We start from the raw sequence: 57,671 nt of genomic DNA on the forward strand, positions 1-57,671 counted from the left end.
CACCGACCCCGTCGCCAACATCACCGCGGCCGCCAACTACGCCGCCGACCGCTACGGATCCATCGACAACGTCAACTCCGCCTACTGAGCCGCGGAGTTCGGGCATGGAGCACGATGACGAGCTCCTCGTCGACGGCCGGAACCGATACCCTGAGGGCCTTTCGGCGGGCAGGACGGGATCGTGGGAATGATCGAGCAGTTGTGGGCGGCCGAGGAGATGCCGTTCCATGACGGGCTGTACCGGCCGGACGACACCGGCCGGGAGCTGTACGTGGACGGCCCCGGGGCCTACCACCCGGACGCCGGACAGCCGATCCCCTTCCGCCTCGGAGGCCCGCTCGACGTGGCCCGTGCCATCGGGGAAGAGGGCATCACCGAGGTGAACACCTGCTTCGAGTCCGCACTGCCGGACGGATCGGGCTGGATGTCCGGCGGTGGCAGCGGGATGGGCAACATCGGCTACCTCGCCCGCATCGGCCCCGACCGTTCCCTGCGATGGCTCGCCGTGATGTTCTGCTCCAACCCGTTCGTCGGCGTTCACCACGAGGCAGCGACCGCGGTCTTCACCAACGACTGGAACAACCGGCTGACGCTCGACCTCACCGCTCCCGAGCTCGCCTGACCCTGCCCGCGAGCAGGCGGTACCGGCCCGTTCCCTCCCCGAGAACCCGCACACCTCCCAACCGGGGCACTCCTCCCGCGCGTTGGCGCCGATCGATCCGATCACGAGTTGTCGTCCACCGCTCCGGCGGGCGCGCGCATGTGGCACAGTCGTGCCGTGGATGCACTGCGACCCCAGGACCCCTCGCGCATGGGCGCCTACCACCTGCTCGCCCGTCTCGGTGCAGGCGGCATGGGACAGGTGTATCTCGGCAGGTCGCCCGGCGGGCGGTTGGTGGCCGTGAAAGTGATCCGCGACGAGATCAGCGACCACCCAGAAGCGCTGGCCCGGTTCCGGCGGGAGACCGCGACCGTCGAGGCCGTCCGCAGCGCCTACACCGCGCAGTTGATCGAGGCCTCGCTCGACGCACCCCCCTACTGGCTGGCCACCGAGTACGTGGCCGGACCCACGCTGCGCGGCGCCGTCGGCGCGAGCGGTCCCTTCCCGCCGGACAGCGCGCTGAGACTGCTCGCCGCGCTCGCCGAGGGCCTGGCCGCCGTCCACGCACATGGAGTCACGCACCGGGACGTGAAGCCGCACAACGTCATCCTCTCGCCGCAGGGTCCACAACTGATCGACTTCGGCATCGCGCGCGGACTTGAGCAGACGATCCTCACCCGGGACGGGATGGTGTCGGGAACACCCGGCTACACGGCCCCCGAGGTTCTCCTGCGCAACGAGGTGGGCCCGGCGGCCGATGTCTTCGCTCTCGGCGCGACCCTCGCCTACGCGGCGACGGGCCGTCCTCCGTACGGCACGGGCGAACCGGCGGCGGTGAGCTATCGGACCGTGCACGAGGACATCGATCTGGAGGGGGTCCGGCCCGCACTGGCCGAACTCGTGCGGTGGTGCGTCGCCAAGGATCCGGCGGACCGGCCGGGCCCGGCCGCCGTGATCGACCGGTGCGGCGTGGACTCGCCGTTGGCGTCCGACGCCCACTACCGGATGCTGGCGCGCACCGCCGAACCCGTCCCCGTACCCCTGCCGGAGACCGGGACGGGGACGGAGGGGGAGACGACGGCGGAGACGACGAAGGTGCCGGGGACGCAGGAGCGGACCCGGCCCGTGAACCGGGAGCCCGACGCCCAGGTGGCGGAGCGGGCCGGGACCGACGCACCCGCCGGGCCGCCGATCACCGCGCAGGACGAGCGGCGGGGACCGGACGGTCGCACCGGCCAGGGGGCGCGGGGCCGGGCCTGGCTCGCCGTCTGCGCGGTGGCGCTCGCGGTGCCGTTGACGGTCTGGCTGCTCCCGGAATCGAACGGGCAGAAGACCGGAGCCGGTCCCACGGCGGAGGGCACCACGTCCGGGCGGCCGGCCACGTCACCGCCGGCCACCAGGGAATCGGACGGCCGGCCGCCGGACCACATCGTGAACGATCGTGTCTCGCAGGACCGCTGGGCCCTGTCCGAGGACCCGGAGCAGGCGGCCCAGGGCATGGGCTCCTGCGATCTGTCCAGCATTGTCGACTCCCCGCCACCGACGGGCCTGCAGTCCTCCGTCTCCCACACCACCGGTTCGGACACCGCCTCGCTGCAGTTGCGCCCCAAGGACGCGGGAGTGGGGAAGCGGCCCGCGCCGTACTACATAGCCGTGGGGGTACGGCCCCCGCACGAGACGGACCGCGCCACCGGACGGCCCCTGCGATCCATGAGCAAGGGCATCGGTTTCACCAGCAAGCCCGTCGACATCTACTCCCGCTGGTCCTCCGGCGGAACCGTCAAGTTCAAGTACCCGGACGACTTCCGTGCCCACTTCGGCAATCGCACCGTCGACGCGATCCCGGTCGGGGACGACAGGGGCGACTGGACCGTGGTGCTGTACCACGTCGAGGGCGGGCCGACGAAGTACACATCCGTCGTGTGCAACGGCTTCCACGCCTGAGACACGGACGCACGGCGCGGAGCCGTGGTGATCCGGCGACCGGTCCTCAGCGTTGACGGAGGTGGTCACGCAGAGCGCGGGCCACCTGGGCCATCAGGGCGTCGGCACCGGGCTGCGCACTGGCCGGGACGAGTGACTCGGTCAGCGCGGCGATGGCGAAGGCCTGGCCGTCGGAATGCTCGACGACACCGATCTCGTGCCGGAGATTGAGCAGGGTGCCGGTCTTGGAGGACCAGGTGGAGGCGTCGGAGCTGAAGTCGGGGGCGAGCCGGTGCCGGATGAGGTTGTGGGCCATCAGGCCACGTACGCGCTCGGCCGTTTCGGGAGGGATCGCCGACGGTGTCCACAGGGCCTGCAACAGTTCGACGTAGGCGCGTGCGCTGCCCGCGCTGGCGCGCGTGGTGTCGAGCTGGGGCACCCGGTGCCCACGACCGCTGGTGCCCGCGTCGATGGCGAGGGAGAGGGCGAGATGGGCCTGCGAGGCGTCGAAGCGTTCCAGCGGGGTGTCGGTGAGCTCGTCGAGACCGTGCCGGACGGTGATGCCGCGCAGTCCGAACTCGCGGAGCATATCGGTGACCCGGGCGGGCGGGGTGAGGCCGAACAGCACGTCGGCCGCCACGCCGTCACTCACGCAGGTGCTCATGTAGAGCAGGTCGTCGACGGCGATCCGGACGGGGTGCTGGAACCGGCTCAGTCCGGTGGGGCCCGGCGTGGTCGTACGTCCGGGCCGCACATCGATCATCGTCGCCCCGTCGAGCTCGCCCCGCCGGATGCGCTCCGCCGTCGCCAGCGCGAGCGGAACCTTGACCAGGGACGCGGCGGGCAACTGGGTGTCCGGGGCGATCCCCACCTCCTCGCCCGTGTGGAGATCCCGCACCAGCACAGAGCCGTACAGTCCGCCGTCCTGCAGTTGCCGGCGCATCTCGCCCAGCAGCGTCTCGGTGCTCACGCCGCGGCCCCTCCCGTTCCGCCCGAACCGCTTTTCGCGCCGAGGCAGCGGCCGATGGCCTCGCCCAGCCGCGCCTCGACGTGTTGTGGATTGCCGCCCGCCGCGGCGACGAGGGCGAACCCCCGGACGAGCTCGACCTCACCGATCGGCCGCCAGCTCAGGGCGAGTTCCTCGGCCTGGTCGGGGGAGCACAGCAGCAGGTCGCTGGTGCAGAGCACCTCCGCCGCGGCAGTCGCCAGGTCGGTCGCGGCAACGACCTGGGCGGGCCGCAGGCCCACCGCGTCCCGCAGCCGGGTCAGCGGATCACGGATGTGCGGCACGTCGTCCTCCGGCTGGATCCAGATACGGCGGGCCGGTCCCGGCGAAGCCCGCCCCATCCGTAACGTCTCGATGTAGACGCGCCGCACGCCGGGATCCCGGACACCGGCGAGACCCAGCGGAACGGACCACGTCGCCTCGTCCGCGGGTACCGCGAGCAGAGCGGCACGCACCAGTTGCGCGTGGATGAGCTCGGTGCGCTGCGCGGGCGCGGCGATCCGGAGATCGAGGGTGATGCCGTGCTCCCGTGCCTGTGCGATCAACCGGGCGAGACCGGCCGTCGAGCAGAGAGCGGGCACCGCGAGCCGCCAGGGCCTGGACCTGGCGGCTTCGGCCTCGTGCAGCAGCACATCGGCCGCCTGGACGAGCTGTCTGGCCGCCGGAAGCATCTCGCGGCCGAAGGGGGTGAGGACGGCCCGCCGCGACATCCGCTCGAACAGCTGCTCACCGAAGCGTTCCTCCAGAGCGGCGACGCGACGGCTGGCCACCGGCTGGGACATCCGGGCCGCGGCTGCCCCCACGGTGAAACTGCCGTGCTCGCTCACACTGACGAATGCCCGACACGCCCCGACCAGATCCACAGTCCGCACCCTATGCCGGATCGGCATGAAAGCGCGCCCGAGCGTATTGGACCGCATGACCGCCGGACGGCGAAGGTGAACCCGGCACTCAAGACCGCCCCGGGATGGGGAGTTGCCGCTCCATCCCCTATGCGCCCTGCCCTCGGGGCGCCCTGGAGGTTCGGACCCCATGAAGACGCACAGCAGCGCCCGGCGCTCCCTGCTCGGTGTGCTGGCCGCTCTCGCTCTCGTACCGCTCACGGCGTGCAGCGCGGAGGACGCCCGTCCCCGGTCCTCCGCATCCCCGGTGGCGTCCTCCCCGCACGCCGGGGCGACGGGACCGACCGCGGACGCGGGCGCGAAGCCGATCGACCGGCAGCGCCTAGCCCGGCAGTTCAAGGCGCTGGAGCGGAAGTACGATGCCCGGCTGGGCGTCTACGCCATCGACACCGGCACCGGCCGCGAAGTCGCCCACAACGACGGTGAGCGCTTCGCCCACGCCTCCACGTTCAAGGCGCTGGCCGCCGGTGCCGTGCTGCGCAAGTACTCCCTGGACGGGATGGACGAGGTGATCAAGTACTCGAAGGACGACCTGGTCAGCGATTCCCCGGTGAGCGAGAAGCACGTCGCGACCGGGATGAGCCTGAGCGCGCTGTGCGACGCGGCGGTCCGCTTCAGCGACAACACCGCCGCCAACCTGCTCCTCGACCGACTGGGCGGTCCCCGGGGCCTGGACGCCGTACTCGCGGAGCTCGGCGACGACGTCACCCGGATGGAGCGCGGCGAACCGGAACTCAACCGGTGGTCCCCGGGCGCCACTTCGGACACGAGCACACCGCGGGCACTCGCCGAGGACCTGCGCGCGTTCGTCCTCGGAGACGTTCTCGGCACGGGCGAACGCGCGCAGTTGACGAAATGGCTGCGGACCAACACGACCGGAGCCGAGCTCATCAGGGCCGGGATGCCCAAGGGCTGGGTGGTCGGCGACAAGACCGGATCCGGTGGCTCCTACGGCACGCGCAACGACATCGCCGTGGTGTGGCGCCCCGACGCCGAACCCGTCGTCATGGCGATCCTGTCCAACCGGTGGAAGGAGGACGCCGAGTACGACAACGCGCTCATCGCGGAAGCGGCCTCCGCGGTCGCCGGGGCGCTGGCCTAGCAGGCAGTGTGCCGTCAGGCGGTGTGCCGTCAGGTGGCGTGCGGCTCCAAGCCGTGCCGTATCCACACGTTGGGTTCGACGTAGACGGCACGATCGTGGGCGGTGTCGCAGTGCACCGGCGCCAGGGCGCCGGGTATCTCCACATGACCGTCCCGGTCGAAGGGCAGACCGGTCCACTGCCGCCACTGCGCCAGCGAACCACTCACCGTCATCGAGGCCGGGGCCACCTTCTCGATGGTGCCGCCGGCCCTGACGTGCACCCGCACCCATGGGTCGGCCGGCAGCCCGTCGTCCCGGCACCGGCGGAGGTACTCGGCCATGGGGACGCGCGGATCCAGGTGCTTGGCCGTCGGGCGGACCGGTGCCAACAGGGCGTCGTGCCCCTGCCGGCCCGCTGCCCGGCGCAGCGCGGACAGCATGCGGTAGGACAGGCCGCGGCCGAGATGGCCGGCGTCCACCGATATCTCCAGCGCACTGGCTGCCGTCGGAGCGTTCCCGTGCTGCCGGTCGCGGAAGGCCCAGGCCAGCACCCGGTCCCAGCCCTGGTCGGGCATCTCCTCACGTCCGTCGAGCACGGAGTTGAACGGGACGGCGAGTCCGCGGGCGACCACCCGGTCGCCGTCCGTCGCCGCCACGCAGTACTGCGGGAAGTCCTCGGGAACCCGGCTCAACAAGGCGCTCGCGACCATGTCATGGGGCGTGAAGACGGGCCAGGAGTCGTTGATCTCGTACACGCGGGAGATCAGCGAAGGGTCTTCGGAGAGCGGGACGATCCGGATGCTGTCTTTCTCTGTCACGACGCAGCACCCTGCCACAGGGCGGAGCCGAGGCCAAAGGAAAATGAGGGGCGGGCGGTGCGGGGCCCATCGACCCGGGCCCGGAGCCCGGGGGAGGATCAGCGGAGTTCCACGGTGATGCCGACCTTACGGAGCAGCCGGAGCACGTCGTCGACGTACGGAGTCTCGCCCGCCGTGTCCACACTCACCGGGGCGAGCGCGCGCCGGGCCACCTCGGCGTCGTGCCAGACCAGGGTGAACGGAGCGGGCGGCCGCTCCCCGCCGCACACGCAGCCCCGCAACGCGCCCCAGCACTGCTGGTAGTGGCCGCCGGGCCCGGCGACCGCCTCGCCCAGCGCGCACACCAACGCCGGCACATCGGTGATGTGCCGGCCGTCGAGGTGCCGCACGGGGCCGGGCAGCGGCCCGCCGGTATCCTGCCGCGCGGCGGCGAACGCGGCCCACTCGGCCCGGCCCTCGGGCGCAAACGCGGCCCACGTCCCGCGCTCGGCCGGTGGCCCCTCGAACCAGGCGTCCCACACCGGACGGACCGCCGGCACGGGCCGCACGGCCGGGCCCTCGCCCAGCCACAGGTCCACGAGGGCCCCGCCGAGCGCCGACGGGCGGGAGGCGACGACCCCCAGCGGCATGTGTTCCTGGTGGCGCATCACCCGCCCCGACCGGTCCAGGGCGAGCAGCGTGACGCGGTCGCCGTCGGCGCGCGAGCGCACCAGCCGGTCCAGCAGCCGTTCACCGGGCTCGCAGCCGATCAGCCGGAGCGGCGGTGCGCAGGGGAGCGGGCGACGGGCGTAAAGACCCTCGGCCCGGAGGCAGTTGCCCAGGCCGGCACCGCCGGTGCCGTTGAACAGCCGCCAGCGGGCGTCCGCGGGTTCGGTGTGGTGCCGGACCGGGCCGTCGACCTCGGCCTCGACGGTCACATCGACCAGCGACACGTCGCGGGCCGAGGGCCGGCAGTCGAGCAGGACGGGATCGAGCAGCTCCCAGCGGTGTGCGTCGGGGGAGCAGAAGGGGCCGTCCTCGGGATCGGTCCCGGGCCCGGGACGGTCCACGACGAGGTCGAGCTGCCCGAGGCCACCGGGCCCGACGGATCCGTCCGGTGCGGGCGACCGGTGGCGGAAGCGCTCGACCGCCTTGCGCAACCGACCGGTCGGGGCGCACTCCACGAGGGTCAGCCGTTCCCGGCGCGGAGCCGGCTCGACGAACAGGCCGTCCGCGTCGGCGCAGCGCGCCCACACGATCACCTCGCCGTCCCATTCCTCGCTGACCAGCACGTACTTGAGCGGGAGCGCGCGCCCCCACGTCCAGACGGCCTCCTCGACCAGCACCGCTTGCCCGCCCCCTCGCTCGCCTGCCGCACCTGCGTGCAGCCGGCTCAGCCTGCCATGCCCGGATGGCGGCGACGAGCCCGGGGCCGAGGGCGAGGTGTGTGCGAGGCGCCGCGACGCGACGCGTGTGGACGGCACGGCGTACGCGTCCGGGCGGATGTCCGTCAGCCGAGAGCGCGGCGGAGCGGCGCCGCGGCAGCGGGGTCCCAGCCGCGCCGGGGCACGGAGCCGAGCAGCAGCCGTGTGTACGGATGCTCGGGGGAGTCCAGGACCTGTCCCGCCGGGCCCGATTCCACGACCTGTCCGGCCTTGAGGACCAGCACCTCATCGGCGATGTGGCGAACCACGGCGAGGTCGTGGGTGACGAACAGGTAGCCGATCCCCGCCTCGCGCCGGATCGTGGCCAGCAGGTCGAGTATCTGCGCCTGGATCGACACGTCCAGCGCCGCGACCGCCTCGTCCAGCACGAGGACCCTGGGCTCGACCGCCAGGGCGCGGGCGATGGCCACGCGCTGGCGCTGGCCGCCCGAGAGGCGCCGGGGCAGCGCAGCCGCCTCCCGTTCACCGAGGCCGACCTGGTCCAGGAGTTCGGCGACCCGGGCCCGGCGGTCCGCCGCGCCCAGCGAGCCGTGCAGACGCAGCACCTCCTCGACGCAGTCGGCCACGGTCACCCGTGGGTCGAGCGAGAGATACGGATCCTGGAAGACCATCTGGATCTCCCGGGCCCGCGCCAGCCGTTCGGCCCGGCCGCGGGCCCGCGCCGAGCGGTCCCGGCCGTCCAGGCGGACGGTGCCGCCGTCCGGGCGCTCCAGGCCGACGAGCATCCGGACCGTGGTGGTCTTGCCGCTCCCGGACTCGCCGACCAGGGCCAGACAGGACCCGGGGGCCAGGGTGAACGACACGTCGTCGACCGCCGTGTGGTTCCCGTACCGCTTGCTCAGCCCCTCGACGACGAGGCCCTTCGTCCCTTGAGCCGTGCCGGTCACAGTGTGATCCCTTCGTCGGCGCGGTGACACGCGGCGAGACCGTCGCCGTGTCGCGCCAGCGCGGGGGTTTCCTCGGAGCAGCGGGGCAGCGCCAGGGGACAGCGCGCCGCGAAGGCGCAGCCGGGCGGTGCCTCGGCGAGCGAGACGGGACGGCCCGGAATCGGCCGCGGGGCCGGTGCGTCCGCCTCGATGCGGGGGGTGCAGGCGAGCAGCCCCGCCGTGTACGGATGACGCGGCCGGTCGAACAGCTCGTCCGTGCCCCGGGTCTCGACGATGCGGCCCGCGTACATCACGTACACCCGGTCGCAGATGGCGGAGGCCAGCTCCAGGTCGTGGGTGACGAAGAGCAGCCCGGTGCCGCGCTCCGCCCGCAGCCGGGTGAGGATCGCGATGATCTCGGCCTGGGTGGTGACATCGAGGGCGGTGGTGGGCTCGTCGGCGACGAGCAGCGCGGGCTCGCCCGCGAGGGCTGCGGCGATGACCACCCGCTGGAGCATGCCGCCGGAGAACTGGTGCGGGTAGCGGCGCAGCGCGCCGCGCGGGTCGCGGATGCCGACGGCGTCGAGAAGTTCCTCGGCCCGCGCGGTGGCGGCCCCGGCCGACGTGCCCGCCGCCCGCATCCCCTCGGTGAGGAAGTCGCCCACCCTCCGCAGCGGGTTGACGGAGGCACGCGGGTCCTGGAAGACCATCGCGACCTGCCGTGCGCGCAGCGCGGCCAGTTCGGCGCGGTTCATCGTGAGGACGTCGCGCCCGGCGACCCGCACCTCACCGCTGGTCCGCGCGCCCGCCGGCAGCAGCCCCAGCACGCTGCGGCAGGCCACGGACTTGCCCGAACCGGACTCGCCGACCAGGCCGACGGTCTCCCCGGGGCGCACCCGCAGACCGACCCCGTCCAGGATCGGCCGGGCGGCCCTGTCGCCCGGCAGCCGGATGCCGAGCCCTTCGATCTCCAGGACCGGGTCGGGGCCCGGAGTACCGTTCTCGGTCACGCTGCTCACCGTTCCTCCCGACGGGCGATGCGGTCGGCGAGCCCCTCGCCGACGATGCCGAAGGCCACCACCGCGAGGACGATGCACGCGGACGGCGCCAGCGCGGGCAGCATCGCCCCCTGCTGGATCGCCGCCTGCCCTTCGTTGATCATGGCTCCCCAGTCGGCGGTGGGCGGCTGCACACCGAAGCCGAGGAAGGACAGCGCCGCCAGGTCCATCAGCACGTACCCGAAGTTCATCGCGGACTGGGCGAAGACGGTCGGGGCGATGTTGGGCAGGAGGTGCCGGACGCACACCGACCATCCCGACCAGCCCTGCACCCGGTACGACTCGATGTAGGGGCGGGCCTTCTCCTGCCGCGCGATCCCGCGCACCAGGCGTCCCACGTACGGGGTGTACGCCACCGCCATCGCGACGACCGGTGCGGTCATCCCGGAGCCGGCCACGGACACGAGCAGGATCGCGAGCAACAGCCCGGGGATCGCGAAGACCAGGTCCATCGACCGGGACAGCAGCGTGTCCGCCCAGCCGCCGCCCCAGGCCGCGACCACCCCGACGAACGTGCCGAGGAGGGTGGAGACGCCGACGACGAGCAGCGGACCGAGCAGGCCGGTGCGGGCGCCGTGCAGCAGCCGGGACAGGATGTCCCGCCCGGACTGGTCGGTGCCCAGGAGGTGGTCGGCCGAGGTTCCCGTCAGGCTCGCCGACAGGTCGACGGCCTCGGGGTCGTACGGAGCGAGGAGCGGCGCCAGGACGGCGACCAGGACGAGCAGTACCAGGACGGCCACGGCCGCCGTGAACATCGGTCCCTGGCCGAGGACCTTGAGCCCGCGCAGGCCGGGGCGGCGGCGCAGGGCGCCTGACGCGTCCGAGGAGCCCGGGGCTTCGGGGGCGTTCGCCGCGGAGGGTGAGGTGAGGGTCATGAGGTGCCTTCCCCGGTGAGGGACAGACGGGGGTCGATGAGCGGGACCAGCAGGTCCACGACGAGATTGACGAGGACGAAGGCCGTCACGCTGAGCAGCGTGATCGCCTGCACGACCGCGAAGTCCTTGGACGTCACCGACTGCACGAGCAGCGAACCGATGCCGGAGACGTCGAAGGCGGTCTCGACGATGGAGGTACTGATGAGCAGCCCGGCGAGCATGGTGCCGCCGACGGTGACGACGGGGCCGAGCGCGTTGCGCAGGATGTGCCGGCGGACCACGGTCCGCCCCCGCACACCGCGGGCGTGCGCCACCTCGACATGGTCCCGGGCCGACTCGTCCAGCATCGCCGAGCGGGTGACCCGGGCCAGCAGTCCGGCGAAGGTGAGCGCCAGCGCGAAGGAGGGCAGGGTCAGGTGGTACAGCCGTTCGCCCAGGCCCTCCGGCGTGCCACCGGGCCCCGGGAACCAGCCCAGTTGTACGGAGAACAGCGAGATGAGCGCGATGGCGGTGACGAACGAGGGCGTCGCCGTGGCGATACCGGTGCCGAGGAGCACCGCACGGTCCGCGAGCCCGGGGCGCAGCGCGGCGAGAACACCGGCACTCACCCCGAGGACCGCGACCAGCAGGGCCGCGTAACCGACCAGCAGGGCCGTGCCCGGGAGCCGCGAGCCGATCAGGCTCGCGACGTCCTGGTGGTACTGGGCGGAGCGCCCGAAGTCTCCGTGCAGCACGCCGCCGAGCCACTTCGCGTACTGCGCCGGCAGCGGGTCGTCCAGGTGGTACTCGCTGCGCAGCGACGCCACGGCCTCCGGGGTCGCCGGGCGGCCGTGCAGGAGGAAGGACACCGGGTCGCCGGGGGCCAGGTGGACCGTGCCGAAGACCACGAGCGAGGTCACGAACAGCACGGCCACCAGGCCCGCCAGCCGGCCGAGGACGTAGCGGGTCATTACCGGGCCGCCCCGATCGTCGCGGCCCAGGGGTAGTACAGCTGGGCGATGCCGGTGGGCGCGCCGGTGATCCGCTTGCCGAGGTAGACGGTGAACGGCGCCTCGTAGAGCGGGATCAGCGGCAGCTCGCGCACCGCGATCTCCTGGAGCTTCGCGGTCAGGTCGGCGCGCCTGGCGGGATCGGGCTCGGCATTGGCACGGTCGAAGGCGGCGTCGAACTCGGCGTCGGACCACTTGCCGTAGTTCCCGAAGTCGCCCGTGCGCAGGTACTGGTAGAACTCCAGCGGGTCGGGCGTGTTGTCGTACCCGTTGGTGACCACCAGGTCGAGACCGGTGCGCGCGTCGGGGTCGACGAAGATCGAGCTGTACGCCTCCGGGGCGACCGTCCTCAGCTCGACGTCGAGCCCGATCTGCCGGCCGGCCGCCTGCACGGCATTGGCGACGACGCTGATCTCGGGCGTGAGCGAGCTGGTGACCATGGTGATCTTCCGGCCCGCGGCGCCGGCCTCGGTGATGAGCTTCTTCGCGGCCTCGACGTCGTACTTCGGTTCGGGCAGGGCGTCGAAGTAACCGGCGGTCCTCTCCGGCACGAGGGCCCAGGCGCCCTGCGCCGCGGGCGCCTTGGCGGGGACGCCGACGCCGCCGGCCGCCGCCTTGATGATGCCCTTGCGATCGAGCGCCATGGAGAGCGCCTGACGGACCTTGAGATCGCCGAGCGGGCCGTCGTAGTTGAGGACGGCCAGGTCCGCGGCGGCGGTGTTGGGGCCGAACAGGACCTGGCCCTTGCCGCTGGAGCGCAGCTGCGCGAGCGAGGTGGAGGGCACCATGTAGCCGCCGTCGGCGGTGCCGGAGCGCAGGGCGTTGGTGCGGGCCGCGGGATCCTCGACGAAGGTGAACGTCAAGCTGTCCGTTCTGGGGATCAGCGTCCGGTCCCAGTAGGCGGCGTTCTTCTTGAGCGTGATGCTGTCGCCCTGGGCCCACTTGTCGAGGGCGAAGGGGCCGGTGCAGTTCACGGTGCCCTTCGGGGTGCCGTAGTCCTTGCCGTTCTCGGCCAGGGTGGCGGCGCTCTCGACGGTGCCGGGGGAAGCGGCCAGGAGCTCGTGGAACAGGACGTCGGGCTTGCGCAGCCGGACCGTCACCTCCAGCGGGCCGGTCTTCTTGATGGAGCCGACGTTCTTGAACGCGGAACCCCACGGGGAGCCGGTGGCCGGGTCCGTGTGGCGCTTGAGGGAAGCGACCACGTCGTCCGCGGTCATGGCCGTCCCGTCGTGGAACTTCACGTCCGGGCGCAGGGTGTAGACGAGGGTGCGCGGATCGGGCTGGTCGTACCCGGTCGCGAGCCCCGGCTCGATCTTCAGGTCCGGGGTGACCCGGAAGAGCTGCTCGCAGACGTTGGCGAGCACGGTGTTCGGCGGGTAGTCGTACGCGAGGGCGTAGTCGAGCGTGTACGGCTCGGCGTAGAGCGACCAGGTGACCGAGGACAGGGGACCCTTCGCCGGTGCGGAGGTCGGCGTGACCCGGTAATCCGGACCGGTGCCCCTACCGGCGGCACCGGGGTTCGTGGCGCCGGAACAGGCGGTGGCGGTGACCGCGAGGGCGGCGGTACAGACGAGCGACGCGATGACTCTGGGCATGCGCAAGGAGAACCAGCCCTTTACGGATGTAGTGACGGGCGCTGGGGATGGAGCGAGTATTGGTGCGGGAACGTTCCCGCACAAGACTTTGCGGGAACGATATTTCCGAGGTCGTGACGGTGGCAGCATGAGCCCATGACCGAAGCTTCACGACACCGCGGGCACGCCTCGCCGCCCACCCCGCCACGCGTCCGGCTCGTCGACGTGGCCCGCGAGGCGGGCCTGTCCAAGACCACCGTCTCGGCGGCGCTCAACGACACCGGACGGCTCTCCCCGGCCGTCCGGGAACGAGCCAGGGAGACCGCGCGCAGGATGGGCTACCGGCCCAACGCCACCGCACGCCAACTGCGCGCGGGACGGGCCAGGCTGATCGGATACGTGGTCGGGGAGTTCGCCGGCGCCCCGTGGACGTTCCTGGAGTCGCCGTACTTCGCGCAGCTGACCAGCGCGACCGCGCGGGCGGCGCTCAGCCATGGCTACGCCCTGGTGCTGCTTCCCTCGGGCTCCCTCCAGGACGAGTGGGCCGATCTCCCGCTCGACGCGGTGATCGTCGCGGATCCGGTCGCCGACGACCGGATCGTGGCCGACCTCCTTGCCGCTCGCATCCCCGTGGTCAGTGACCGTTCCGTGGAGGGACGGCCGGGTGCCCGATGGGTGGACGTCGACGCGGCGGAGGCCGTACGCAAGACGCTCGACCATCTGGCCGCGCAGGGGGCGCGACGGCCCGCGCTCGTCCTGCCCGAGAGCACGACCCGCTTCCACACGAGCACGTACGCCGCCTACCGCGACCGGTGCGCCGCGCTCGGCCGGCCGGAGTGCGTCGCCCTCGCCACCGAGGTGGGCAACGGCGCGGCGGTCCGGGCGGTCGAGGAGGTCCTCGGCGGGCCCGACCGGCCCGACGCACTACTCGTCGTCGCCGAGGCGAGCCCGCCCCTGGTGCTGGAGGCGGTGCGCCGACACGGCTACCGGGTGCCCGACGACCTGCTCGTGGTCTGTGTGAGCGAGGACGTCACGGCCACCCACACCGAGCCGCCGGTGACGACGCTCAGCCTGCGGCCCGGGGAGGTCGCTCAGGCCGGGATAGAACTTCTCGTGACCGCCCTGGAACTGGGCCGCGACGAGCCCGACGGCGTGCTGGTGCAGACGCGGCTCGACGTACGGGAGTCCTCGCTCCGCGGGAGCGGGCGCTGAGCCGGAGCGGACCGGGCGCCGCACCCGGGCGGCTCAGACCGCGTGGACGAGCGTGCCGCCCACGTAGGTCCGCTCCACGCGCGCCCCGGCGATCTCCTCGGGCGGTGCGGTGAGGATGTCGCGGTCGAGCACGACGAGGTCGGCGAGGTTCCCGGCGCGCAGGCTCCCGGCGTCGTCGTGGCCGTTCACGTGCGCGGTGCCCGCGGTGTAGGCGGCCAGGGCGGTCGGCAGGTCGATGCGCTGCTCCGGGTAGAAGACGCGGTGGCCGGGGGACTCGGGGGCGACCCGGTTGACGGCGACGTGGATGCCTTCGATCGGGTCGGGGCTGCTCACGGGCCAGTCGCTGCCCGCCGCGAGGGTCGCGCCGGAGCGGACCAGTTCGCCGAACGGGTACTGCCAGGCGGCCCGTTCGGTCCCCAGGAAGGGGATGGTCAGTTCGTCCATCTGGGGCTCGTGGGCGGCCCAGAGGGGCTGGATGTTGGCGATGGCCCCGAGCCGGGCGAAGCGGGGGAGGTCGTCGGGGTGGACGACCTGGAGGTGGGCGAGGTGGTGGCGGTTGCCGCGGTGGCCGTTGGCTTCGACAGCGGCTTCGACAGCGTCCAGGGCCTCGCGGACGGCTCGGTCGCCGAGCGCGTGGAAGTGGACCTGGAAGCCGAGGGCGTCGAGCCGGGTGACGTACCCGCGCAGGGCTTCCGGGTCGACGAAGCTGAGCCCGCTGTTGGCGGTGGCGCAGCCGCAGCCGTCCAGGTAGGGGGTGGTCATCGCGGCGGTGAAGTTCTCGGCGATGCCGTCCTGCATGATCTTGACGGAACCGGCGCGGAACCGGCCGTGGCTCAACTTCTCGCGCAGCGCGACCAGTTCATCGATCTGCTCGGCCCCGCGCTCCCGGTCCCACCACAGGGCACCGGTGACCCGGGCCGTGAGCGATCCGTCCCGCGCGGCGGTCAGGTAGGCGTCCGACGGGTCGGGCTTGCCGTTGAACACCCCGAGCAGCGCGTCCTGCCACCCCGTGATGCCGAGCGAGTGCAGCAGCTCCTGGGCGCGCATCAGGCCGGCCAGGCGGTCGGCCGGGGTGCTCGCGGGTGCCAGCCGGGAGACCAGGGCGGTGGCGCCCTCCTGGAGCATGCCGCTGGGGGTGCCGTCCGGCTCCCGCTCGATCCGGCCGTCGGCCGGATCCGGGGTCCCGGCGGTCACACCGGCCAGCTCCAGGGCGAGGGTGTTGGCCCAGGCGCCGTGGTGGTCGCGGTTTGAGAGGAGTACCGGACGGTCCGGGACGACGGAGTCGAGCAGTTGCCGGGTGGGCAGACCGCCGTCGAAGCTCTCCATCGACCAGCCGCCGCCGGTGATCCAGGCGCGGTCGGGATGCGCGTCCGCGTACGAGCGGATCAGCTCCAGGTACTCCGCCACGCCGACCGTGCCGCTCAGATCGCACTCGGCCAGCTCCGAACCGCCGTACACCGCGTGGATGTGGGCGTCCTGGAAGCCGGGGAGCAGCAACTTCCCGCGCAGATCGACCACTTCGGTGCCGGGGCCGATGAGTTCGAGCACCTCGTCGTGGCCGACGGCGGCGATCCGGTCGCCGACGACGGCGAGCGAAGTGGCCCGGGTGCGGGCCGGATCGGCCGTGAAGACGGGGCCGCGGGTGAAGACCAGATCGGCTGCGGTCATGCGCTGCTCCAGTACGTGAGTGGGCGGTCGGTCGTGGTGACGAGTGCCATGGAATCCGGACGCCCTTCACACGTCAATGGTGTTGTCATAAGCCCGGCCACGGCGCCGGCGCCCCAGCGAGCCGCATCGTCGACACCGCCCTGCGCCCGGTCGTGCAGCACGGCGGTGCGCAGCGGCGGCAGGGCCGGGGCGAGGAGGGGAGCGGTGTCGTGGCGGCTGGTGTGGCCGACCACGCTGACCGCGCAGACCACGGCCCCCGCCGCGTCGCGCACCGGCAGCCGCGGTCCAACGGGTCCGTACGGCGCCGGGACCGCCACCGCTCCCACTCCGTCTCGTCCCGGTCGGCGGCGAACAGTGCGCCGGGCGCGCAGCGTTCGGCCGGCAGCAGGTCACCGGTGCGGAACGAGATCGCCATGGCCCGCCGCCGGGTGGCCTGGGCGACGAAGCGCACCCCGTCCCCGTCCGGGACGGCCACGGACACGGATTCGTCCGACTGGTCGGCGAGGGCGACGGCGCGAAGGGCCTCCACCTCGCCGTCGCCGACGTCACCCTGCTCGCCCGCTACCACGCCGACCGGGAGGAATCGCTGCCGGCCGCCTACCGGGAGACCGCCCTGCGCCGCGTCCGGCGGGCCGAGCACTTCTCGTACACCATGACGAACCTGCTGCACCGCGACCCGGACGAGACCGAGTTCGACCGCAGGCTGCGCCTCTCGCACCTGCGCTGCCTCGCGGGCTCGGAGGCGGCGTCGGCCTCGCCGGCGGAGAACTGCCTCGGATTCAGCGAGCCCGGGGCGAGCCGGATCGCGCACGAGGTCCTGGACCGCCGGGACCCGGCCGGATCCGTCCGACCCTCCTGACCTGCGAGACGAGTGCGCGGAGGGAGGCTTATGTCAACACCATTGACGTTATCCGGTCCGGAAGGATCTCATTACGGCATAGCCGGAGGCACGTACCTCCGCGATCCTAAGGAGCCCGCCCCATGGACCACCTCGCCTCGCTCCGGGACGCCGAACCGACCCCGTTCTGGCTGGACGACCCCGACCGGCCGCAGGCCGCTTCCGCCCTGACCGGGGGCACCACCTGCGACCTTCTCGTGGTCGGCGGAGGGTACACCGGCCTGTGGACCGCACTTGTCGCCAAGGAGCGCGACCCCTCGCTCGACGTGGTGCTCATCGAGGCCGACGAGGCCGGCGGCGCGGCCTCCGGCCGCAACGGCGGATTCTGCGAGTCCAGCCTCACCCACGGCCTGCACAACGGTCTCGACCGCTGGCCCGACGAGATCGGTGTCCTCGAACGCCTCGGCCGGGAGAACCTCCAGGCGATGGAGGACACCATCGAGCGACACGGCATCGACTGCGCCTGGGAGCGCACCGGTTCCATCTCCGTCGCCACCGAGCCGTACCAGGTCGAGGGCCTCCGGCACGAGGCCGAGGCTGCCGCCCGCTACGGCGGCAGGCCCGTCCTGCTCGACACCGACGCCGTCCGGGCCGAGATCGACTCCCCGACCTTCCTCGGTGGACTGTGGAACAAGGACGACGTCGCCATGGTCAACCCGGCCAGGCTCGCCTGGGGCCTCAAGCGCGCCTGCCTGTCTCTCGGCGTCCGCGTCTTCGAACACACACCGGCGCTCTCGCTCGACGAGCGGGGCGCCGTGATGACCACGCGTACCCCCTACGGCAGGATCACGGCCCGACGGGTCGCCCTGGCCACGAACGCGTACCCCTCCCTGCTCCGCCGCCACCGCCCGTACACCGTCCCCGTCTACGACTACGCGCTGATGACCGAGCCGCTGAGCGAGCGGCAGCTCGCCTCCGTCGGCTGGCGGGGCCGTCAGGGCTTCGCGGACAGCGCCAACCAGTTCCACTACGTCCGGCTCTCCGCGGACAACCGCATCCTGTGGGGCGGCTACGACGCCGTCTACCGTTACCGGGGCCGCGTCCGCGCCGAACACGACCAGCGGCACGCGACCTTCGCCACCCTGGCGCGGCACTTCTTCACGACCTTCCCGCAGCTGGCCGGATTGCGCTTCACCCACGCCTGGGGCGGGGCCATCGACACCAGCACGCGTTTCTGCGTCTTCTTCGACACGAGTCACCACGGAAAGGTCGCGTACGCGGCCGGCTACACCGGCCTCGGTGTCGGTGCGACCCGATTCGGCGCGGAGGTCATGCTCGACCTGCTCGCCGGCGAGCGCACCGAGCGCACGGCGCTCGACCTCGTCCGCCGCAGACCCCTTCCGTTCCCGCCCGAGCCGGTCCGCTCGATCGGCATCGGGCTCACCAAGTGGTCGCTGGCCCGCGCGGACCGCGACGAAGGGCGCCGCAACCTCTGGCTGAGGTCGCTGGACCGTTTCGGTCTCGGCTTCGACAGCTGAGGGTCCGCCGCCTCTCGTACGGCCTGCGGCCACTGCCCCGCCTTCGAGGGCCTCGGGCGCCCCTGCGTGAACACCGCGTCGCACACCGACCCCGCCCCCCCGAGCCGGCTCCGCAGGGGGTGGGTCCTGCCGTCGAACAGCCGCGCTGGTCAGGCGTCCAGGGCCTCCGGCGGAGCGACCACGATGTCCCGTTTGAGTATCTTGCCGGTTGCTCCCTTTGGCAGGGCGTCGGTGAACCGCACGATCCGCGGGTACTTGTAGGCCGCCACCCGCTGTCTGACGTAGTCGCGCAGTTCGTCCGGCGCCGGGTCGGCGCCGGGCCGCAGGACCACCACGGCGGCGACCTCCTCACCGTGCGCGGGGTCGGGAACGCCGACCACCGCGGCCTCCAGGACGTCCGGGTGCCGGTACAGGACCTCCTCGATCTCCCGCGGGTACACGTTGTAGCCGCCGCGGATGACCAGGTCCTTCTTGCGGTCGACGACGAAGTAGTAGCCGTCCTCGTCGACACGGGCGAGATCGCCGCTGTGGAACCACCCGTCGCGGAAGGCACGTGCGGTGGCGTCCGGCCGGTTCCAGTACCCCTTCATGACATTCGTGCCCCGGATCGCCAGTTCGCCGACCTCGCCGGGGCCGACCGGTGAACCGTCGTCGGCGACGAGCCGCAATTCGACCCCTTGCACGGGAACCCCGATGGAGCCGGGCTTGCGGGGTCTGTCCGGCGGGTTGAAGCAGGCCACCGGGGACGTCTCCGAGAGGCCGTAGCCCTCCAGCACGGTGACGCCCAGTTCCCGCTCGGTGGCATGCAGCAGCTCGACGGGCAGCGAGGCGCCGCCCGAGACCGCCAGGCGCAGCCGCGGCAGGGGCTGCCCGACGCCGTTCTGGAGGAGCGCGTTGTACATCGTGGGCACTCCCAGGAAGACGGTCACCTCGTCCCGGCGCATTGCCTCCAGAGCCCCGCCCGCGTCGAAACGGGGCAGCAGGGTCAGGCAACAGCCCGCAGCGACCGAGGTGTTGAGGGCGCAGGTCTGCCCGAACGCGTGGAACAGCGGAAGGCCCCCGAACAGGACGTCGTCCGGCCCCACGCGCAGCAGTGTCCGCGCCGTCGTCAGCGCGTTGCTCACCAGGTTGCGGTGCGTCAGTTCCGCACCCTTCGGAGTCCCCGTGGTGCCGGACGTGTACAGAATCACCGCGGTGTCGTCGTCGGCCCGGCGGACCGCCCCGGGCATCGGCGGGACCGAGCGCAGCAGCGCGTCGAACACCGCCGGATCCGCGACCAGGCACTCCGCGCCGGCCCGCTCCGCCGCCTGTGCGGCCTCGTCCGCACAGGCAGGAGCGGCCACCACCAGACGGGCACCGCAGTCACGGAGCACGAAAGCCATCTCGCCGCACTTCAGCAGCGGATTCATCGGCACCACCACACCACCCGCGCGCAGGATGCCGTAGTACACGACCGGGAAGTGGATGACGTTGGGCAGGGCCACCGCCACGCGGTCGCCCGTCCGCAGCCCCTCGGTGCGCAGGAGCGCGGAGAACCTGGCTGTCATGTCGTCGAGCTGCGCGTACGTGAGCAGGGTTCCGCCCTGCCGCACGGCCGTCCGGTCGGCGTGGGACCGGACGGACCGGGCCAGGAGTGCGAACAGGTCGGTCATGCGGCTTCCTTGTCGTCGGAGGTTGCGGGGTGATCACATCGCGGCGCGACTTTGCCGCGGCCACCGTCGGGGGAGTGCGCCTCGCCCCGGAGTCCGGCCCGCCCGCCACGCTTCTTCTCCCCTCCTGGCCGTGCATTCAGCTGCACCGAGGGAGAATCATGATTTCGTCGCCGAATTCGAGCCGAGAACCAGTTCTTTTCGGCGGGCCGAGAATTTGCCAAGGTTTTCATGCAGGAATTCTTTGAGGGCCCCGCGGTAGTGCCACGCTAGGTCAAGGCCCGACGCATCGCTTGACCTGACGGGACAGATCGCTTATCAGTTGGGGACAGAGCCCTGAGCGCCCCGACCGGAACAGAGCCTTGGAGTGCCCTGATGAAGCCACTGGTCCGCAACGCAGCACTGAGCAACTACATAGAGCTCAGCCAGTCCCTCGGCATCGACCCCCGCTCCCTGATGAAGCGGGTGGGTCTCGACCCGGTCGGGCTCGCCGTCCAGGACCGGTGGATCTCCGGCATCGCCGTCACCGAGCTCCTCGAACTCTCCGCCGCGGCCGCCGGCCGCGACGAGTTCGGCCTGCTTCTCGCCGAGCGCCGCCGCTTCTCGAACCTCGGGCCCATCAGCCTCGTCCTGCGCGAGGAACCCGATGTCCGCAGCGTCATCCGGCTCCTGGTCCGCCACGAGCGCATGTACAACGAGATGCTGCGCAGCCGGCTCACCGAGGCGAACGGGCTCGCCACCGTCAAGGTGAGTCTGGAGCTCGGCGAGGTGCGCCGGGCACGGCAGGCCGTCGAGCTGGCCGTCGGCGCCTTCCACGGATTCCTGCAGGTGTTCCTCGGCGCCCGCTGGCGGCCGGTGTCCGTATGTTTCACCCACGGACCCCCTAGCGACGTCGCGGCGCACCGTCGCCACTTCGGGCCGGTGGTGGAATTCGACCAGGAATTCAACGGACTCGTTCTCTACGCCTCCGATCTCGACACCCCGAATTCGATGTCGGATCCCCTCCTGCGTGGCTATGCCCGCCAGTATTTCGAGTCCATCGCGGTGGTCTCGGAAACCACGGAGCTGGACCGGGTGCGCGAGCTGATCGAGGTCCTGCTGCCGACCGGACGCTGCTCGATCGAACAGGTCGCCGGCAGCCTCGGCGTCGACCGCAGGACCGTCCACCGGCATCTGGCGGCGTCCGGCGAGACGTTCTCCTCGCTCGTCAACGCCACCCGCACACAGCTGGCCGAGCAACTGGTGGCGAACCCGCGCCGCTCCCTGACGGAGATCTCGGGCTTGCTGGGCTTCTCCGCCCCCAGCGCCTTCTCCCGCTGGTTCCGCGACCAGTTCGGCACCAGCGCCCGCGAATGGCGCACCCGCCGGGCGGGCACCAGTCCTGTCCCCAAGTGACAAGTCTCCTGTCACCTCGGGTGAAGCGCGGCGCGTAACCCGCTCTTAACGTGGCGGTACCGCAAGGGACACCGCAGCTCCTTCGAGCAACGGCCTTGTGAACAACCCCAGTTGGTCCGGATGGTGCCCCACGGCCATCCGCCCGCCGCGTCCGCGTACCAGGAGATGACCCATGCACTTCCTCGACGACTCCCTGCTGCCCGAGAACCAGGAGAAGCTGGTCATCCAGGCCGCACCCTACGGCCCGGAGTGGCTCCCCGGCGACGCCGACGACCTCCCCCTGACCATGGACGAACACGTACAGGCCGCCGTCGACTGCTACAACGCCGGCGCCACCGTGCTCCACATCCACGTACGTGAACTGGACGGCCACGGCTCCAAGCGCATGTCCATGTTCAACGAACTGCTCGGCCGGCTGCGCGAGGCCGTTCCGGACATGGTCCTGCAGATCGGAGGATCCATCTCGTTCGCCCCCGAGGGCGAGGGCGCCGACGCGAAATGGCTGAGCTACGACACCCGCCACCTGCTGGCGGAGCTCACCCCGCGCCCCGACCAGGTGACGATCGCCATCAACACCAGCCAGATGAACATCGTCGAGATCATGACGGACGACGACCTGGCCGGCACCTCCATCGCCAAGCCCGACTACTACAAGGCCTATCGCGACATGGTCGTCGAGGCCGGTCCCGACTTCTACCTGGAACACCTCAAGCGCCTGCACGCCAACGACATCCAGCCGCACTTCCAACTCGCCACCATGGCACAGCTGGAGACCGTCGAGCGCCTCATCCGCAGCGGCGTGTACACGGGCCCGCTGGTGCTCAACTACGTCGCCATCGGCGGCGGGTTCGCCGGTCGCCACCCCGCCGACCTGATCGAGTTCGTCCGCCGTGTCCCCGACGGCGCCGTCCTCACCATCGAGTCCTCGATGCGCGCCGTCGCCCCCATGAACGCCATCGCCATCGCCCTCGGCGTGCACGTCCGCGTGGGCAACGAGGACAACCTGTGGGCGCGCAAGGGCGAGCGGATGAGCTCCGTCCGGCAGGTCGAGCAGATGGTGCGGATCTCCGAGGCGCTCGGCCGCGACATCGCGAACGGCGCGGAGGCCAAGGAGATCTACCGCATCGGAGAGTACTACGGCGACACCGACCAGACCCTGGCACGGCTCGGCATGGTGCCCAACCGGCGCCCCGGTCAGCGCGGGTTCATGCTCCGCGAGACGACCCGCTGACCACCGCCGAACGAAGAGAGCCTCCCATGGCACACGCCATCCGCTTCCACGAGACCGGCGGCCCCGACGTCCTGCGGCTGGAACAGGTCACCGTCGGCGACCCGGGCCCCGGACAGGTCCGCCTCCGGCACGAGGCCATCGGCCTCAACTTCGCCGACACCTACTTCCGCACCGGCCTCTACCCGGCACCGCTGCCCGCCGGTCTCGGTGTCGAGGGCGCCGGCATCGTCGAGGCCGTCGGCGCGGGCGTCACCCACGTCGCCGAGGGCGACCGCGTCACGTACACCGGCAGCCCGCTCGGCGCCTACAGCACCGAACGGATCATGCCCGCCGACCCGCTGATCCGGCTGCCCGACTCCATCGGCTGCGAGAGCGCCGCCGCGATGACCATGCGCGGCCTCACCGCCGCCTACCTGCTGCGCCGGATCCATCCCCTGCAGCCCGGCGACACGATCCTGCTGCACGCCGCCGCGGGCGGGGTCGGCCTGATCATCTGCCAGTGGGCGAAGCTGCTCGGCCTCACCGTGATCGGTACGGTCTCCACGGAGGCGAAGGCCGAACTCGCCCGTGCCCATGGTTGCGACCACACCGTCCTGTACCGCCGGGAGGACGTCGCCGAGCGGGTGCGGGAACTGACCGGCGGGGCAGGCGTGCCCCTCGTCCTCGACAGCATCGGCAAGGACACCGTCGCCGGGTCCATGGCCTCGCTCAGCCGCCGCGGCCTGCTGGTCTGCTTCGGCACGGCGTCCGGCGTGCCGCCGCTCGACGCGATGCAACTCGCCGTCCACGGCTCGCTGTTCGTGACCCGCCCCGCCCTGGCCGACTACATCGCCGAGCCGGCCGAACGAGACGCTCTGGCCGACGAGCTCTTCGGCCACGTCGCCGCCGGCCGGATCGCGATCCGGGTCAACCAGCGCTACGCCCTCGGCGACGCGGTGGCGGCGCACCGGGCCCTGGAAGCGGGCCGCACCACGGGTTCGTCCGTCCTCATTCCCTGACCCCCTCGTTCCTCCCGACCGCCACAGGAGAGTGCAATGACGCAGAGCTCCACCCGCACGCGGATCCAGGTCGAACCGCTGACCTGCACCATCGGCGCCGAACTGCACGGCGTCCAGCTCAGCGAAGCCGCCCACGACGCCGGCCTCCACGCCGAGATCAAACAGCTCCTGCTCCGGCACAAGGTGTTGTTCCTGCGCGACCAGGACATGACCCGCGCCGAGCACGTCGCCTTCGCCTCCCGCCTCGGCCCGCTGGAGGACCACCCGGTCCTCGGCAGCGATCCGGACCACCCGGGCCTCGTCCGCATCTACAAGGACCTGGACAGCAAGCCCGAGCACTACGAGAACGCCCTGCACTGCGACGCGACCTGGCGCGACCGGCCGCCGATGGGAGCTGTGCTGCGCTGCGTCGAGACGCCCGAGGTGGGCGGCGACACGATCTGGGTGAACATGGCCGAGGCGTACCGCAGGCTCCCCGAACACATCCGCACACAGATCGCGGGCCTGCGCGCCCGGCACAGCATCGAGGCGAGCTTCGGCGCGGTCATGCCGATGGAACAGCGCCACCAGTTGAAGGCCCGCTATCCGGACCCGGAGCACCCGGTGGTCCGCACCCACCCGGAGACCGGCGAGAAGATCCTCTTCGTCAACGCCTTCACCACCCATTTCGTCAACCACCACACCCCCGAGAACGTACGGTTCGGCCAGGATCACGCCCCCGGCGCCAACCTGCTGCTGAACTACCTGATCAGCCAGGCGGCGATCCCCGAGTACCAGGTCCGCTGGCGCTGGACCACCAACAGCGTGGCCATCTGGGACAACCGCTCCACCCAGCACTACGCCGTCCAGGACTACTGGCCGGGCGTCCGCAAGATGGAGCGCGCCGGGGTCGCCGGTGACCGGCCCTGTTGAGCCGATGACCCGCCGCTACGCGTGGTTGGTGTTCGCCCTCAGCTTCGGACTGCTGCTCTCCGACTACATGTCGCGGCAGGTCCTGAACGCGGTGTTCCCGCTGCTGAAGGCCGAATGGCTGCTCTCCGACGCCCAGTTGGGCTCCCTGAGCGGAATCGTGGCCCTGATGGTCGGACTGCTGACCTTCCCGCTGTCGCTGCTCGCCGACCGATGGGGCCGGGTCAGGAGCCTGGTCCTGGCCGCGGTGGTGTGGAGCCTGGCGACCCTGGGCTGCGCCGTCTCGGCGAGCTACGGACAGATGTTCCTGGGCCGCTTCATGGTCGGCGTGGGTGAGGCGGCGTACGGGAGCGTCGGCATCGCGGTGGTGCTGAGCGTGTTCCCGGCGGGACTGCGGGCCACCCTCTCCGGCGCGTTCATCGCGGGCGGCGCCTTCGGATCCGTACTCGGAGTGTCGATCGGCGGAGTCGTGGCCCAACACCTGGGCTGGCGCTGGACGTTCGCCGTCATGGGCCTGTTCGGACTGGTCCTGGCGGCTGTCTACGGCGTCGTCGTGAAGGAGCGGAAACTGGCGGCGGCCGACGTCGGACCCGGCGGAGCGCCGGACACCGGGGGGCCGGTGCGGGCGCTCCTGCCGAGGCTGTTCTCCTCCGTCTCCGTGCTGTGCGCCTATGTCGGCAGCGGACTGCAGATGTTCATCGCGATGGCGCTGCTGGCCTGGATGCCCAGCTTCCTCGATCGCTCCTACGGCCTGGCGCCGGGCAAGGCCGGGCTCGCCGCCGGCGTCTTCGCGCTGATCACCGGGATCGGCATGATCGGCGGCGGCATGGTCTGCGACCGGCTCGGACGCGGAAGGCCCCGGCTCAAGTGGACCGTCGCCGTCGTCTGCAGTCTCGGATCGCTGACCCTGCTCACGGCAGGCTTCCAACTTCCGCCCGGCGCACCACAACTCGTCCTCGTCGGCATCGGCACGCTGCTGTCCAACGCCACCGCGGGACCTGCCGCCTCCATGGTGGTGAGCCTGACCCCGACCGCCGTCGCGGCGACGGCCATGGCCACGCTCACCCTTGCCAACAGTCTGCTGGGCCTGGCACCGGGCCCCGCGGTGACCGGCATGCTCGCCGACCGCATGGGCCTGCACGCCGCACTCCAGGTCATCCCGCTCGTCTCGCTGGTGGCGGGCCTGGCCTTCGCCCTCGGCAGACGCCATTACGACAAGGGTCTGGTCTCGCTCTCGGCCTGGGCCCTCAGAAGATCGGAACTCCCGACATGAATCCCACTCCCGACCCCACGGTCGTGCTGGTGCCCGGACTGCGCGGCCACGTCCCCGACCACTGGCAGACGCTGCTCACCGCCAAGATCCCCGGTGCCGTGACCGTGCCGCCTCCGACGGACGCCGGGCTCGCTCGCGACGCCCGGGTGGCGGCCCTGAACGACACACTGTCCCGGATCGAAGGGCCGGTGGTGCTCGTCGCGCACAGCGCCGGAGTGCTCACCACCGTGCACTGGGCGGCCCGGCACCGCCACCCGGTGCGCGGCGCGCTGCTCGCGACACCACCGGACTTCGACACCCCGCTGCCCGACGGCCACCCCGACCCCGCGACCCTGCGGGAGAACGGCTGGCTGCCGGTCCCCCGTACGCCCCTGCCGTTCCCCGGCGTCGTCGCGGCGAGCACGAACGATCCCCTGGCCCGCTTCGACCGGGTCGCCGAACTGGCCCGTGCCTGGGGCAGCCGCCTGGTGGACATCGGCCCGGTCGGACATCTCAACCCCGCGTCGGGCTACGGGCAATGGCCGCAGGCACTGGAGCTGCTCCGCACCTTCGGCTGCGGCACGGGCCGGGACACCGGGGTGCCCGCGTGAGCGCGCACGAATCCGGCCTCGCCGACTTCCTGCGATGGCTGGCCCAGGAGCGCGGCCTCTCGTTCACCGACTACGCCGAGCTGTGGCGGTGGAGCACCGCCGACCTCCCCGGTTTCTGGTCGGCGGTGTGGGAGTACTACGGGCTGGACGCCGTCAGCGACTACGACGAGGTGCTCGCCGACGCGACCATGCCCGGCGCGAACTGGTTCACCGGAGCACGCCTCAACTTTGCCCGGCAGTGCCTCGCCCACGCCACCGACGAACGCCCCGCACTCGTCGCCGTGTCCGAGACGGGGGACCCGGCGGAGATCTCGTGGGACCGGCTCGGCGGCGAAGTGGCCGGCCTGGCCGCGGCTCTGCGCGAGATGGGCGTGGGCCCCGGCGACTGCGTCGCCGGGTACCTGCCGAACATCCCGCAGGCCGTGGTGGCCCTCCTGGCCACCGCCGCCGTCGGCGCGACCTGGACGGTGTGCTCGCCGGACTTCGGAACGCCGAGCGTGCTCGCCCGGCTGCGCCAGGCGCGGCCGACGGTTCTGGTGGCCGCGGACGGCTACCGCTACGCGGGCCGGGACCACGACCGGCGCCCGCACACCGCCGAGCTCCTGGACGGTCTGCCCACGGTCCGCCACCTCGTCGTCGTCGACCGTCTCCACACCTGCGAGAGTGGTCCGGCATGGTCCCGGCGGCCGGACGTGACACAGCACAGGTGGGCCGAACTGGCCGGCCGGCGGGCCCGACCGGCCTTCGCCGACGTCCCGTTCGACCACCCGCTGTGGATCCTGTGGTCCTCGGGCACCACCGGCGTACCGAAGGGCATCGTGCACGGTCACGGCGGCATCGTCGTGGAACTGCTCAAGGCCCTCGGACTTGGTGCCGACCTGCGGGCGCGGGACCGCTTCCTCTTCCACACCTCCACCAGCTGGATGGTGTGGAACCTCATGGTCGCGGGCCTGCTGCACGGGGCCACGCTCGTCCTGTACGACGGAAGCCCCACCCACCCCGACGTGAACGGGGTCTGGCGGATCGCCGAACGTACCGGCGCGACGGTCGTCGGTGTCGGCGCCGCCTACCTGATCGCGGGGGAGAAGGCGGGCGCCCACCCGGCGGCCGACACGGACCTCCGCGCGGTGCGGTCCATCCAGCAGACCGGTTCGGCGATGCCCGACAGCACCTGGCGCTGGGTCCACGACCGGCTCGCCCCTGACGCCCGCCTCCAGTCGATCTGCGGCGGCACCGACATCTGCTCGGTCCTCGCCGGCGGCTCCCCGCTGCTGCCGGTGCGCACGGGCCGGATCTCGGGGCCAGCCCTGGGCGTGGCCCTCGCGTCCTGGGACGCCGACGGGCAGCCGCGTACCGGGCAGCAGGGCGAACTGGTGGTGACGGCGCCGATGCCGTCGATGCCGCTGTTCTTCGTCGACGACCCCGGCGACGAGCGATACCGGAGCAGCTACTTCGACGTCTATCCGGGCGTGTGGCGGCACGGCGACTGGGTCACCGTCGACACCGACCTCTCGGTCGTGGTGGCCGGACGCTCCGACGCCACGCTCAACCGGATGGGGGTGCGGATGGGATCGGCCGATCTCTACGCCGTCGTCGAACAGCTCCCGCGGATCGCGGACAGCCTCGTCGTCGGCGCCGAACTGCCGGACGGAAGCTACTGCATGCCTCTGTTCGTCGTGCCGGCGGAAGGGGAGCGATTCGACGACGGCCTGCGCGGCGAGATCGTCGGCGCGATCCGGCAGAGCCTGTCGCCCCGCCATGTGCCGGACATCATCGTCCCCGTCGAGGCGGTGCCCCGCACCCTCACGGGAAAGAAGCTGGAGGTCCCGGTCAAACACATTCTCCAGGGCGCACGCGTCACCGACGTCAGCACGGAAGGCGCCGTGACCCGGCCCGACATGCTGGCCTGGTTCGCGGACTTCGCCGCCGAACTGCGCACCGGTGGGGGAGAGGAGCCACAGCGGAACATGCCCGGCTGACCGGCCCGTGACGCGGCCTCGCGTGTTACTCGGCGGTAAGGAATGATGGGGAAAACCATCCACACGGCGGGGGCTGAGGCAGCGATGACCACTTTCGAGGAACGGACCAGGGTGCACGCCTTCCGGGACGACGCCCTGGGAGAGCATGACGCCGTCGGTCTGGCCGCGGCGATCCGGCGGGGCGAGGTCGGCGCCGCCGAGGTCGCCAGGGACGCGGCGGAACGGGTACGGACGGTCGAGGCACGGCTCAACGCGGTCCGGACGCCCGTCGACGTCCCGGCGGCCGCCACCCGCGCGGGCGGTGCCTTCGCCGGGGTGCCGACCTTCGTCAAGGACAACACCGACTACCTGGGGCTCCCCACCGGCCACGGCAGCGCGGCCTTCACCCCGAGGCCCGCGCGACGGCACGCGCCGGTCGTCCGGCAGTTCCTGAGCAGTGGCGTCACGGTGCTGGGCAAGACCCGGCTGCCCGAGTTCGGGTTCAGCCCGACCACGGAATTCGAGGACGCCGAGCCCGTTCGCAACCCGTGGAACACCGAGCACTCGGCGGGTGGTTCGTCGGGCGGCAGTGCGGCGCTCGTCGCCGCCGGGGCGGTGCCGATCGCGCACGCCAACGACGGCGGCGGCTCGATCCGGATCCCCGCCGCCTGCTGCGGTCTCGTCGGTCTGAAACCGACCCGCGGACGGGTCGTGGCGAACGCCGAGAGCCGTCGACTGCCGCTCGACATCGTCGCCGACGGCGTCGTCACCCGTTCGGTCCGGGACACCGCCGCGTTTCTCGCCGCCGCCGAGAAGTACTGGCGCAACCCCGGGCTGCCGCCCCTGGGCCTGGTCGAAGGTCCCTCCGGGCGGCGGCTGCGCATCGGCTTCCTGCTGGACTCGCCGAACGGTGTCCACGCCGACGCTGCCACCCGGGCGGCCGTCACGGCGACCGTGGCCACGCTCGAACGGCTCGGCCACACCGTGGAGCCGGTGGAGCTGGACCTGGACGCCCGCTTCACCGACGACTTCCTCACCTACTGGGGCCTGCTGTCGTTCCTCATCGGTTCCACGGGCCGGAGCTTCGGGGCCGACTTCGACCGGCACCGCATGGACGGCCTCAGCCGAGGGCTGCGGGAGACGTACCTCCAGAACTGGCGGCGCACTCCGGGCGTGCTGCGCAGGCTCAGGCGTACGAAGGAGGCGTACGCGGCGGCGTTCCGCGGGCTCGACCTCATCCTTTCCCCGGTACTCGCCCACCCCGCGCCCCGGATCGGCCACCTCAGCCCCACCGTTGCCTACCCGACGCTGATCGAGCGGATCCTCGCGTACGTCGCGTTCACACCCATCGACAACGTGGTCGGCACACCGTCGATCTCGGTGCCCACGCCGAGCGCGACCGAGGACGGACTGCCCGTCGGCGTCATGCTCTCCGGCCGCCCCGGCAGCGAACGGACGCTGCTGGAGGCCGCGTTCGCACTGGAGGCGGAGCAGCCCTTCCGGCGCATCCAGGGCCCCTGACATCGCGGCGGCACCCCGGGCCTCCTCAGGTTCCGGCGACCGCTCACCGCCGTCAGGCCCCGTCGAATCTCCACGAGGTGATGTCGCGGTAGTGGATCGCCCCGGGACCGCGGCCGATGTTGCTGCCGACCAGATGCAGGCGCGCCGCCCGCCACGGCCGGCCGGTGAACCCGGACAGGCCGGCGGCCGCCACCGCGCACGACAGGTCGTCGCGGCGGGCGCGGGCCAGGGTGAGGTGGGGGCGCAGCGGCCGGCCCGCGAAGGGGACACCGCACTCCTCGACCGCGGCGCGCACCGCGGTGGCGAGCAGGCGCAGCCCTTCCAGGTCCCCGTCGATCCCGCTCCACAGCACCCGCTCGTCGAAGTGCCCGCTGCCGCGCAGTGCCAGTTCCAGCGGGGGGCGCGTCGCTGCCAGGTGCGCGAGGGGCGGCCGCAGCAGGGGGACCGCCGTGACGGGGAGCTCTCCGAGGAACGCCAGCGTGATGTGCCAGTCCTCGATGCGGTTCCACCGCATGCGCGGATACGCCTCGTACGTGGGGCCCAGCGCCCGCGCCAGCTCGTCCTTCGCCTCGTCGGGCGGGGCGAGTGCGATGAACACGCGTATCGTCGCCGCCGGGAGCCGTTCGCCCGCTCCGGATTCCCTCGCCTGCTCGGACGGATCGGTCATCGTCGCTTTCCTGCTCGGGGTGCGGCCGGTTCCGCGTACGCCACCCGATGACACGCCGTCCGACCCTGCAATCTGATTTCCTGCCGACCCGAGGGTACGGGGTGGCGGGACCGGCCCCCTAAGGGCTGTCCCGTAATCCCTGATGGGCGTGCGACGACGGCCACGGCACCTCGCCGCGTTGTCGGAACGCCCGAATACGTCCAGTATTCGGGCGTCCCTCCGCCTTGCGATGCACCGCGTCCGACGCCGCACGCTGATCCACCAGGGATTACGGGACAGCCCTTAAGCGGAAGGGGCGGAGGTCGCGCCGCCCACCCGGCGGGTCAGTTCCCGTGCCGTCTGCGCCACGTGCCCCGCGATCCGCTGCCGCTCCGCCTGGTCGACCGCCTCGTCGGGGTAGGTGACCGCGACCCCGGCGATCGGACGCGCGTGATGGTCCAGGACCGGCGCGGCGACCGAGGAGAGGCCCGGCGTCACCTCGCCCTCCTCCGTCGCGTACCCGAGGTGCCGCGCCTGGGCCAGCAGGGCGCGCAGCGCCGTCAGCGTCGCAGGACCCGCGCCGTGCCGCTGCACGAACGCCGACCGGTCGGGGAAGATCGCCCGCACCTGCGCGGGCGGCAGCAGGGCGAGCACGGCCCGGCCGCTCGCCGTCAGATGGGCCGGCAGCCGGACGCCGACCTCGCTGACCAGGGGCGGGCGGCCCGGGGCGCGTTCCTCGATGACGTAGATGACCTCACGGCCGTGCAGGACGGCGAGGTTCGCGTTGTGCCCGGTGCGGTCCACCAGCGAGGCGAGCGGAGCCCGCGCGAGCCGCTGGAACGGCGCCTGGCGCTCGTAGCCGGAGGCCAGCTCGAAGGCGCTGACCCCGAGCCCGTAGCGCCTCTCCTCCGGCAGATGGACCACGAAGCCGTCCGCCGCGAGGGTGTCGAGCAGGTGGTACGTCGTCGAGCGCGCCAGCCCCACGTCACGGCTGATGGCGGCCGCGGGGACGGGTGCGGCCTGGCGGGCCAGATAGCGCAGGACGGCCAGCGCCTGAGCGGCGGCAGGGACGATGCTCATGGGGCGAGAGTAGACCAGAGACGTCGCAAACTATGTGTCTGGGATCCCAGATGTAATGTCTTGGATCCCAGACACAAGCCGGGCCGCATGACTCGCGAACCCCTGCCCACCTGCGGCTTCATTGGGACATGACCGTTGTTGTTGGTGTCGGTGCCCTTTCCGCCGACGAAGTTGTGTCCGTTGCCCGTCACGGTGCCCAGGTGGCCCTCGCCCCCGAGGCGCTCCAGGAGATCGCCCGCAGTCGCGAGGTCATCAAGGCCCTCGCCGACGACGCCAAGCCCCACTACGGCGTCTCCACCGGCTTCGGTGCCCTGGCCACCCGCCACATCCCCACCGAGCTGCGCGCCCAGCTCCAGCGCAGCCTCGTGCGCTCGCACGCCGCGGGCTCCGGCCCCGAGGTCGAGCGCGAGGTCGTACGGGCCCTGATGCTGCTGCGCCTGTCCACCCTCGCCACCGGGCGCACCGGCGTCCGCACCGAGACCGCCGAGGCATACGCCGCGCTCCTGAACGCGGGCATCACCCCGGTCGTCCACGAGTACGGCTCGCTCGGCTGCTCCGGCGACCTGGCCCCCCTCGCGCACTGCGCGCTCGCCGTCATGGGCGAGGGCGTCGTCCGCACCGCCGGCGGCGAGCGCAAGCCCGCCGCCGAGGCCCTCGCCGAGGCCGGCATCACCCCGGTCGTCCTGGAGGAGAAGGAGGGCCTCGCCCTCATCAACGGCACCGACGGCATGCTCGGCATGCTCGTCCTCGCCGCCCACGACCTGCGCCGCCTGCTGCGCACCGCCGACATCGCCGCCGCCATGAGCGTCGAGGGCCAGCTCGGCACCGACGCCGTGTTCGCCGCCGACCTGCAGGCCATGCGCCCGCACCCCGGCCAGAGCGACAGCGCGGGCAACCTGCGCTCCCTGCTCGCCGACTCGGCGATCATCGCCAGCCACGCGGGCCCGGACTGCACCTACGTCCAGGACGCCTACTCGCTGCGCTGCACCCCGCAGGTCCACGGCACCGCCCGTGACACCCTCGGCCACGCCGAACTCGTCGCCTCCCGCGAGCTCGCCAGCGCCGTCGACAACCCGGTCGTCACCCTCGACGGCCGCGTCGAGAGCAACGGCAACTTCCACGGCGCCCCCGTCGCCGCCGTGCTCGACTTCCTTGCCATCACCGTCGCCGACGTCGCCTCGATCTCCGAGCGCCGCACCGACCGGTTCCTCGACCCGGCCCGCAACCGCGGCCTGAACGCCTTCCTCGCCGACGACCCGGGCGTCGACTCCGGCCACATGATCGCCCAGTACACGCAGGCCGCGATCGTCTCCGAGCTCAAGCGGCTCGCCACCCCGGCCTCCGTCGACTCGATCCCCTCCAGCGCCATGCAGGAGGACCACGTGTCCATGGGCTGGTCGGCCGCCCGCAAGCTGCGCCGCGCCATCGACGGCCTCGGCCGCGTCCTCGCCGTCGAGCTCTACACCGCCGCCCGCGCCCTCGATCTGCGCGCCCCGCTGACCCCCGCCCCGGCCACGGCCGCGGTGCGCGACGGACTGCGCGAGACCGTCGAGGGCCCCGGCACCGACCGCTGGCTCGCCCCCGAGATCGAGGAGGCCGTCCAGTACGTGGCCTCCGGCCGCGCCCTGGCCGCCGCCGAGTCCGTGACCGGCGCCCTGGTCTGACCGGGACGCAGTCCCTCACACCTTCCGGGTCCCCGCGGGGACCCGGAAGGTGCGGCAGGCCGCTGCCGCGCACGCCCAGGGGTGTCCTGCCGATCAGGCCGGGCTCGCGGCCCGATCGGCAGAACACCCCCTCGCCACCCCGGCCCTCCCTGTCCGCGGCGGGCCGGGCAGCCCTCAGAAGGAGCCGTTCCCCGGTGAATGACCTGCCGACCGCCACGGTGCACAACAGCGTCGGGCAACTGCGCGCCGACGCCTGGAGTTCACTGACGGATCTCACCCACCGCCTCGCCGCACACGGCGTGGACGGCCGCCGGGACACCACCGCGCGCATCCAGGAACTCATCCGCCTCCTGACACCCATCGAGCACTGCTGGGCCTTCCCCGGCACAGCCGCCCTGAAGGAGCTGCGCAGGCTGTACGACCAGGGCGAGTACCGGCAACTCGCCCAGCGCACCGACGAGCTGGACCGAGCCCTCGCCGGAGACCGGCACCGCGGCACCGCCCCGCACACCGCCGCCACGCCGAGCGCCGCACCCGACGAGACGACGGACACCGCGCACCCCCAGCCCGCGCCCTCCACCCCGTACTTCGAGGTCCTCGTCGTCGGAGACCTGGACGCCGCCGAGGAACAGGCGCTGCGCGCCGAACTGCGCCGACTGCGCCGCCCCGACGACGAGTTCGCCTACGAGATCGTCGTCGCCCCGAGCTTCGAGGACGCGGTCATCACGTCCCTCGTCAACTCCAGCCTCCAGGCCGTCGTCATCCGCGACCGGTTCGCCGACCGCTCCCGCCACGACCTGAGCGTCGTCCGCCGGTTCTTCGACGAAGCCGCCGACGCCCACGCCGCCACACCCGGGGACAGCGGCGAGCAGATCCGCGCCCTGGGCGACCGACTCCTCGCCCTGCGCCCCGAGCTCGACCTCTACCTCGTGTCCGAACGGGCCGTCGAGTCCACCGCGGGCCGCCTCAGCCGCCGTTTCCGGCGCGTCTTCCACGCCCGCGAAGGCCTCCTCGAACTGCATCTGTCGATCCTGTACGGCATCAGCGAACGCCACCGCGCCCCGTTCTTCACCGCCCTGCGCGCCCACAGCCGCAAGCCCACCGGCGTCTTCCACGCCCTGCCCGTGTCCCGCGGCGCCTCGGTGCTCAACTCGCCCTGGATCCCGGAGATCGCCGACTTCTACGGCCTGAACATCTTCCTTGCCGAGACCTCCGCCACCTCCGGCGGCCTGGACTCCCTGCTCGCCCCCACCGGCCCGCTGCGCGAGGCCCAGGACCTGGCCGCCGAGGCCTTCGGCGCCCGCCAGACCTACTTCGTCACCAACGGCACCTCCACCGCCAACAAGATCGTCGTGCAGGCGCTCGTACGCCCCGGCGACATCGTGCTCGTGGACCGCAACTGCCACAAGTCCCACCACTACGGACTCGTCCTCGCCGGCGCCCATGTCGTCTACCTCGACGCCTATCCCCTGGACGAGTACGGCATGTACGGGGCCGTGCCGGTGGAGGAGATCAAGCGGAAGCTGCTGATGCTCAAGCACGAGGGCGTCCTGCACCGCGTCAAGCTCCTCATGCTCACCAACTGCACCTTCGACGGGATCGTCTACAACCCGTCACGCGTGATGGAGGAGTGCCTGGCCCTCAAGCCGGACCTGGCGTTCCTGTGGGACGAGGCATGGTTCGCCTTCGCCCGCTTCCACCCCGTCTACCGCCAGCGCACCGCCATGGCCGCGGCCCGCACCCTCACCGACCGCTACCGCGACCCCGAGTACGCCGACACCTACGCGGCCCACCGCGCGAGCCTCGGCGACGACCCCGACGACGAGACCCTCGTCACCGGCCGGCTGATGCCCGACCCGGAAAAGGTCCGTGTCCGCGTCTACGCCACGCAGTCCACGCACAAGACGCTCACCTCGATGCGCCAGGGCTCCGTGGTCCACGTCTTCGACCAGGACTTCCGCCACAAGGTCGCGGAGACGTTCCACGAGGCGTACATGACGCACACCTCGACGTCGCCCAACTACCAGATCCTCGCCTCGATGGACCTCGGCCGCCGACAGGCCGTCCTCGAAGGCTTCGCCCTCGTGCAGAAGCAGCTCGAACAGGCCGGCGTGCTCCGCGACGCGGTCGCCCAGCACCCGCTGCTCAGCCGCTACCTGCGCATCCTCACCACGCCGGAACTCATCCCGCACCGCTTCCGCTCCTCCGGCATCGAACAGCCCTTGCGCACCGGCCTCGCCCGGATGGAACGGGCCTGGGCGGAGGAGGAGTTCGTCCTCGACCCCACCCGCGCCACCCTGCACATCGGGCTCACCGGCATCGACGGCGACACCTTCAAGCACGACCTCCTGATGGACCGGTACGGCGTCCAGGTCAACAAGACGACCCGCAACACGCTGCTGTTCATGACGAACATCGGCACCACCCGCAGCTCCGTCGCCTACCTCATCGAGGTGCTCGTGCGCATCGCCGAGGACCTGGAGGAACGCATCGGCGAGATGAGTCCGCACGACCGGGCCGCGCACCGCGGCGCCGTCACCGGACTCGACGCGGGCGCCGCCGCCCTGCCCGACTTCAGCGCGTTCCACCCGGCGTTCCGGCCGAGCCCGCGCACCCCCGAGGGCGACATGCGCTCCGCGTTCTTCCTCGCCTACGACGACACCGAGTGCGAGCACCTCTCGACGGACGACATCTCCGACGCCATGGCGCGGGGCCGCACGGTCGTCTCGGCCACGTTCGTCACCCCGTACCCGCCCGGCTTCCCCGTGCTCGTCCCCGGACAGGTCGTCAGCAAGGATGTCCTGACCTACATGGCCGCCCTCGACACCCGCGAGATCCACGGATACGACCCGGCTGCCGGATACCGGGTCTTCACCGAGGCCGCCCTCGAAGCACGCCACACCGCCGAGCGCTGAACGCTCTCCCTGTCCCACGCACCTCCTCCTCCGCAGCCCCGGGCAGCGGGGGAGGAGCTCGCGTTTTCCCGACCGACCGACCGACCCACCGAGCGACCGACCGACCCACCGAGCGACCGACCGACCCATTGACCGACCGACCGGACCCGGAAGGAACAACACCCCCTCATGGCACCTCAGATCCTGCGCGCACACGAGCGGACCCCCGCACCGTGGAAGAACGGCGGTGGCATCACCACCGAGGTCATGGCCCACCCCCAGGGCGCCGGCACCGACGACTTCACATGGCGGATCAGCGTCGCCGACGTCGCGAGCAGCGGCCCCTTCTCCGTGTTCGAGGGCGTCGACCGGATCATCGCCGTCGTCGAGGGACCGGGCATGGCCCTCACCGTCGACGGTGCGGAGCACGTCCTGGACACCCGCTGCACGCCCCTCGCCTTCTCCGGCGACGCCACCACCGACTGCCGGCTGCTCGACGGCCCCATCGTCGACTTCAACGTCATGGTGCGGCGCACCGAGGTGAAGGCGGCCGTGTCCGTCGAACGGCGCTCCACGGTGCTGCGCCCCGCGCCCTGGACCCGTGTCCTCGCGATCGTTCTCGAAGGCACCGCGGCCCTGCACCGGGAGCCCGTCCGCCTCGGCCGGCTCGACGCGGTCCTGTTCCACGACGACGAGGACCCCGCCGACATCGCTGTCGACGGGGTCCTCGCGGTCGTCGCACTCACGGACATCCGCTGAGCGGATCCGGGCAGGCCGCCCGGCATGCAACAGCCGCGGCCGCCAGGCCGCGGCTCTCGTATGCCGGGCGGCCTGGCGGCCTGTTCAGGGGGAGGGCGTCACGCCCAGGTGGTGGCCGTCCGGTGCACCAGACGGGCGCCGGCCCTTGCCGTGCGCTGGTCGACGTCGAACTCCGGATTGAGCTCGGCGACGTCGACGACCACGAGTTTGCCGCTGCCCGCGACCCGTGTGCAGACCCGCTCGACGACCTCCATGGGCACGCCGTAGGCGGCGGGCGCGCTGACCCCGGGAGCGACCGCCGCCGGCAGCACGTCCAGGTCGATCGTCAGGTGCACGAGGTCGCAGCTCGCGAGGAACTCGTCGACGAACGACTCCACCCGCGCCAGGTCGAGCAGCCCGCACTCGGTGTCCGGCAGGTACCGCACCCCGAGCGACTCCGCGGTGCGGAACAGCGTCTCGGTGTTGGCGGCCTGGCTGATGCCCAGCACCCAGTAGTTGAGGTCACGGCCGTGGAGCCGCTCGCTCTGCGCCATCTGCAGGAACGGCGTGCCCGAGCTGGGCCGCACGTCGTCGCGCAGATCGAAGTGCGCGTCGAGGTTCAGCACGCCGAGCCGCCCGCCGGCCTTCAGCGCCCGCGTCTGCTCCAGACCGCTGTACGTGCCGAACGCGACCTCGTGGCCGCCGCCGAGTACCACCACGGGGTGGCCCGCGTCGACGAGCTGTGCGACCGCGCGGCCCAGCCGCTGCTGACCGGCCTCCAGAGCGTCGTCCGCGTCGCCGGTGACCTCCACGTCACCGGCGTCGAGCGCCCGCAGCGGCTTCGGCAGGGCCATCGAGGACAGAGCCCGCCGCAGGGCGTCAGGACCCTGTGCGGCACCCTGCCGCCCCTTGTTGCGGCGCACGCCCTCGTCGCTGCGGAACCCGACGAACGCGATGTCGCCCGGCTCCGTCAGCTCCGGATCGAGCTCGACGGCCTTGTGCCACCGCAGGTGCTCCGCGCCGGGCCCGTCGTCCCGGCCCGACCAGGGGCGGGCCGGGACGTCCGCGGCCGGGGGAGCGGTCTCCTGGAACGTGCTCACGCCGCGCCGCCCTCGTCCTCCGTCATCGGGATGCGCACGCCGCGCTCCTTGGCGACCGAGGTGGCGTACTCGTAACCGGCGTCGACGTGCCGGATGACACCCATGCCCGGGTCGTTCGTCAGGACACGTTCGAGCTTGCGGGCCGCGAGCTCGGTCCCGTCGGCGATGCAGACCTGGCCGGCGTGGATGGAGCGGCCCATGCCGACACCGCCGCCGTGGTGGATGGACACCCAGGAGGCACCCGAAGAGGTGTTCACCAGGGCGTTGAGCAGGGGCCAGTCGGCGATGGCGTCGGAGCCGTCGAGCATCGACTCGGTCTCGCGGTACGGGGAGGCCACCGAACCGGAGTCCAGGTGGTCACGGCCGATCGCGACCGGCGCGGACAGCTCGCCGCTGGCGACCATCTCGTTGAACTTCAGGCCCGCGCGGTGGCGTTCGCCGTAGCCGAGCCAGCAGATGCGGGCCGGCAGGCCCTCGAACGAGACGCGCTCGCCGGCCATGTCGAGCCAGCGGTGCAGGTGCTTGTTCTCCGGGAACAGCTCCTTGATCGCCTTGTCGGTGGCCTCGATGTCCTTCGGGTCGCCGGACAGCGCGGCCCAGCGGAACGGGCCGAGGCCCTCCTCGAACAGCGGCCGGATGTGCGCCGGCACGAAGCCGGGGAAGTCGAAGGCCCGGTCGTAGCCCGCCTTGCGCGCCTCGTCGCGGATCGAGTTGCCGTAGTCGAAGACCTCGGCGCCCTTGTCGAGGAAGCCGACCATGGCCTCGACGTGCAGGGCCATCGACTTGCGGGCGCGCTCGGTGAAGCCGGCCGGGTCGGCCTCGCGCTCCTTGTGCCAGTCCTCGACCGAGACGCCGACGGGCAGGTAGGCCAGCGGGTCGTGGGCGGAGGTCTGGTCGGTGACGATGTCGATCGGGGCGTCCCGCTCAAGGAGCTCGGGGAAGATCTCGGCGGCGTTGCCGACGACACCGATGGACAGGCCGCGGCGCTCGTCGCGGGCCTGGACGGCCAGTTCGAGGGCATGGTCGAGGTTGTCGGCCTTGACGTCGAGATAGCGGGTGCCGATGCGGCGGTCGATGCGCGTCTCGTCGACGTCGACACAGATCGCGACACCGTCGTTCATCGTCACGGCCAGCGGCTGGGCGCCACCCATGCCGCCCATGCCGGCGGTCAGGGTGATCGTGCCGGCCAGGGTGCCGTCGAACTTCTTGCGGGCGACGGCACCGAAGGTCTCGTACGTGCCCTGCAGGATGCCCTGGCTGCCGATGTAGATCCACGAACCGGCCGTCATCTGGCCGTACATCGTCAGTCCCTCGGCCTCCAGCTTGCGGAACTCCTCCCAGTTGGCCCAGTCGCCCACCAGGTTGGAGTTGGCGAGCAGCACGCGCGGCGCCCACTCGTTCGTGCGCATCACACCGACCGGCTTGCCGGACTGCACGAGGAGGGTCTCGTCGTCCTTGAGGGTCTTGAGCGTGCGGACGATCGCGTCGTACGCCTCGTGGTTACGGGCGGCCTTCCCGGTACCGCCGTAGACGACGAGGTCCTCGGGGTGCTCGGCGACCTCGGGGTCGAGGTTGTTCATGAGCATCCGCAGGGCGCCTTCCTGCTGCCATCCGAGGCAGTTCAGTTCGGTGCCGCGCGGGGCCCGGACGACGCCCGGCGCTTCGTGGGAAGGGCTGGTCATGTGTGCTCCTCTTGGGGATCGAGCCGTTGTGCACCGTCATGACACGCGAGGGGCGCAGCCGGGACCAGCGGCGCCGCCCGCATTTCTCGGATCCGAGACGCCTACCCGGGAAGGGGCCACCGGCCCGTTCGTCGATGGCACCGCTCCCATAGGATTCGTGACAGGCAGCAGGCAGGGGGAGCGGATGGCGAGGACGGTGGGCGGCGTGGTCGTGGACCCGGCGGAGCTGGCCCGGTGGTACGAGCAGGGCACGGGCGGTTCCGTCCCCGCGTACCAGCGCGTCAAGGAGCTCGTCGAGCGGCAGATCAGGAACGGCCACTGGCAGGAGGACGACGCCCTGCCCTCGGAGAGCCAGTTCGTCGACGCCCTCGGTCTGTCCCGCATGACGGTCAACCGCGCCCTGCGCGAGCTCGCCACCGAGGGTGTGATCCGGCGCGTCATGGGCGTCGGCAGCTTCGTCGCCCAGCGCAAGGCCAGCTCCGCGCTCCTGGAGGTCCACAACATCGCCGACGAGGTGCATCACCGCGGCCACCGCTACGCCGCCCGGGTGCTCTCCCTGGGCGAGGAGAAGGCCGACGACAGGACCGGCGCGCACCTCGGTCTCGGCACCGGGCAGCCGGTCTTCCGCTCAAGGGTGGTGCACTACGAGGACGGGGTGCCGCTCCAGCTGGAGGACCGCCACGTCAACCCGGCCTTCGCCCCCGGCTATCTGGACCAGGACTTCACGCTGCAGACGCCGTACACGTTCCTGTCGAAGGTCGCGCCGCTCGGCCGCGGCGAGCACATCGTGGAGGCGGTCCTGGCCTCGCCCGAGGAGTGCGCGATCCTCGACATCGGGCCGTCCGAGCCATGTCTGCTGATCCTGCGCCGCACATGGTCGCGGGACGCCCTCGTGAGCATCGCGCGCCTGCTCCACCCGGGTTCCCGCTACCGCCTCGAAGGCGCGTTCGCCATGCATTGAGACGGCTCGGGCGGCCAGGCCCGTCCGGCGGATCAAGGGCGGGCAGACCCCGAGGGCCGTCCCGTGATCCCTGGCTGTCGTCGCACGCCCGCCAGGACTCGGGGGACAGCCCTTCAGACGACGGCCTGCGTCCCCGCGCCCGCCGGTGTGTGTCCCGAGACCGCCGCGGTCAGCCGCGCCGCACCCAGCGCCAGGGCCCGGCGCACCTCCTCGGTGTCGTGCCGGCCGTGGTGGCGGCGCCAGGTGGTGCTGATCGCGGCGACGGGCCGCTCGTTGTGGTCGAATGCGGCCACCCCCAACGAGCAGAAGCCCTGCGACACCAGCTCCACCTCCTGCGACCAGCCGCGCTCCCGCTCCCGGGCCAGCTCGCCGGTCAGTTCCGGCAGCGAGCGCGGCCCGCGGCCGGTGCGGGTGGTCAGATCACCGGGCCGCGAGAACAGCGCCCGCAGCTGCGCCGCCGAGGTGTGGGCGAGGATGGCGCGGCCATTGGCCGTCAGATGGGCCGGCAGACGTACGCCGACATCCGTCACCAGTGCGATGTCGACGTCTCCGGCACGGGCCGGGGGGCGCTCCTTGAGCAGGTAGACCGTCTCCGCGCCCTGCAGGATCCCCAGGTGCACGGTCTGGCCCAGGCGGCTCGCGAGCGTGCGCAGGATCGGCCGGGCGAGCCGCTCCAGCGGCTCGTGGCGCAGGTAGGCCGAGCCCACCTCGAAGGAGGACACACCGAGCCCGTACGCCTGTTCCGACGGTACGTACGTGACGAAGCCGCGGTCGGTCAGCACGGTGAGGATGTGGTACGCGGACGAGCGCGGAATGCCCAGGTCACGGGCGAGTGTGGCGGCCTGTACGAGGCCGGGCCGGCCGGCGAGGTACACGAGCATGTCCAGGGCTCGCGCGACCGCGGGGGACGCGCTCGACGCCGGGCCGGGCGTCGGCTTGTGTTCACTCATCGGATCACCTCTTGACGCACACCTGTATAGACAGGAATATACAGGCTCGTTCGCTGTCGGGAGCCTTGACGACAGGCCGGTGCCGCGAGGCGCATCGCTCTGCCAGGCCCTCCGGCACTTTCCTGCGGCACCCGCCCCCCCCAAGAGGGAGACACTCGTTTGCGCACCGAAAACGCCGGCCTGAGCCGCGGGCTCAACTCACGGCACATCCGCTTCATCGCGCTCGGCTCCGCGATCGGCACCGGGCTCTTCTACGGCTCCTCCGCGTCCATCCAGGCGGGCGGCCCCGCCGTCCTGCTCGCCTACCTGATCGGCGGCGCCGCCGTCTTCCTCGTCCTGAGGTCCCTCGGCGAGATGGCCGTGGCCTCCCCCTGTGCCGGCTCCTTCGGCGAGTACGCGAACCGGCACCTCGGGCCGCTCGCCGGCTTCCTCACCGGCTGGACGTACGCCTTCGAGATGGTCATCGTGGCCGTCGCCGACGTCACGGCCATCGGCGTCTACATGGGCTTCTGGTTCCCCGGAGTCCCGCGCTGGATCTGGGTCCTGGCCGCCGTCCTCATCGTGGGCGCGCTCAACCTCGTCAGCGTCAAGGTCTTCGGCGAGCTGGAGTTCTGGCTGTCCCTCGTGAAGATCGTCGCCATCGTCGCGATGATCGTCGTCGGCATCGCGGTGATCGCCTTCGGCCTGGGCAGCGGCCACGCCGACGTCGGCCTGTCCAACCTGTGGAGCAACGGCGGCTTCTTCGCGGGTGGCATCGACGGCTTCGTCATCTCCTTCGCCATCGTCATGTTCGCCTTCGGCGGCACCGAGATCATCGGCGTCACGGCCGGCGAGGCGCAGTCCCCGGAGAAGACCATCCCGGGCGCGGTGAACTCCATCCCGCTGCGCATCATCCTCTTCTACGTCCTGACCCTCGCCGTGATCATGTCGATCACCCCGTGGCAGCAGATCAGCGACTCGGGCAGCCCCTTCGTGCAGATCTTCGCCGGAGTGGGCCTCAAGTCCGCGGCCGCCGTCCTCAACGTCGTGGTCCTCACCGCCGCCCTGTCCGCCATCAACAGCGACATCTTCGCCGCGGGCCGCACGATGTACGGCCTCGCCGAGCGCGGCCACGGCCCCGCCGCCATGTGCCGCACGACCCGCAACGGCGTGCCCTGGGTGACCACTCTCGTCATGATCGGCGCCCTGCTCCTCGGCGTCGTGATGAACGCGGTCGTCCCCGGCGAGATCTTCCTGATCATCGCCTCCATCGCCACGTTCGCGACGGTCTTCGTCTGGGTGATGATCACGCTCACCCACATCAAGGCCCGCAGCTCGATGTCCCCGGAGGAGTCCGCGGCCCTGAAGTTCCCGGCCCCGTTCTGGCCCTACGGCCAGATCATCACCCTCGTCTTCATGACGGCGGTGCTGGTCCTGCTCGGCGTCCACGAGAGCACCCGCGTGGCGCTCGTCGTCGGCGTGGTCTGGCTGGCCCTCCTCACGGTGGTCTACCTCCTTGCGCTCCGCCGCGGGCGGCACCGGCCCGCAGTCGGTGATGCCCCGGCCGACGCCCCTGCGGCCACGACCACGGGGGCAGCGGAGCCGGCCGAGGTCTCCGGCTGACCTGTCGCGGAGGCCGGCGGGCGCGCGCCGTGGAGGCTACGGCCGCCCGGCACCCGCTCGCCGTCCCCGCGTCGACTCCCGTTCCAGCAACTTCGCAGGGACCAGGCGGTGTTCGGGGGCCGCGCCGGGCTCCGGGGGGTTGCCGATGACGTTCATGAGGAGTTCGGCGGCCTGGCGGCCGATGGATTCGGGGGCGAGGTCCAGGGCGGTCAGCGCGGGGCGGGAGCTGCGGGCGAACTCGCCGTCGGCGCCCACCACGATCTGGACGTCCTCCGGGACGGACAGGCCCAGTTCGCGACAGACGGCGAGCGTCGCGAAGCCGAACTTCTCCATCACGACGTAGAGCGCGTCGGGCCGGTCGGGGCGGGTGAGCAGGCGGCGGGCGGCGGCCGTCGAGTCGGTGCCCGGCTCGGCGTGGTCGAGCAGCACCGGACGGTCCGTGCGCGCGCACCAGTCGCGGTAGGCGCGGGCCGCGTCCTCGTCGTAGGACTGGCCGGTCGAGCCGGTGAGGAGGCCGACGCGCTGGGCGCCGGTCGCCGCCAGGTGGTCCAGGGCGGCCAGGGCGCAGGTGGAGAGTTCGTTGTCCACCCAGGGGAAGGCGTCCTTGCGGGACAGGTCGCGGCCGGTGGTGACGACGGGGACGCCCATCGCGGACAGGCGCGTGAGCAGCGGGTCGTCGGTGAGCGGGTCGATGACGATCGTGCCGTCGAGCGGGAGCGAATCGAAGGGGCGGCCGTCGAGCGAGGGCGGGACGAGGACGAGGGAGTAGTCGCGGTCCAGCGCGGTCCAGGTCGCCGCGTTGACGATCTTGACGAAGTACTCGATGTCGGTGATGCCGCCCTCGATGGAGGTGCGGTGCGTGATGCCGAGGAGCCCGGTGCGGGCGCCGCGCAGGCCGCGGGCGTTGGGATTGGCGCGGTAGCCGAGGTCGCGGGCGACAGCGAGGACACGTTCGCGGGTCTCGGCGCCGACCCGGCCGACGCCGTTGAGCGCGTGCGAGGCGGTGGTGACGGAGACACCGGCCCGGCGGGCGACCTCGCGCAGGCCACCACCGCCGCCCGCACTCCGTCGGCCCGGCTTCCGGTCGGCTCCGTGCGGTCCGTGCGACCCGTGCGGCTCTGTGACGTCTGACATGGTCATGAGCTTACAGATTGACTGCCAAAACGTTTAGGCAGTACCTTCCGGACCATCGCCAAAACGTTTGGGCAATGACGCCCGGCCCGATGCCAAAACGTTTAGGCACTCCGCTCACCCCGCAAAGGACGCCTGCCGACCATGGCCGAGGCCACCCGCTCCGCCCCGCCCGCATCCCCCGAACCCGCCGCGCCCGCCGACCCCCCGAAGGCCCCGGAGGGCTCCGCCTCCGTCTTCACGGTCGAGCAGCGCGGCATCGACGCCGTCCCCGACGCCGAACGCCAGGGCGGCCCGAGCCGCCTGTTCGGGCTGTGGGCCGGCACCAACACCACCGTGTTCACCGTGGTCTACGGAGCGCTCGTCGTCTCCTTCGGCCTGTCCTTCTGGTACGCGGTCGCGCTCATCGTCGTCGGCAACATCCTTGGCTTCGCCGTCACCGGCCTCACCAGCCTGCAGGGCCCGCGCACCGGCACCTCCACCCACTCCGTCTCGCGCGCCGCGTTCGGCCCGCGCGGCGGCAAGCTGCCCGCGCTGCTCAGCTGGGTCATGCTCGTCGGCTTCGAGGCCGGCGGCATGGTGCTGATCGTGCTCGCCGGGCTCGCCCTGCTCGACCAGGCCGGCGTCACCGCCGGCACGCCCGTGAAACTGCTGGTCATCGCGGTCGCCGCCGGGCTCCAGATGCTGCTGCCGCTGTCCGGATACCACCTGATCATGAAGGTCCAGAAGTACTTCGCCTGGATCTTCGCCGCGATGTTCGCCGTCATGGCCGTCCTCGTCTTCCCCAAGGCCGACTTCGCCACCCACGGCGACGCGCCGTCCCTCGTGACGGTCTCCCTCGTGCTCGCCATGGTCACCGCGTCCGGCGGCCTGTCCTGGGCCGACATGGGCAGCGACTACTCGCGCTATCTGCCCGCCGACTCCGCGCCCCGCAAGGTCTTCGCCTGCGCCGCGCTCGGCGGCATGGTGCCCAACATCCTGCTCCAGGTCCTCGGCGCCGCCGTCGCCACCGCGACCACGAAGGCCGCCGACCCGATCTCGGGCCTGCCGGAGATCCTGCCCGGCTGGTTCACCACCCCGTACCTGCTGCTCGCGATCGTCTCGCTGCTCGCCGTGAACACCACGGACATGTACTCCTCGGGCCTGAACCTGCTCGCCGTCGGCATCCCGATCAAGCGCTGGATGGTCGTCTTCGTCGACCTCACGCTGTGCACGGCCATCACCCTGTGGGCCGTCTTCTCAGCCGACTTCTACACGCTGCTCTCGAACTTCCTCAGCCTCATCGTGCTGTGGCTCGGCCCCTGGGCCGCCGTCTACCTCACCGACTGGGCGCTGCGCCGCGGCCGCTACCACGTGCCGTCCCTCTTCCCGAAGGAGAGCGGCAGCGAGGGCATCTACTGGCACAAGGGCGGCGTCCGCCCCGCCGGTCTGATCGCCGTCCTGCTCGGCTTCGCGGCCGCCGTGCTCTGGGTCGACTCGACCGTCTTCACCGGACCGCTGTCCGACGCCGCCGGTGGCCTGGACCTGTCCGTCTTCGCGGGCGCCCTCGTCGCCGGTGTCACCTACTGGCTGCTGGCCCGCCGCACCGTGCGCGCCGAGGCCGAGCTGACCGCCACCCTCTGAACCGCCCCGACTCCCTCATCCACGTACGTCCTCTTCTGGAGCCGAACCACCATGAACCAGCCCAGCCTCCGCCAGCTCATCGACGCCGGTGAGGGAGTCGTCAAGGCCGACCGGATCATCCGCGGCGGGCAGCTCGTCAACGTCTGCACCGGCGAGATCTACCCGGCCGACGTCGCCATCACCGGCGACCGCATCGCCGCCACCGGCGACGTCGCCGCGTACGAGGGCCCGGACACCGAGATCGTCGACGCGACCGGCAAGTACCTCACCCCGGGCCTCATCGACGGCCATCTCCACCTGGAGTGCTCCAAGCTGTCGGTGACGATGTTCGCCGACGCCGCCGTCCGCTTCGGCACCACCTCGGTGATCTCCGGCCTCGACCAGTTCCTCGTCGTCGCCGGTCCGGAGGGCGTCCGGGAGGCGCTGCGCGAGGCCGACGCGTCGCCGATGAAGATCTTCTGGGGCGCGCCGTTCAAGACGCCGTACACGCTCCCCGAGACCACCGTCGGTTTCCGCTTCGGGCCCGAGGACCACGCCGAGGTGCAGGGCGCGGCGGACTGCTTCGGCGTGTGGGAGACCGTCGCCGAGTTCGTCCTCAACCGCGACGAGAAGGTCCTCCAGGCCCTCGAACTCGCCCACCGCAACCGCCTGCCGATCTTCGGCTGCGCCCCGATGGCCGCCCCCACGACCATCAACGCCCTGTCCGCCGCCGGTGTCCGCCTCGACCACGAGAGCTACACCGCCGAGGAGGCCCTCCTCAAGCTGCGGGCCGGCATGTCGCTGCTGATCCGCGAGTCGTCCGTCGCGCACTTCATGAACGAGAACGTGCGCACCGTCACCGAGTTCGGCGCCCAGTCCCGCCGCGTCGGCTTCTGCACCGACGACATGCACGTCGCCGACATCCTGCGCGAGGGCCACCTCGACAAGCTGGTCCGCATGGCGATCAAGGCGGGTGTGAAGCCGGTCGAGGCGATCCAGATGGCCACCGTCAACTGCGCCGAGATGTACCGCATCGACCACCTCGTCGGCTCGATCACGCCCGGCCGCTACGCCGACGTGCTCATCGTCGACTCTCCCGAGTCCTTCCGGGTCGAGCGGGTCTTCGCACGCGGCGAGCTGGTCGCCGAGAACGGCCGTACGCTCGACGTCCCCGTGGCCCCCGAGCGTTCCGCCGCGCTGTCCCCGGCCTTCCAGGTCGCCCCCGTCACCGCCGACACCATCGGTGTGCGCGCCGCGGGCGACAGCGCGGACGTGCTGGTCGTCGAGATGGACCGCACCGTTCCGTTCGTCCGCAAGGGCGTGCCGATGACGCTGCCCGTCGTCGACGGCACGGTCCGCGCCGACACCGACCGCGACGCCCTCTACGTCACGGTCTCCGAGCGCTACGGCAAGAACGACGGCGCCACCGTCACCGCGATGATCAACGGCTTCGGCCTGCGCTCCGGCGCCATCGCCTCCTCCGCCGCGCCCGACGACAACAACATCATCTGCGTCGGCGCCGACCGAACCGACATCGCGCTCGCGATCAACCACCTCTCCGAGCACGGCGGCGGCCAGGTCGTCGTCGAGAACGGCGAGATCAAGGAATTCCTGCCGCTGCCCGTGGCCGGCATCGTCGCCGACCTCGCGCCCGAGGAGATGGCCGCCGCCGAGGACCGGCTGGAGGCCGCCGCCCGCGTGCTCGGCTGCGAGCTGCCCTCCGCGTTCGGCTTCCTGATCTTCCTGGAGATCACCGCGATCCCCGAGTACGCCGTCACCGACCTCGGCGTCGTCAACTACCACTCGCAGGACGTCGTCGACATCCTCGACCCGGCCGCCGCCCCTTCCGTCAACTGACGTACCGCACACAGGAGTTGAGGAGCACCATGACTGTGAACGTCGACACGTTCATCGCCGGACTGCCCAAGTGCGAGCTGCACCTGCACATCGAGGGCACGCTTGAGCCCGGCCTCAAGTTCGCGCTCGCCGAGCGCAACGGTGTCGAGCTGCCGTACGCCGACGAGGCCGCGCTGCGGGCCGCGTACGACTTCGACGACCTGCCCGGCTTCCTCGCCGTCTACTACGAGGGCATGTCCGTCCTCCGTACCGAGCAGGACTTCTACGACCTCGCGGCGGCCTACGCGGCCAAGGCCCACTCGCAGAACGTGCGGTACGCGGAGATCTTCTTCGACCCGCAGGCGCACACCGCGCGCGGCGTCGCGTTCGACACCGTGATCCGCGGACTGACCCGCGCCCTGGACGACGCGGAGCGCGCGACCGGCTTCACCGGCCGGCTCGTCATGTGCTTCCTGCGCGACTTCCAGGCCGAGTTCGCGATGACGACCCTGGTGCAGTCCCTGCCGTACAAGGACTGGATCGTGGGCGTCGGCCTCGACTCGGACGAGGCGGGCAACCCGCCGGTCAAGTTCCGCGAGGTGTTCGCGCGGGCCCGCGCCGAGGGCTACCGCCTGACGATGCACTGCGACGTGGACCAGAAGAACTCCACCGAGCACATCCGTCAGGTCATCGAGGAGATCGGCGTCGACCGCATCGACCACGGCGTCAACGCCCTGGAGGAGCCGGCGCTGATCGCCGCCATCCGTGAGAAGGGCCTCGGCCTCACGGTCTGCCCGATCTCCAACTCGCACGTCACGGACGGTCTGAAGGCCGCCGAGATCCGCGCCCTGCTCGACCAGGACGTCAAGGTCACGGTCAACTCCGACGACCCGGCCTACTTCCCCGGCTACGTCGCCGAGAACCTGGCCGCGCTGCGCCCGGCCCCGGCCTCCCTCACGGACGCCGACCTGGTCCGCCTCCAGCGCAACGCGATCGACATCTCCTGGGCGGCCCCGGCGGTCCGCGACCGCTTCCTGGCGGAGCTCGACAGGTACGCGAACCGCTAAGGGCTGTCCTGTAATCCCTGGCGGGCGCGCGACGACGGCCACGGCACCTCGCCGCGTTGTCGGAACGCCCGAATACATCCAGTATTCGGGCGTCCCTCCGCCTTGCGATGCACCGCGTCCGACGCCGCACGCTGATCCACCAGGGATTACGGGACAGCCCTTGGCAAGAACCCCGCAGTTCACGTCAGGACCCCGGCAAGGACCTCTCCCTGCCGGGGTCCCGGCGTCGCGCGAACCTTCGAGACCGCCGCGCCGTCGGTCCCGTCGCGACATCGGTCCCGTTCACCTGATCATCCAGCCCATCGCCGCCAGCCGCTGCCGTGTCCGCAGCATCAGGACGTCGTTCGGTCCGAACACCTGCTCGTAGGTCCTGAGCAGGCCGGCCAGCATCGTCGCCGCCTCCTGCCGACGGCCGGAGGCGTGGAGCGCGGCGACCAGGTCGCTGCGGACCGCCATGGTCAGATCGTCGTCGGCACCGAGGACGGCCAGACACCGTACGTGGACGCCCTCCAGAACGGTCAGGCCCTCCGCGCGCCGGCCTGCCGAGTAGAGGATCGAACCGAGCGTGGCGCCCGTCTGAAGCGTTTCCGGGTGGTCGGGCCCGAGCAGCCGGTCGCGGCGCCCGGCCGTGTCGGTGAGGAGGCCGATGCCCTCCTCGGTGTGTCCCGCCATGCTCAGGGCGGCGCCGAGGTTGTGGGCGTACGCGAGCGTGGCGGGGTGGTCGGGGCCGTGCGCGCGGCGGCTGCGGGACAGCGCCTCGCGGTGCATCGCCTCCGCCTCCGGGAGGCGTTCCAACTGGTAGAGCGTGTGGCCGAGGGCGTCGTAGAGGGCGATGGTCTCGTCGTGCGTCGGGCCCAGCAGGCGCTCGAAGTCGGCCAGGAGCGCGCGCAGTTCGGGCTCCGCCTGCTGGTGCAGGCCCCCGTCGCTCAGGTCGAGGGCGAGATCCATCCGACGCGTGACGTCCGGGGGCAGCTCCGGCGACGAATTTGACACGGCCATGTGCTCGGCGCCTCCTCGATGAGTTCGTTCCAGCAATGTATTGCGTTTCACCCCATCGCACCCCTTCTCACGCACCGAAGTGTGAGAACGCCGCCCATCGCACCGGCTGTTGGGGGTCCTCGGCCCGCAACTCCCGTACGGCGCAGTGCAGGGCGTACGCCGTCGAACCGGGGTCGAAGCCGCCCGCGTCCGTGAGATCTCCGTACAGCCGGGTGCACAGCCGGGCCGCCGTGTCCGCGCCCACCGGCCACAACGTGCCGATGACGTGCCGCCAGCCCGCGTACTGCAGCGCGCTCGCCATGGTGATCGCCTCGTCGGGAACCGTGACGCCGCCCATGGCCGTGCGACAGGCCGAGAGGAAGGCGAACTCGCCCTGCCCGAAACGGTCGGCGTGCAGATCGGCGATGGTCAGCGTCCCGTCGAACAGCGTGATCCCGCCGCGCGAGGGGCGAGCCAGATCCTGGCCGCCGTGGCAGCTCAGATGGGTCCAGGGGTGGCCGCGCAGCGCCTCGCGCACGGCCTGCCGGGTCGCCGCCGCGCCGCGCAGTTCCGTCATGGCGGGGAACAGCCCGCGCAGCGCCGCCAGTTCGCCGTCCACCTGGGGCAGCGGTTCGAGACCCGGGGTGTCCGGCATGCCGACGGCAAGCAGCCGGGCCGGCAGGTCGGCGGGGGAGCGGGCGGCCCGGCTCTCGATCAGCGCGCGCAACGTCGGGGTGTACGACGACACCACCCGGTCGACCACGGCGTCGCCGGCCGTCCGGGGCTCCGGGCTGAACTCGTCCGGTGCCGCACGGGCAGCGGCGTGCAACGGCAGCAGGGCCAGCGGTCCGGCCGGACACCACCACAGCCGGGGCCACGCCTCGCCGGGTGCGGGCGCAGCGGTGTGCCCGAGCGCCGTCAGCACCGGCTCGGCGACGGCACCCCACAGCCAGTCGAGGATGCCGGTCACCATGAGGTTCAGCGAGACCCGTGCGGTGGCGTTCCGCCGCCCGCTCTCGTACCGCTCCAGCGCCATCACGTAGCGCACGACCCGCTCCACCGTGCCGACGAGGTCGAGGTCCGGCAGCGGGACGACCGTGGTGGCCGCCCGGCCGACCACCAGGGCATCGGCACCCCAACGGCTGACGACGACCAGGACCACCGGCCCGTCGGCAGCGGCCCGCCGCAGCCGGGCCGCAGTCGCGGGCCGGCGGAAGTCCGCGAGACCCGGCAGCTCCCTCGCGCGGGCGAGAAGGTCCTCCTGCTCGGCGGCCCACACCAGCCGCTGGTTGGCGGCCCGCGCCCACCAGCGCGCCTCACCGTCGGCCTCGGGCTCGTGGACGTCCTGCGGACCGCGCGAGGTGTCGAGCGCGGCCTCCACCTCGGCGAGCCGGTCCGCGATGTCCGGGGCAGTGGCCCGCAACAGGTCCATGTCTCCACGGGTGTCGAGGAGTTGGGACCACAGCACGCCCCGGCCCTGCTCCAGCAGTTCCAGCGCACGCCCGGTGTCACCGGCGGCGATCGCGCAGCTCGCGGCCTCTGCGGCCAGACCGCTCCACCGTGCCAGCCGTTGCTCGCGCACCTCGCGGTCCACCCCGGGCGAGGCGAGCGACGGCAGGAGTTCGATCGCCGCCGCGTAGCCGTCCAGCGCGGTGCGCCACTGCCCGTGCCCGGCCGCGACCCTGCCCCAGGACGCGGCCGCCTCGATCCGGGACGACTGCGGCGCGGACCGCTCGCCGGCCACCTCGCACCACAGCGTCAACGCCTCTTCCGTGTGCTCGTCGCCCAGGTCCAGCAGAGCGGCGGCGAGGTTGAGGGTGGCGAGCGTGTGCACGGGGTCGTACGGCGGTGTGGCCTCGCGCGCCTGCCGGAACAGGGCGACGGCCTCCTCGCCGTCCGCGCGCTGCCGGGTGGCCCGGAAGCGGGCATGGGCGCTGTTGCCCCAGTTGTTGAGGTAGCCGGCCCGCTGCGGCCGGTGCTGCCCGGTGGCCCGGACAGCCAGCCGGTGGGCTCGTGCCGCCTCCGCCAGGTCCGCCGAGTCGTCGCCGGCGGACTCGCGAACCAGCGAGCTCAGGCCCTCCTCGATCTCCCGTGGCAGCCGCGGCCTGCGTCCGGAGCCCAGGTGGATGGTGCCGAAGCTGACGGGAAGCGGATCGGGGCCGCCCTCATGCCGGTACAGGAGTACGTTGCCCAGGTTGGAGGCGTACATCGCGCGCTGGGGGTGCTCCGGCGTCGTCAGGCGCAGCGCCGCGCGGTGCGCGTCCACGGCCGCGTCGAGATGGACGCGTTCCCCGGTCGCGTCCGCGAGCGCACGGAGCACGATTCCGTGGGTGTTGAAGCTCTGCGGACGGGGCCGGCTCCGTTCACGCTCCACCCGCAGCGCGTTCTCGATCGCGGACACCGCGTCGTCGAGGTCCTGGACGTCGCCACTGAGCAGGTAGCGGGCGTGCAGCACCCTGCTCAGACCCGACAGCGCCAGCGGCCTGTTGACGTGCTCGGGTCCCGCGGTCTTCACCGCGGCGGTCATCGCCGCGACGGCCTCGCGCAGGAGCCCGGGGCGTCGTGTGGCTTCGAACTGTGTGAGCAGCGCGTTGCCGAGATTGGTCCGGTCCTGCGTGTTCGCCGGGTCGGTGTCGGGTGAGGCCGCCACCACGGTCCGGGCATGCCGCACCGCGCGGTCCACATCGGCCACGTCGCCCGTGAGCTCGAAGCGCGTCGCGAGCGCGACGACCAGGCCGCTCCCGCAGACGCGCCGCAGCTCGGACGACGTGGCGCCGCGCAGCGCCTGGGTGCTCAGCTGGACCGCCTCCGTCGCGTCCACCGGGTTTCCCGTCTCCCCGGCACGGACCGACAGTGCGCCGCTCAAGTTGTTCAGCAGGTTGGCGAGTCCACTGCCGGCCGGGCCTTCCCGCAGGGCGGTGCGGGCCGTCGTCACCGCGCGCTCCAGGTCGGTGCCGTCGCGGCGTCGCTCGAACCGCATCCGCAGCGCCAGCGCGAGATTGGCCATGTCGCCCGGCCAGAAGCGGTGCTCGGGCGGATACGCCGTGACGGTGGCGGTGAAGAGGTCCACGGCCCGGTCGAGTTCGTCCGGGTCGTCCGTGTACCGCTGCGTCCTGAGCAGCGCGATGGCGTGCCGGCCCCATTGCTCGGGCCCGAGGAACCGGTGGTCGACGGTCGGACCGCGGGACAGCAGGTCCATCACCTCGTCGGGCACGACTCCACGGTCCAGGTTGCAGATCCGGGAGTAGAGGAGCAGCGACGCGTACAACTCGTCAGGTCCCTCGGACGGGCTCTGGGCCAGGCACCGTGCCCAGTGCAGGCGTGCCAGTGCGTGCATCGCCTCGAAGGAGGTGCCTTGCGGTGACATCCCCGCGCGCCACAGGGGCGCGGCCGCCGGTAGCACGCCGAGGCCCAGCACCGCGTCACGGTCCCGGTGCCGCTCGAACCGCTCGGCCAGCGCGGTCACGGCTCGCACGGCCGCGGCAAGTTCCTGGTCCGGCACGTTGCCACCCCCAACCCATGCTCGCCGCACACCTGTTGACCGATACGGTAATCGAGCAGACAAGTCGCATGCCGACGAAGCCGACCCAGGAGGTGCGTGTTGACGCCGACCCCGGACGACCGGGCCGCAGCCGCCTGGCTGTGCGCCGCCCTGCCGGAGCTCCAGGACGCGGCGGCCGACGACGACCACGCGCTCGAACGGCTCGACCGCGCCGTCGCCGCGGTCAGGGACGGCCGCCCGGCGGCGGAAGTGAGCCGGCTCCTGGGATACGAGCCGGTACCGGACCCCGACAAGTCCGCCGGCCGCCCGCCGGACGGCCACCCCGGGTCCCTGGACGTCTTCGGGCTCGACGCCGTCACCGTACGCGGCACCTACCGCTGTCCGCGCGGCCGGTGCGGACGCCGAGCCGGCGCGGACGAGGACGGCCGCGAGCCGCGCTGCGTCATCGACGAGGCGCCGATGGTCTTCAGGTCGCTGTGAACAGCCTCCTCACGGAGGTCGGCCGCAAGCTCGCCGACCGCTGGCTCAGCGCGCTGGTGCTTCCCGGCGCATTGTTCGTGGCCGCCGCGATGTGCGGCTGGTGGCTCGGGCATCCGCACGCGCTGGACACGGGGCGCCTGGAGGACACGGTACGCGGGCTCGGGCAGCGGCTGGCGGGCCGGCCTGCGGCCGTGCTGCTCGCGGTGGCGGGGGCACTGCTCGGCGCGACGGCTGCCGGACTGGCCGTACAGGGGGCTGCCGCGGGCGTACGGCGGGCGTGGGTCGCCCGCCGTCCCGCCCGATGGGTGGCCCGGCGGCGGCGCAGGGCCCAGGGCGCGCAGGCCCGGCGCGGGCACACCGTGCCGGCGCGCTACCTGCCCGCGCGTGCCACTGCCATCGGTGACCGCTTCCGGCTCGTCGACCAGCGCGTCGACGCCCAGTACGGCCTGGCCGTGGCCCTCGCCTGGCCACGGCTGTGGCTGCTGCTTCCCGACACCGCGACCGCCGAGATCCGCGACGCGACCACCCGCTACCGGGCGGCCACGGAAGTCACCGCGTGGGGGATGCTCTACCTGCTGCTGGGCGCCTTCTGGTGGCCCGCGTTGCTGGTCGGCCTGGTCGCGCTGGCCGTCGGGCAGGTGCGAGGCCGCTCGTCGGGTGCCGCGCTCGCCGACCTCGTGGAGGCCGCCGTCGACATCCATCAGCGGCCACTGGCGGACACCCTCGGCATCGAACTGCCGCACGGGCGGATCACCCCCGAGGAAGGGGCACGGATCAACGACATCCTCAACAAGCGCGGGTGAGGAATGACGGCCGCGCCTTTGCCAGGTCAGGTGCCTCTTTCCGCACCCCTGGAAGAACGCGGGCTTCCGGGCCGAGGACGGCACTTTGAGGTTCTTCGTCGCGGGCAGACGATTTCCGCGGGCATATTTGCGTGAGCCTGTCGTTTTGACCGCCGACCGGTCGGTGGGGGCACCCGTCGACCGGTCCGGGGCGCCTCATCGGCGGCCCCGGAACAAGCGCCGATCCCGTTCCCGATCTGTTGTGCACCCCAACCAGCCAATCCCCAACTGGCCGCAGAGTAAAGGAAGTTGCAACAGTCCAGGTGAACGATGCCTGGTCGGGAACGAATTCAGCCGTTCTCCTGCGGCCATGCCTTCCGCTCGCGAGCGACGGGGTCGAAAAAGACGGTTGCCGATCGTTCACTCGCACCTTGACCGGTGAGTAACCACGCCACTACCTTTCAATCCGCTTCGAACACACGCTTCATATCGGCGTTCCGCGGTGGGCTTTTCCCTGCAGGAAGCCGGTGAGCCGCCATGTCTGTTTCTGTACAGGACCCCCCACCGTGCAGTCTCACCCTTGATTCGGAGAATGATGAACTCCGCTGTGCGTTCCGAAGAAATGATCATCGGTATCACTCCGTACGGTGAGCCCGATGCCGGGCTCACCCTGGCGGTCGGCCGGGCCGGCGGTCTCGGTGTGCTCGATCTCGGGGCCGGCGACCGCAGAGCCCGCGAGGCCCTCGCCCGACTGCGGCGCACGGCTTCGGGCGGGTTCGGCGTCCGGGTCGACGCGCACTGCCGGCTCACTCCGGCCGACCTGGCTCCGGACGGTCCGCACACCGTGGTCCTCGCGGCCGCGGCGGCGTCCGGGGAGGCGGGCACGGCCTGGACGATCGCCGGGCTCACGGCGCGGTTTCGCGTCCTCGTCGAGGTCACCGGCCTGGAAGAAGCACGCGACGCGTTACGCGCCGGGGCGCACGGACTGATCGCTCGCGGCACCGAATGCGGCGGCCGGATCGGTGAGTTGAGCACCTTCGTCCTGCTCCAGCGACTCCTCGCCGCACCCGAGGTGAACCGGCCCGTATGGGCGTGCGGCGGCATCGGCCCTCGAACGGCCGCCGCCGCGGTGGCCGGCGGAGCGGCAGGCGTCGTCCTCGACGGCCAACTCGCGCTGCTCGCCGAGTCGGCGCTGCCCGAACCGGTCGCCGCAGTGCTGCGCACCAGCGACGGCTCGGAGACCGTCGTCCGGGCCGGCCACCGTGTCCTGCTGCGGCGGGGCCCGGACACCCCGCGCCTCGCGGAGGGTGCCGGACCGCAGGAGGTGGCGGCGCTGCTGGGCGGGCGGGATCCGCGTACCCAACTGCTCCCGGTGGGCCAGGACGGCTTCCTCGCCACCTTGTTCGCGGAGCGGTGGGGCGATGTGCGCCGCACGGTGCGCGCGCTGCGGGAAGCCGTGCTGGGCGCCGTCCGGGACGACACGGCAGCACGGGCGCTGCGGCCCGGGTCTCCGATGAGCCTGGCACTCGGCACCCGGCTCCCCGTCGCACAGGGGCCGATGACAAGGGTGAGCGACGGACCCGCTTTCGCCGCGGCGGTGGCAGCGGACGGGGCACTGCCCTTCCTCGCCCTGGCGCTGGCGGACGGCACGCGGACGCGGACGATGCTGACCGAGACCCGGGACGCGGCGGCCGGCCGGCCCTGGGGCGTGGGAGTCCTCGGCTTCGCGCCGGAGGACGTGCGTACGGCCCAGCTGGAGGCCGTACGGGAGGTGCGGCCGACTCACGCGATCATCGCCGGTGGCCGGCCGTCCCAGGCACAGGCCCTGGAGCAGGACGGCATCCGGACCTTTCTGCACGTGCCCTCACCGGGGTTGTTGCGGCAGTTCCTCCAGGCCGGGGCGCGCCGGTTCGTGTTCGAGGGCTCGGAGTGCGGCGGGCATGTGGGGCCGCGCGGCAGTTTCGCGCTCTGGGAGGCCCAACTGGCCGTCCTGGAGGACTTCCTGGAGAGTCACGAGGCCACAGACCTGGAAGTGTTCTTCGCGGGCGGCGTGCACGACGAGCGGTCGGCGGCGATGGTCGCCGCACTGGCCGAGCCGCTGACCGCGCGTGGCGTGGCCGTCGGTGTACTGATGGGCACCGCGTATCTGTTCACCGAGGAGGCCGTTGCCCACGGGGCGGTCCGGCCGCTCTTCCAGCAGCAGGTCCTGGAGGCCGAGCGCACCACGCTGCTGGAGTCGGCGCCGGGGCACGCGACACGGTGTGTGCCGAGTCCGTTCACCACCGGCTACCGCGACCAGGAGGCCCGGCTGCGCGCCGAGGGCGTGCCGGACCGGCGGATCTGGGAGGAGCTGGAGAGGCTCAACGTCGGCCGGCTGCGGATCGCCAGCAAGGGCGTCGACCGGTCAGCCGACGGCTGCCTCGCTCCGGTCGACGAGCGGCGCCAGCTCGCCGAGGGGATGTTCATGGCCGGTGAGGTGGCCGTGCTGCGCTCGGCGACCACGACCGTCGCAGCACTGCACGAGCAGGTCACCACGGGCGCCGCCGAGCACCTCGCCCTGCGGACGGCGCAGTACGCCCCGGCGCGCGAGGCGCGGGAGCAGGCCGCGCCCGCTCCGCTCGACGTCGCCGTCGTCGGGATGGCGTGCATGTTCCCCGAGGCGCCCGACCTGCCTGCCTTCTGGGCGAATGTGGTCGCCGGAGTGGACGCGGTGAGCGAGGTCCCGCCCGAGCGCTGGGACCCGGCCGTCCACCATGGCGAGTCCACCCCGTCGAAGTGGGGCGGCTTCCTGCCGCGCATCCCCTTCGACCCGCTGCGCTACGGCATCCCGCCGACGTCGCTCGGCAGCACCGAGCCGGTGCAGCTGCTGTCCCTGGAGGCCGCCCGGCGGGCTCTGGAGGACGCCGGATACGGCGACGGGGGACGGGAGTTCGACCGCTCCCGCACTTCCGTGGTGTTCGGCGCCGAGGCGGGCAGCGATCTGTCGAACGCGGCCACGCTGCGGGCGGTGCTGCCCTCGTACTACGGCCGCGTCCCCGCTGGCCTGGACGACCAGCTCCCCGGACTCACCGAGGACTCC

45 protein-coding genes and 1 pseudogene (1 of these 46 running past the window's edge) are annotated in these 57,671 nt (G+C 72.0%); 26 read left to right on the top strand and 20 right to left on the bottom strand.

The window, feature by feature from the left end; genetic code table 11:
- The 3 genes and pseudogenes from ACFYY1_RS27740 to ACFYY1_RS27750 all read left to right on the top strand — a co-directional run.
- A pseudogene (locus ACFYY1_RS27740) lies at positions 1-88 on the top strand (lytic transglycosylase); the annotation flags it as partial.
- A gap of 99 nt (positions 89-187) precedes the next feature.
- Positions 188-622 carry a hypothetical protein gene (locus ACFYY1_RS27745; protein ID WP_388590741.1) on the top strand — a complete coding sequence of 145 codons (435 nt, stop codon included), beginning with the start codon at positions 188-190 and terminating at the stop codon, positions 620-622.
- 156 nt (positions 623-778) lie between these two features.
- Entirely contained in the window at positions 779-2,545 is a 1,767-nt protein-coding gene (locus tag ACFYY1_RS27750) for a serine/threonine-protein kinase (RefSeq protein WP_388590462.1), read from the top strand.
- 46 nt (positions 2,546-2,591) lie between these two features.
- On the opposite strand, the gene ACFYY1_RS27755 is transcribed toward ACFYY1_RS27750, so the two are convergent.
- Positions 2,592-3,467: a serine hydrolase gene (locus tag ACFYY1_RS27755; protein WP_388590743.1), complete on the bottom strand. Its 876-nt coding sequence runs from the start codon at positions 3,465-3,467 to the stop codon at positions 2,592-2,594.
- Between the two features lie 23 nt (positions 3,468-3,490).
- Positions 3,491-4,420: a LysR family transcriptional regulator gene (locus ACFYY1_RS27760; RefSeq protein WP_388590463.1), complete on the bottom strand. Its 930-nt coding sequence runs from the start codon at positions 4,418-4,420 to the stop codon at positions 3,491-3,493.
- A 142-nt stretch (positions 4,421-4,562) separates the two neighbouring features.
- On the opposite strand from ACFYY1_RS27760, the gene bla reads away from it, so the two are divergent.
- Complete coding sequence (gene bla, locus ACFYY1_RS27765; RefSeq protein ID WP_388590464.1) at positions 4,563-5,534, top strand: class A beta-lactamase; 972 nt, start codon at positions 4,563-4,565, stop codon at positions 5,532-5,534.
- Positions 5,535-5,563: 29 nt separating this feature from the next.
- Here bla and ACFYY1_RS27770 read toward each other — a convergent pair whose 3' ends face one another.
- The 7 genes from ACFYY1_RS27770 to ACFYY1_RS27800 form a co-directional block, all read right to left on the bottom strand.
- Positions 5,564-6,331, bottom strand: coding sequence for an N-acetyltransferase (locus ACFYY1_RS27770; protein ID WP_388590465.1), 768 nt, complete (start codon positions 6,329-6,331; stop codon positions 5,564-5,566).
- A 98-nt stretch (positions 6,332-6,429) separates the two neighbouring features.
- Positions 6,430-7,656 carry a hypothetical protein gene (locus tag ACFYY1_RS27775; RefSeq protein WP_388590467.1) on the bottom strand — a complete coding sequence of 409 codons (1,227 nt, stop codon included), beginning with the start codon at positions 7,654-7,656 and terminating at the stop codon, positions 6,430-6,432.
- Positions 7,657-7,820: 164 nt separating this feature from the next.
- Positions 7,821-8,642: an ABC transporter ATP-binding protein gene (locus ACFYY1_RS27780; protein WP_388590469.1), complete on the bottom strand. Its 822-nt coding sequence runs from the start codon at positions 8,640-8,642 to the stop codon at positions 7,821-7,823.
- Entirely contained in the window at positions 8,639-9,631 is a 993-nt protein-coding gene (locus ACFYY1_RS27785) for an ABC transporter ATP-binding protein (protein ID WP_388590471.1), read from the bottom strand. Before ACFYY1_RS27785 ends, ACFYY1_RS27780 begins: the two co-directional genes overlap by 4 nt.
- A 5-nt stretch (positions 9,632-9,636) precedes the next feature.
- The gene (locus ACFYY1_RS27790) at positions 9,637-10,554 is read right to left on the bottom strand and encodes an ABC transporter permease (RefSeq protein WP_388590472.1); all 918 of its coding nucleotides are present in this window, start codon (positions 10,552-10,554) and stop codon (positions 9,637-9,639) included.
- Positions 10,551-11,504: an ABC transporter permease gene (locus tag ACFYY1_RS27795; RefSeq protein ID WP_388590474.1), complete on the bottom strand. Its 954-nt coding sequence runs from the start codon at positions 11,502-11,504 to the stop codon at positions 10,551-10,553. The genes ACFYY1_RS27790 and ACFYY1_RS27795 overlap by 4 nt, the downstream gene beginning before the upstream one ends.
- Entirely contained in the window at positions 11,504-13,138 is a 1,635-nt protein-coding gene (locus ACFYY1_RS27800) for an ABC transporter substrate-binding protein (RefSeq protein WP_388590476.1), read from the bottom strand. The genes ACFYY1_RS27795 and ACFYY1_RS27800 overlap by 1 nt, the downstream gene beginning before the upstream one ends.
- A gap of 135 nt (positions 13,139-13,273) precedes the next feature.
- Between ACFYY1_RS27800 and ACFYY1_RS27805 the strand changes: the two genes are divergently transcribed.
- Complete coding sequence (locus tag ACFYY1_RS27805; protein ID WP_388590478.1) at positions 13,274-14,329, top strand: LacI family DNA-binding transcriptional regulator; 1,056 nt, start codon at positions 13,274-13,276, stop codon at positions 14,327-14,329.
- 33 nt (positions 14,330-14,362) lie between these two features.
- On the opposite strand, the gene ACFYY1_RS27810 is transcribed toward ACFYY1_RS27805, so the two are convergent.
- Together ACFYY1_RS27810 and ACFYY1_RS27815 are read right to left on the bottom strand one after the other, a co-directional pair.
- Positions 14,363-15,997 carry an amidohydrolase gene (locus ACFYY1_RS27810; protein ID WP_388590480.1) on the bottom strand — a complete coding sequence of 545 codons (1,635 nt, stop codon included), beginning with the start codon at positions 15,995-15,997 and terminating at the stop codon, positions 14,363-14,365.
- Positions 15,998-16,082: 85 nt separating this feature from the next.
- Entirely contained in the window at positions 16,083-16,637 is a 555-nt protein-coding gene (locus ACFYY1_RS27815; RefSeq protein WP_388590482.1) for a hypothetical protein, read from the bottom strand.
- A gap of 12 nt (positions 16,638-16,649) precedes the next feature.
- Here ACFYY1_RS27815 and ACFYY1_RS27820 point away from each other — a divergent pair, with 12 nt between their 5' ends.
- Both ACFYY1_RS27820 and ACFYY1_RS27825 read left to right on the top strand, forming a co-directional pair.
- Positions 16,650-16,856 (top strand): hypothetical protein, encoded by a 207-nt coding sequence (locus tag ACFYY1_RS27820; protein ID WP_388590484.1) that lies wholly within the window; start codon positions 16,650-16,652, stop codon positions 16,854-16,856.
- A 122-nt stretch (positions 16,857-16,978) separates the two neighbouring features.
- Complete coding sequence (locus tag ACFYY1_RS27825; protein ID WP_388590486.1) at positions 16,979-18,373, top strand: NAD(P)/FAD-dependent oxidoreductase; 1,395 nt, start codon at positions 16,979-16,981, stop codon at positions 18,371-18,373.
- A 149-nt stretch (positions 18,374-18,522) separates the two neighbouring features.
- On the opposite strand, the gene ACFYY1_RS27830 is transcribed toward ACFYY1_RS27825, so the two are convergent.
- Positions 18,523-20,025 (bottom strand): long-chain fatty acid--CoA ligase, encoded by a 1,503-nt coding sequence (locus tag ACFYY1_RS27830; protein ID WP_388590487.1) that lies wholly within the window; start codon positions 20,023-20,025, stop codon positions 18,523-18,525.
- Positions 20,026-20,397: 372 nt separating this feature from the next.
- On the opposite strand from ACFYY1_RS27830, the gene ACFYY1_RS27835 reads away from it, so the two are divergent.
- From ACFYY1_RS27835 to ACFYY1_RS27870, 8 genes are all read left to right on the top strand, one after another.
- Positions 20,398-21,417, top strand: coding sequence for an AraC family transcriptional regulator (locus ACFYY1_RS27835; protein ID WP_388590489.1), 1,020 nt, complete (start codon positions 20,398-20,400; stop codon positions 21,415-21,417).
- 172 nt (positions 21,418-21,589) lie between these two features.
- Complete coding sequence (locus ACFYY1_RS27840) at positions 21,590-22,648, top strand: 3-keto-5-aminohexanoate cleavage protein (protein ID WP_388590491.1); 1,059 nt, start codon at positions 21,590-21,592, stop codon at positions 22,646-22,648.
- A gap of 26 nt (positions 22,649-22,674) precedes the next feature.
- Positions 22,675-23,646, top strand: coding sequence for a quinone oxidoreductase family protein (locus ACFYY1_RS27845; RefSeq protein WP_388590492.1), 972 nt, complete (start codon positions 22,675-22,677; stop codon positions 23,644-23,646).
- A gap of 36 nt (positions 23,647-23,682) precedes the next feature.
- Entirely contained in the window at positions 23,683-24,558 is an 876-nt protein-coding gene (locus ACFYY1_RS27850) for a TauD/TfdA dioxygenase family protein (RefSeq protein WP_388590493.1), read from the top strand.
- Positions 24,542-25,828 carry an MFS transporter gene (locus tag ACFYY1_RS27855; RefSeq protein ID WP_388590495.1) on the top strand — a complete coding sequence of 429 codons (1,287 nt, stop codon included), beginning with the start codon at positions 24,542-24,544 and terminating at the stop codon, positions 25,826-25,828. The genes ACFYY1_RS27850 and ACFYY1_RS27855 overlap by 17 nt, the downstream gene beginning before the upstream one ends.
- Positions 25,825-26,418 carry an RBBP9/YdeN family alpha/beta hydrolase gene (locus ACFYY1_RS27860; protein ID WP_388590497.1) on the top strand — a complete coding sequence of 198 codons (594 nt, stop codon included), beginning with the start codon at positions 25,825-25,827 and terminating at the stop codon, positions 26,416-26,418. The genes ACFYY1_RS27855 and ACFYY1_RS27860 overlap by 4 nt, the downstream gene beginning before the upstream one ends.
- Positions 26,415-28,397, top strand: a complete 1,983-nt coding sequence (locus tag ACFYY1_RS27865) for an acetoacetate--CoA ligase (protein ID WP_388590499.1) — start codon at positions 26,415-26,417, stop codon at positions 28,395-28,397. The genes ACFYY1_RS27860 and ACFYY1_RS27865 overlap by 4 nt, the downstream gene beginning before the upstream one ends.
- Positions 28,398-28,481: 84 nt before the next feature.
- Positions 28,482-29,897: an amidase gene (locus tag ACFYY1_RS27870; protein ID WP_388590501.1), complete on the top strand. Its 1,416-nt coding sequence runs from the start codon at positions 28,482-28,484 to the stop codon at positions 29,895-29,897.
- Positions 29,898-29,949: 52 nt separating this feature from the next.
- Here the strand turns inward: ACFYY1_RS27870 and thpR are convergent, their stop codons facing one another.
- Both thpR and ACFYY1_RS27880 read right to left on the bottom strand, forming a co-directional pair.
- Positions 29,950-30,564, bottom strand: coding sequence for an RNA 2',3'-cyclic phosphodiesterase (gene thpR / locus ACFYY1_RS27875; protein ID WP_388590503.1), 615 nt, complete (start codon positions 30,562-30,564; stop codon positions 29,950-29,952).
- A gap of 282 nt (positions 30,565-30,846) precedes the next feature.
- The gene (locus tag ACFYY1_RS27880) at positions 30,847-31,623 is read right to left on the bottom strand and encodes an IclR family transcriptional regulator (RefSeq protein ID WP_388590504.1); all 777 of its coding nucleotides are present in this window, start codon (positions 31,621-31,623) and stop codon (positions 30,847-30,849) included.
- A gap of 128 nt (positions 31,624-31,751) precedes the next feature.
- On the opposite strand from ACFYY1_RS27880, the gene hutH reads away from it, so the two are divergent.
- The 3 genes from hutH to ACFYY1_RS27895 all read left to right on the top strand — a co-directional run bounded on the left by hutH (position 31,752) and on the right by ACFYY1_RS27895 (position 36,940).
- Entirely contained in the window at positions 31,752-33,287 is a 1,536-nt protein-coding gene (hutH, locus tag ACFYY1_RS27885; RefSeq protein WP_388590506.1) for a histidine ammonia-lyase, read from the top strand.
- A gap of 194 nt (positions 33,288-33,481) precedes the next feature.
- Positions 33,482-36,202, top strand: a complete 2,721-nt coding sequence (locus tag ACFYY1_RS27890) for an aminotransferase class I/II-fold pyridoxal phosphate-dependent enzyme (protein WP_388590508.1) — start codon at positions 33,482-33,484, stop codon at positions 36,200-36,202.
- 168 nt (positions 36,203-36,370) lie between these two features.
- Complete coding sequence (locus ACFYY1_RS27895; protein WP_388590510.1) at positions 36,371-36,940, top strand: HutD family protein; 570 nt, start codon at positions 36,371-36,373, stop codon at positions 36,938-36,940.
- Between the two features lie 98 nt (positions 36,941-37,038).
- On the opposite strand, the gene hutG is transcribed toward ACFYY1_RS27895, so the two are convergent.
- Both hutG and hutU read right to left on the bottom strand, forming a co-directional pair.
- The gene (gene hutG, locus ACFYY1_RS27900; protein WP_388590511.1) at positions 37,039-38,019 is read right to left on the bottom strand and encodes a formimidoylglutamase; all 981 of its coding nucleotides are present in this window, start codon (positions 38,017-38,019) and stop codon (positions 37,039-37,041) included.
- A complete protein-coding gene (gene hutU, locus ACFYY1_RS27905) occupies positions 38,016-39,701 on the bottom strand; it encodes a urocanate hydratase (protein WP_388590513.1) in 1,686 nt (561 codons plus the stop codon). The genes hutG and hutU overlap by 4 nt, the downstream gene beginning before the upstream one ends.
- Positions 39,702-39,858: 157 nt before the next feature.
- Between hutU and hutC the strand changes: the two genes are divergently transcribed.
- Entirely contained in the window at positions 39,859-40,662 is an 804-nt protein-coding gene (gene hutC / locus ACFYY1_RS27910; RefSeq protein ID WP_388590515.1) for a histidine utilization repressor, read from the top strand.
- Positions 40,663-40,775: 113 nt separating this feature from the next.
- Here hutC and ACFYY1_RS27915 read toward each other — a convergent pair whose 3' ends face one another.
- Positions 40,776-41,612 (bottom strand): IclR family transcriptional regulator, encoded by an 837-nt coding sequence (locus ACFYY1_RS27915; RefSeq protein ID WP_388590517.1) that lies wholly within the window; start codon positions 41,610-41,612, stop codon positions 40,776-40,778.
- 159 nt (positions 41,613-41,771) lie between these two features.
- Between ACFYY1_RS27915 and ACFYY1_RS27920 the strand changes: the two genes are divergently transcribed.
- The gene (locus ACFYY1_RS27920; RefSeq protein ID WP_388590519.1) at positions 41,772-43,214 is read left to right on the top strand and encodes an amino acid permease; all 1,443 of its coding nucleotides are present in this window, start codon (positions 41,772-41,774) and stop codon (positions 43,212-43,214) included.
- Between the two features lie 36 nt (positions 43,215-43,250).
- Here ACFYY1_RS27920 and ACFYY1_RS27925 read toward each other — a convergent pair whose 3' ends face one another.
- Positions 43,251-44,348 (bottom strand): LacI family DNA-binding transcriptional regulator, encoded by a 1,098-nt coding sequence (locus tag ACFYY1_RS27925; RefSeq protein ID WP_388590520.1) that lies wholly within the window; start codon positions 44,346-44,348, stop codon positions 43,251-43,253.
- A 141-nt stretch (positions 44,349-44,489) separates the two neighbouring features.
- On the opposite strand from ACFYY1_RS27925, the gene ACFYY1_RS27930 reads away from it, so the two are divergent.
- The 3 genes from ACFYY1_RS27930 to add are packed head-to-tail and all read left to right on the top strand — an operon-like array spanning position 44,490 to position 48,850.
- Positions 44,490-45,968, top strand: coding sequence for a purine-cytosine permease family protein (locus ACFYY1_RS27930; RefSeq protein ID WP_388590522.1), 1,479 nt, complete (start codon positions 44,490-44,492; stop codon positions 45,966-45,968).
- A gap of 51 nt (positions 45,969-46,019) precedes the next feature.
- Positions 46,020-47,804, top strand: coding sequence for an adenine deaminase C-terminal domain-containing protein (locus ACFYY1_RS27935; RefSeq protein WP_388590524.1), 1,785 nt, complete (start codon positions 46,020-46,022; stop codon positions 47,802-47,804).
- A 29-nt stretch (positions 47,805-47,833) separates the two neighbouring features.
- On the top strand, positions 47,834-48,850 hold the full coding sequence (gene add, locus ACFYY1_RS27940) for an adenosine deaminase (protein ID WP_388590526.1): 1,017 nt from the start codon (positions 47,834-47,836) through the stop codon (positions 48,848-48,850).
- 282 nt (positions 48,851-49,132) lie between these two features.
- Here add and ACFYY1_RS27945 read toward each other — a convergent pair whose 3' ends face one another.
- Together ACFYY1_RS27945 and ACFYY1_RS27950 are read right to left on the bottom strand one after the other, a co-directional pair.
- Entirely contained in the window at positions 49,133-49,849 is a 717-nt protein-coding gene (locus tag ACFYY1_RS27945) for a tetratricopeptide repeat protein (protein WP_388590527.1), read from the bottom strand.
- Positions 49,850-49,916: 67 nt separating this feature from the next.
- A complete protein-coding gene (locus tag ACFYY1_RS27950) occupies positions 49,917-53,330 on the bottom strand; it encodes a CHAT domain-containing protein (RefSeq protein WP_388590529.1) in 3,414 nt (1,137 codons plus the stop codon).
- Positions 53,331-53,426: 96 nt separating this feature from the next.
- Here ACFYY1_RS27950 and ACFYY1_RS27955 point away from each other — a divergent pair, with 96 nt between their 5' ends.
- From ACFYY1_RS27955 to ACFYY1_RS27965, 3 genes are all read left to right on the top strand, one after another.
- On the top strand, positions 53,427-53,810 hold the full coding sequence (locus ACFYY1_RS27955; protein WP_388590531.1) for a hypothetical protein: 384 nt from the start codon (positions 53,427-53,429) through the stop codon (positions 53,808-53,810).
- Positions 53,807-54,613, top strand: coding sequence for a hypothetical protein (locus ACFYY1_RS27960; RefSeq protein WP_388590532.1), 807 nt, complete (start codon positions 53,807-53,809; stop codon positions 54,611-54,613). Before ACFYY1_RS27955 ends, ACFYY1_RS27960 begins: the two co-directional genes overlap by 4 nt.
- A gap of 574 nt (positions 54,614-55,187) precedes the next feature.
- Positions 55,188-57,671 carry the 5' end (the start) of an SDR family oxidoreductase gene (locus tag ACFYY1_RS27965; RefSeq protein ID WP_388590744.1) on the top strand. 4,437 nt of this gene lie beyond the right edge of the window, so the window shows 2,484 of its 6,921 coding nt (coding positions 1-2,484); the start codon lies at positions 55,188-55,190; the stop codon falls past the right edge of the window.

The sequence above is a fragment of the Streptomyces sp. NPDC001890 genome, assembly GCF_042891445.1.
Lineage (GTDB): Bacteria > Actinomycetota > Actinomycetes > Streptomycetales > Streptomycetaceae > Streptomyces.

Excerpts from the sequence above, each read along its gene's own strand:
- add (WP_388590526.1), top strand. The coding sequence starts at position 47,834 with ATGACTGTGAACGTCGACACGTTCATCGCCGGACTGCCCAAGTGCGAG.
- ACFYY1_RS27830 (WP_388590487.1), bottom strand. The coding sequence starts at position 20,025 with ATGACCGACCTGTTCGCACTCCTGGCCCGGTCCGTCCGGTCCCACGCC.
- ACFYY1_RS27915 (WP_388590517.1), bottom strand. The coding sequence starts at position 41,612 with ATGAGTGAACACAAGCCGACGCCCGGCCCGGCGTCGAGCGCGTCCCCC.
- ACFYY1_RS27880 (WP_388590504.1), bottom strand. The coding sequence starts at position 31,623 with ATGAGCATCGTCCCTGCCGCCGCTCAGGCGCTGGCCGTCCTGCGCTAT.
- ACFYY1_RS27805 (WP_388590478.1), top strand. The coding sequence starts at position 13,274 with ATGACCGAAGCTTCACGACACCGCGGGCACGCCTCGCCGCCCACCCCG.
- ACFYY1_RS27755 (WP_388590743.1), bottom strand. The coding sequence starts at position 3,467 with ATGCGCCGGCAACTGCAGGACGGCGGACTGTACGGCTCTGTGCTGGTG.
- ACFYY1_RS27820 (WP_388590484.1), top strand. The coding sequence starts at position 16,650 with ATGACGAACCTGCTGCACCGCGACCCGGACGAGACCGAGTTCGACCGC.
- hutH (WP_388590506.1), top strand. The coding sequence starts at position 31,752 with ATGACCGTTGTTGTTGGTGTCGGTGCCCTTTCCGCCGACGAAGTTGTG.
- ACFYY1_RS27930 (WP_388590522.1), top strand. The coding sequence starts at position 44,490 with ATGGCCGAGGCCACCCGCTCCGCCCCGCCCGCATCCCCCGAACCCGCC.
- ACFYY1_RS27760 (WP_388590463.1), bottom strand. The coding sequence starts at position 4,420 with ATGCCGATCCGGCATAGGGTGCGGACTGTGGATCTGGTCGGGGCGTGT.
- ACFYY1_RS27795 (WP_388590474.1), bottom strand. The coding sequence starts at position 11,504 with ATGACCCGCTACGTCCTCGGCCGGCTGGCGGGCCTGGTGGCCGTGCTG.
- ACFYY1_RS27870 (WP_388590501.1), top strand. The coding sequence starts at position 28,482 with ATGACCACTTTCGAGGAACGGACCAGGGTGCACGCCTTCCGGGACGAC.
- ACFYY1_RS27945 (WP_388590527.1), bottom strand. The coding sequence starts at position 49,849 with ATGGCCGTGTCAAATTCGTCGCCGGAGCTGCCCCCGGACGTCACGCGT.
- ACFYY1_RS27935 (WP_388590524.1), top strand. The coding sequence starts at position 46,020 with ATGAACCAGCCCAGCCTCCGCCAGCTCATCGACGCCGGTGAGGGAGTC.
- thpR (WP_388590503.1), bottom strand. The coding sequence starts at position 30,564 with ATGACCGATCCGTCCGAGCAGGCGAGGGAATCCGGAGCGGGCGAACGG.
- ACFYY1_RS27845 (WP_388590492.1), top strand. The coding sequence starts at position 22,675 with ATGGCACACGCCATCCGCTTCCACGAGACCGGCGGCCCCGACGTCCTG.
- ACFYY1_RS27835 (WP_388590489.1), top strand. The coding sequence starts at position 20,398 with ATGAAGCCACTGGTCCGCAACGCAGCACTGAGCAACTACATAGAGCTC.
- ACFYY1_RS27925 (WP_388590520.1), bottom strand. The coding sequence starts at position 44,348 with ATGTCAGACGTCACAGAGCCGCACGGGTCGCACGGACCGCACGGAGCC.
- hutU (WP_388590513.1), bottom strand. The coding sequence starts at position 39,701 with ATGACCAGCCCTTCCCACGAAGCGCCGGGCGTCGTCCGGGCCCCGCGC.
- ACFYY1_RS27825 (WP_388590486.1), top strand. The coding sequence starts at position 16,979 with ATGGACCACCTCGCCTCGCTCCGGGACGCCGAACCGACCCCGTTCTGG.
- ACFYY1_RS27840 (WP_388590491.1), top strand. The coding sequence starts at position 21,590 with ATGCACTTCCTCGACGACTCCCTGCTGCCCGAGAACCAGGAGAAGCTG.
- bla (WP_388590464.1), top strand. The coding sequence starts at position 4,563 with ATGAAGACGCACAGCAGCGCCCGGCGCTCCCTGCTCGGTGTGCTGGCC.
- ACFYY1_RS27860 (WP_388590497.1), top strand. The coding sequence starts at position 25,825 with ATGAATCCCACTCCCGACCCCACGGTCGTGCTGGTGCCCGGACTGCGC.
- ACFYY1_RS27850 (WP_388590493.1), top strand. The coding sequence starts at position 23,683 with ATGACGCAGAGCTCCACCCGCACGCGGATCCAGGTCGAACCGCTGACC.
- ACFYY1_RS27810 (WP_388590480.1), bottom strand. The coding sequence starts at position 15,997 with ATGACCGCAGCCGATCTGGTCTTCACCCGCGGCCCCGTCTTCACGGCC.
- ACFYY1_RS27895 (WP_388590510.1), top strand. The coding sequence starts at position 36,371 with ATGGCACCTCAGATCCTGCGCGCACACGAGCGGACCCCCGCACCGTGG.
- ACFYY1_RS27790 (WP_388590472.1), bottom strand. The coding sequence starts at position 10,554 with ATGACCCTCACCTCACCCTCCGCGGCGAACGCCCCCGAAGCCCCGGGC.
- ACFYY1_RS27745 (WP_388590741.1), top strand. The coding sequence starts at position 188 with ATGATCGAGCAGTTGTGGGCGGCCGAGGAGATGCCGTTCCATGACGGG.
- ACFYY1_RS27800 (WP_388590476.1), bottom strand. The coding sequence starts at position 13,138 with ATGCCCAGAGTCATCGCGTCGCTCGTCTGTACCGCCGCCCTCGCGGTC.